A 57488-nucleotide genomic window follows, 5' to 3' on the forward strand; every position below is an offset into this window, starting at 1 on the left:
CAGGTGAAGATCCGGGGCTTCCGGGTCGAGCCGGGTGAGGTCGCGGCGGTGCTGCTGGGGCACGAGGCGGTGGCGCAGGCCGCGGTCGTGGCACGGGAAGACCGGCCGGGCGACAAGCGCCTGGTCGGCTACGTGGTGCCGGTCGCGGGCCGGGAGATCGATCCCGACGAGCTGCGGCGTTTCGCCGTGGGGCGGCTTCCGCGTCACATGGTGCCGTCGGTGGTGGTGGTGCTGGAGGCGCTGCCGATCACGCCGAACGGCAAGCTGGACCAGCGCGCGCTGCCCGCGCCTGCCGCCGTCGCTGTCGAGCCGAGCGGTCGGGCGCCGCGTTCCGCGCAGGAGGAGATCCTGTGCGTGGTGTTCGCGGAGGTGCTGGGCCTGCCGTCGGTGGGGATCGACGACGACTTCTTCGCCCTGGGCGGCCATTCGCTCCTCGCGGCCCGGCTGATCAGCCGCATCCGCGGCACCTTCGGCGCCGAACTCGGCATCCGCGACCTGTTCGACGCCTCCACGGTCGTCGGCGTCGCCGAGAAGCTCAAGGACGGCCGCCCGGCGCGTCCGGCGTTGGTGGCGGGTGAGCGTCCGGAGGTGCTGCCGCTGTCGTTCGCCCAGCAGCGGCTGTGGTTCCTGGACCAGCTCGAAGGTGCTTCCGCCACGTACAACAGCCCGTTCGCGTTCCGGCTGCACGGATCGGTGGACGTGGAGGCGCTGCGTGGGGCGATCGGCGATGTGGTCGGGCGGCATGAGGCGCTGCGGACGGTCTATCCGGCGGTCGATGGCCAGCCCCGTCAGCTGGTGCTGCCGGCCGGTGAGGTCGAGGTGCCGTTCAGGGTCGAGCCGTGCGCGGCTTCGGAGGTGGCGGGGCGGATCGAGGCCGAGGCCTTCGCCGTCTTCGACCTCTCCGTCGAACTTCCCTTGCGGGTCGTGCTGTTCGCGCTTGGCGAGGACGAGTCGGTCCTGGTGCTGACCCTGCACCACATCGCCAGCGACGGTTGGTCCTCCGGTCCGCTCTGGCAGGGGGTCACGTCGGCCTACCGGGCCCGGCTGGCCGGAGCCGCCCCGGAGTGGGAGCCGCTGGCCGTCCAGTACGCGGACTACACCCTCTGGCAGCACAACCAGCTCGGGGAGGCTCTCGACCAGCAACTCGCCTACTGGTCCGAGGCGTTGAGGGACGCGCCGCAGGAGGTGGCCCTGCCTTTCGACCGGCCCCGTCCTGCCGCCGCGTCGCATGAGGGTGAGCTGTTGGAGTTCCATGTCGGCCCCGAGCTGCACGCGGAGTTGGAGGGGTTGGCGCGTCGGCATGGTGTGACGCTGTTCATGGTCCTGCACGCGGGCTTGGCGGCTCTGCTGTCGCGGATGGGTGCGGGGACGGACCTCCCGATCGGCACGGTGGTGGCCGGGCGTTCGGACGAGGCCTTGGACGATCTGGTCGGGTTCTTCGTGAACACGCTGGTGCTGCGGACGGATGTGTCGGGCGAGCCGACCTTCGGTGAGTTGCTGGGCCGGGTCCGGGATGCGGACCTGGCGGCGTTCACGCACCAGGACCTGCCGTTCGAGCGGCTGGTGGAGGAGTTGAACCCGGTGCGTTCGCTGGGCCGGCACCCGCTGTTCCAGGTGATGCTCGTTCTGCAGAACAACGACGAGGGCACGCTCCAGCTCCCGGATGTCGTGGTGAGTACGGAGTCGTTCGGGACGCCGCCTGCCAAGTTCGACCTCAACCTGACGTGCGTCGAGAACCGTGACGCCGCCAATGCGCCTGCCGGTATCACGGTGGTCCTGCAGTACGCGACCGATCTGTTCGACCAGGAGACCGCGGGTCTGGTGGCGGAGCGGTTGGTGCGGTTGCTCGGGGTGGCGGTCGGGGATCCGGAGGTTCCGGTGTCCGGCTGGGAGGTGTTCGACTCGCCTGAGCAGGAGCGGTACTTCCTCAGCCGGGCGGAGCGGGCCCGGGCCGGCGCGGTTGAGGCTGTGGAGGTGCAGGGGCATCGTGGTCCGAGGACGGCCCAGGAGGAGATCCTCTGTGCGTTCTTCGCCGAGGTCCTCGGCGTACCGTCGGTGGGTATCGACGACAACTTCTTCGCCCTGGGCGGCCATTCGCTTCTCGCGACGCGCCTGATCAGCCGGATCCGCACGACCCTCAATGCTGAGCTCGGCATTCGCGACCTGTTCCGTAACCCGACCGTCGTCGGGGTGATGGAGAAGCTGAAGGAAGGTCGCCCGGCGCGTCCGGCGTTGGTGGCGGGTGAGCGGCCGGAGGTGTTGCCGCTGTCGTTCGCCCAGCAGCGGCTGTGGTTCCTCGATCAGCTGGAAGGCGCCTCTGCCACCTACAACAGCCCGTTCGCGTTCCGCCTGCACGGCGCGGTGGACGTCGAGGCCCTGCGCGGGGCGATCGGTGACGTGGTCGGCCGGCACGAGGCCCTGCGGACGATCTACCCGGCGGTCGACGGCCAGCCCCGCCAGCTGGTGCTGCCCGCCCAGGACGTCCAGGTGCCGTTCAGGGTCGAGCCGTGCACGGCCGAGGAGCTGGCCGAGCGGATCGAGGCCGAGGCCTTCACCACCTTCGGCCTCTCCGCTGAACTTCCGTTGCGGGTAGCCCTGTTCACCCTCGGCACGACCGAGTCCGTCCTCGTCCTGACCCTGCACCACATCGCCAGTGACGGCTGGTCCTCGGGCCCGCTCTGGTCGGGTATTGCCTCGGCCTACCGGTCCCGTCTGGCCGGCCTGGTCCCGCAGTGGGAGCCGCTGGCCGTTCAGTACGCGGACTACACGCTCTGGCAGCACAACCAGCTGGGCGAGATCCTAGACGAGCAGTTGAAGTACTGGCGTAACGCGCTGGGAGAGCTGCCGCAGGAGATGGCCCTGCCCTTCGACCGATCCCGTCCTGCAGCCGCGTCGCACGAGGGCGAGCTGCTGGAGTTCCATGTCGGCCCCGAGCTGCACGCGGAGTTGGACGCGTTGGCGCGTCGGCACGGCGTGACGCTGTTCATGGTCCTGCACGCGGCTCTGGCGGCTCTGCTGTCGCGCCTCGGCGCGGGGACGGACCTCCCGATCGGCACGGTGGTGGCCGGGCGTTCGGATGAGGCCTTGGACGACCTGGTCGGGTTCTTCGTGAACACCCTGGTCCTGCGGACGGATGTGTCGGGTGAGCCGACCTTCGGTGAGCTGTTGGGCCGGGTCCGGGATGCGGACCTGGCGGCGTTCACGCACCAGGACCTGCCGTTCGAGCGGCTGGTGGAGGAGCTGAACCCGGTGCGTTCGCTGGGCCGGCACCCGCTGTTCCAGGTGATGCTCGTTCTGCAGAACAACGACGAGGGCACGCTCCAACTCCCGGGCCTCACCGCTCAGTCCGAGTCCTTCGGGACCCCACCCGCCAAGTTCGACCTCAACCTCACCTGCGTCGAGAACCGTGACGCCGCCAACGCGCCTGCCGGTATCACTGCCGTTCTGCAGTACGCGACCGATCTGTTCGACCAGGGGACCGCGGGTCTGGTGGCGGAGCGGTTGGTGCGCTTGCTCGGGGTGGCGGTCGGTGATCCGGAGGTTCCGGTGTCCGGCTGGGAGGTGTTCGACTCGCCTGAGCAGGAGCGGTACTTCCTCAGTCGGGCGGAGCGTGCGCGGGCCGGCGCGGTCGAGGCTGTGGAGGTGCAGGGGCATCGTGGTCCGAGGACGGCGCAGGAGGAGATCCTGTGCGCGTTCTTCGCCGAGGTCCTCGGGGTTCCGTCGGTGGGTATCGATGACAACTTCTTCGCTCTGGGCGGGCATTCGCTTCTCGCGACCCGACTGATCAGCCGGATCCGCACGACCCTCAATGCTGAGCTCGGCATTCGCGACCTCTTCCGGAACCCGACCGTCGTCGGGGTGATGGAGAAGCTGAAGGAGGGCCGTCCGGCGCGTCCGGCGCTGGTGGCGGGTGAGCGCCCGGAGGTGCTGCCGCTGTCGTTCGCCCAGCAGCGGCTGTGGTTCCTCGACCAGCTCGAAGGCGCCTCCGCCACCTACAACAGTCCGTTCGCGTTCCGCCTGCACGGTTCGGTGAACGTCCAGGCCCTGCGCGGGGCGATCGGCGACGTGGTCGGCCGCCACGAGGCCCTGCGGACGATCTACCCCGCGATAGACGGCCAGCCCCGCCAGCTGGTCCTGCCCGCCCAGGACGTCCAGGTGCCGTTCAGGGTCGAGCCGTGCACGGCCGACGAGCTGGCCGAGCGGATCGAAGCCGAGGCCTTCGCCACTTTCAAGCTCTCGACCGAACTTCCCTTGCGGGTAGTGCTGTTCACTGCCACTGAAGGGGAATCCGTCCTCGTCCTGACCCTCCACCACATCGCCAGTGACGGGTGGTCCTCGGGCCCGCTCTGGTCGGGCATCGCCTCGGCCTACCGGGCCCGCCTAGCCGGCCTCGTCCCGCAGTGGGAGCCGCTGGCCGTCCAGTACGCGGACTACACGCTCTGGCAGCACAACGAGCTCGGCGCGACCATGGACCAGCAACTCGCCTACTGGTCCGAAGCGCTGAGGGATGCGCCGCAGGAGGTCGCTCTGCCTTTCGATCGGCCCCGCCCCGCCACCGCCTCGCATGAGGGTGAGCTGCTGGAGTTCCACGTCGACCCCGGCCTGCACGCCGAACTGGACGCCTTGGCGCGTCGGCACGGCGTGACGCTGTTCATGGTCCTGCACGCGGCTCTGGCGGCTCTGCTGTCGCGCCTCGGCGCCGGCACGGACATCCCCATCGGCACGGTGGTGGCCGGGCGTTCGGACGAGGCCCTGGACGACCTGGTCGGGTTCTTCGTGAACACCCTGGTCCTGCGGACCGACGTCTCGGCGGAGCCGACCTTCGGCGAACTGCTGGACCGGGTCCGGGACGCCGACCTGGCGGCGTTCACCCACCAGGACCTGCCGTTCGAGCGCCTGGTGGAGGAGCTGAACCCGGTGCGTTCGCTGGGCCGGCACCCGCTGTTCCAGGTGCTCCTGGTCCTGCAGAACAACGACGAGGGCACCCTCCAACTCCCGGGCCTCACCGCCCAGCCCGAGTCCTTCGGGACGCCACCCGCCAAGTTCGACCTCAACCTCACCTGCGTCGAGAACCGCGACGCCGCCAACGCGCCCTCCGGCATCCTCGCTGTTCTCCACTACGCCACCGACCTCTTCGACCGCGACACCATGACCCTGCTGGCGGACCGCCTGATCCGGCTGCTCGGGGTGGCCGTCGGGGATCCGGAGGTTCCGGTGTCCGGCTGGGAGGTGTTCGACTCTCCCGAGCAGGAGCGGTACTTCCTCAGCCGGGCGGAGCGGGCCCGGGCCGGCGCGGTCGAGGCTGTGGAGGTGCAGGGGCATCGTGGTCCGAGGACGGCGCAGGAGGAGATCCTGTGCGCGTTTTTCGCCGAGGTCCTCGGCGTACCGTCGGTGGGTATCGACGACAACTTCTTCGCTCTGGGCGGCCATTCGCTCCTGGCGACGCGCCTGATCAGCCGGATTCGTACCACGTTGAACGCCGAGCTGGGCATCCGCGACCTCTTCCGCAACCCGACCGTCGTCGGGGTGATGGAGAAGCTGAAGGAGGGCCGTCCGGCCCGTCCGGCGCTGGTGGCGGGTGAGCGGCCGGAGGTGCTGCCGCTGTCGTTCGCCCAGCAGCGGCTGTGGTTCCTCGACCAGCTCGAAGGCGCTTCCGCCACCTACAACAGCCCGTTCGCGTTCCGCCTGCAGGGCGCGGTGGACGTGGAGGCCCTGCGCGGGGCGATCGGCGACGTGGTCGGCCGCCACGAGGCCCTGCGGACGGTCTACCCGGCGGTCGACGGCCAGCCCCGCCAGCTGGTCCTGCCCGCCGAGGACGTCCAGGTGCCCTTCAGGGTCGAGCCGTGCACGGCCGACGAGGCCGCAGGGCGGATCGAGGCCGAGGCCTTCACCACCTTCGACCTCTCCGCCGAACTCCCTCTGCGGGTGGCCCTGTTCACCCTCGGCGCGACCGAGTCCGTCCTGGTCCTGACCCTGCACCACATCGCGAGCGACGGGTGGTCCTCGGGCCCGCTCTGGTCGGGCATCGCCTCGGCCTACCGGTCCCGCCTGGCCGGCCTCGTCCCCGACTGGGAGCCGCTGGCCGTCCAGTACGCGGACTACACCCTCTGGCAGCACAACCAGCTCGGCGACACCATGGACCAGCAACTCGCCTACTGGTCCGAGGCGCTGAGGGGTTCGCCGCAGGAGATGGCCCTGCCCTTCGACCGGCCCCGCCCCGCCACCGCCTCGCACGAGGGCGACCTGCTGCAGTTCCACGTCGGCCCCGAGCTGCACGCCGAACTGGACGCGGTGGCGCGCCGGCACGGCGTGACGCTCTTCATGGTCCTGCACGCGGCCCTGGCGGCCCTGCTGTCCCGCCTCGGAGCCGGCACGGACATCCCCATCGGCACCGTCGTCGCCGGACGTTCGGACCAGGCGCTGGACGACCTGGTCGGGTTCTTCGTCAACACCCTGGTCCTGCGGACGGACCTCTCGGACGCCCCCAGCTTCGGCGACCTGCTGGGTCGGGTCCGGGACACCGACCTGGCGGCGTTCACCCACCAGGACCTGCCGTTCGAGCGGCTGGTCGAGGAGCTGAACCCCGTTCGCTCCGGTTCCGTGCATCCGCTGTTCCAGGTGATGCTGGTCCTGCAGAACAACGACGAGGGCACCCTCCGACTCCCGGGCCTCACCGCCCAGCCGGAGTCCTTCGGGATGCCGCCCGTCAAGTTCGACCTCAACCTCACCTGCGTCGAGAACCGCGACGCCGCCGGCGCCCCCTCCGGCATCCTCGCCGTTCTCCACTACGCCACCGAGCTCTTCGACCGCGACACCATGGCCCTGCTGGCGGACCGCCTGCTCCGGCTGCTGACCGCCCTGGTCGCGGACCCGGACCAGTCGATCGAGGCGGTCGACATCCTGAGCCCGGCCGAGCGCCGGCAGATCCTCGTCGAGTGGAACGACACCACGCGCGTCCCGGCGGACACCGGGCTGGTCCCGGAGGTCTTCGAGGGGCACGCCCGGCGGACGCCGGACGCGACCGCGCTCGTCTTCCAGGGCGAGGTTCTGACGTTCCGTCAGCTCAACGCTCGGGCGAACCGCCTGGCGCGGCTGCTGATCGACCGCGGGGTGGGGCCGGAGCAGTCCGTGGCCGTCCTGCTCCCGCGGGGCACGGACCTGGTCGTCTCGCTGCTGGCGATCCTGAAGGCCGGGGCCTGCTACGTCCCGGTCGACCCGGAGTACCCGGTCGAGCGGGTCGGGTACATGCTCGACAACTGCCGGCCCGGCCTGGTGATCACCGGCGGGGACACCGCCGAGCGGTTCGCCGGTCTGGCCGGCCGGGTGCCGCACCTGCTGGACCCGGCGGAGCCGTCGCTGGGCGCCGAGCTGGCCCGCCGCTCCGACGCCGACGTGTCGGACGCCGACCGGCTCGCGCCCCTGCGTCCCGGGCACGCCGCGTACGCCATCTTCACCTCCGGGTCGACGGGGACGCCGAAGGGCGTGCTCGTCGAGCACCGCTCCCTCGCCAACCTGGTCCACAGCCACCGGGAGGACGTCTACCGGGCCGACATCGCCTCGGCCGGCCGTCCCCTGCGGGCCGCCATGATCGGGGCGACGACCTTCGACGCCAGTTGGCTGCTGCTCTTCTGGCTGCTGGACGGCCACGAGCTGCACCTGGTGGACGACGAGACGCGCCGGACGCCGGAGCTCCTGGTCGACTACATCGACGGCGAGCGGATCGACTACCTGGAGACGACCCCGACCTACTGCCGGCAGCTGGTCGAGCTGGGGATGCTCTCCGAGCAGCGCGCCTCCCGCCCGCGGATCGTGGACGTCGGCGGTGAGGCCGTCGACGAGGCGCTCTGGGATGTTCTGCGGCGGGCCGGGGTCACCGCCAACAACCAGTACGGTCCCACCGAGTGCACCGTGTACAGCACGAACGCCGTGATCGGCGAGTACGAGCGGCCGGTCATCGGCCGGCCGATCCGCAACACCCGGCTCTACGTCCTGGACGACCGCCTGCGGGTGGTCCCGCCGGGCGTTCCCGGCGAGCTGTACATCGCCGGGGAGAGCCTGGCCCGCGGCTACCTGGGCCGGCCGGGCCTGACGGCCGAGCGCTTCGTGGCGGATCCGTTCGGTGCGGCGGGCGAGCGGATGTACCGCACCGGCGACCTCGTGCGGTGGCGCGCCGACGGCGCCCTGGAGTACGTGGGGCGTGCCGACGACCAGGTGAAGATCCGGGGCTTCCGGATCGAGCCGGGCGAGGTCGCCGCGGTGCTGATGGCGCACGAGGCGGTGGCGCAGGCCGCCGTGGTGGTGCGCGAGGACCAGCCGGGGGAGAAGCGCCTGGTGGGCTACGTGGTGCCGGCCGCCGACCGGGCGGCCGACCCGGAGGAGCTGCAGCGCTTCGCCGCGGGCCGTCTGCCGCGCCACATGCTGCCGTCGGCGGTCGTGGTGCTGGCGGACCTGCCGATGACCTCGCACGGCAAGCTGGACCAGCGGGCGCTGCCGGCGCCGGTCGCCGGTGCGGGAGGCGGCGGACGGGCCGCACGCTCGGCACAGGAGGAGATCCTGTGCGCGGTCTTCGCCGAGGTCCTCGGGGTGCCGTCGGTGGGCATCGACGACGACTTCTTCCTCCTGGGCGGGCACTCGCTGCTCGCGGCCCGGCTGATCGGCCGGATCCGCACCGCCCTCGGCGCCGAGATCGGCATCCGGGACGTCTTCGACGCCCCCACCGTCGCCGCGCTCGCCGGCCGGCTGGACGACGCGGGGGACGGGGACGGTGCGTTCGCCACCCTGCTGCCGTTGCGCAGGAGCAGCGGCCCGGCGGCCCGGCCGCTGTTCTGCGTGCACCCCGCGGCCGGCGTCAGCTGGGTCTACTCGGGCCTGCTCCGCCACCTCGACGGCGGCCGTGCCCTGTACGGTCTCCAGGCCCGCGGCCTGCTGGCCCCCGAGGCCGTTCCGGCCGTCCTCGACGCCATGGTCGACGACTACCTGGCGCTGATCCGCTCCGTCCAGCCGCAGGGCCCGTACGCACTGCTGGGGTGGTCGTTCGGCGGGGTCGTGGCGCACGAACTCGCCGTCCGGCTCCAGGAGGAGGGCGAGGAGGTCGAGGCACTCACCCTGATGGACAGCTTCCCGAGCGGGGGTGGCGGCGGATCGGCCGAACCGGCCCGGGAGTTGACCGGTGCGGAGGCCGTCGGGGCGCTCCTGGAGTCGCTCGGCCACGACCCGGAGTCCGCGCGGGCCGCGGACGGTCCGTTCGCTCTGCTCGGCGACGCCGCGCTGGAGGCGATGGCCAGGGTCTTCCTCGCGAACATCGCGGTGCTGGACTCCTTCAAGTCCCGTACGTTCAGGGGCGATGTGCTGTTCTTCGAGGCGACCCGGGAGGAGCCGCGCCCCCCGGTGCGGCCGGAGGACTGGCGGGCCCACGTCACCGGTCGGATCGAGGTGCACCGGGTGACCGGGCGGCATGGTGAAATGACGAGGCCCGATCAGCTCGCCCAGATCGGCCCCGTTCTCGCCGCCTGGCTGGCCGGCGGGCGCGACCGGTCCTAGCCGGCGGGGCCGGCGGCCCGTGCGCCGACCGGCGTACGGGCCGCGCGGCGGTCCTGCTCCCCGCGCCGGCGTCGGCCGCGGGGTGCCGGAGGGGACGCAACCAGTGGGCGGCTCCGGGCAGTTCGGATTTCCTACCGCGACAGATCGGAGCGTTCAATGGGCAACGGCACACGTGGCGGCTTGCTCCGCCGCCACCGGGACTTCCGGCTCCTCTGGTTAGGCGAGACGGCGGGGCGCTTCGGCCAGTCGGTCACGGTCCTCGCCGTTCCGCTGATCGCCGTGTCGACCCTGCACGCCGACACCTTCGAGGTCAGCCTGCTGAGCGCGGCGCCCTGGGTGCCGTGGCTGGTCATCGGCCTTCCGGTGGGCGTCTGGGTGGACCGGCTGCGGCGCAGGCAGGTGATGTTCTGGGCCAACGTCATCTGCTTCGCGCTCTTCGCCAGCGTTCCGGTCGCGGCGTGGGCCGGAGTGCTGGGGGTGACCCAACTGCTGCTCGTGGCCCTGCTCGCGGGCGCCGCCACGGTGTTCTTCCAGACCGCGTACACCGCCTACCTGCCGGACCTGGTGAAACCGGAGGACCAGGCCGAGGGCAACGCCAAGCTCCAGGGCAGCGCCTCCGCGGCGCAGATCGCCGGGCTCGGCTGCGGCGGCCTGCTCATCCAACTCGCGGGCGCCGCCAACGGGATGCTCGTCAACACGACGACCTTCCTGATGGCGACCCTCTGCCTGGTCGCCATCCGGCACCGGGAGTCCGCGCCCGAGCGGGTCCAACGGCCGCGCGGCGCCATGGCCAAGGAGATCCGGGAGGGGCTGGGACTGCTCTTCGGCGACCCCTTCCTGCGGAGCCTGGCGCTCTTCGGAGCGGCGTCCAACCTCGCCCTGACCGGGTACCAGTCGCTCATGGTCGTCTTCCTGGTCCGTGAGGTCGGCCTGTCCTCCGGCGAGATCGGCAGCCTCGCGATGGTCAGCGGAATCGGCGGTGTGCTGGGGGCGTTCGTCGTGCGCCGGGTCAGCGCCAGGCTGGGCAGCGGACGCGCCCTGCTGGTGTTCGAGCTGGTGCTGCCGGCGCTGGCCCTGCTCATCCCGCTGGCCGGCCCCGGGTGGGGCCTGCTGATGATCGTCCTCGCCTACAGCGGGGTGGCGATCGGCATCGTGGCGGGCAACGTCATCAAGTCCGGGTTCGTCCAGAGCTACGTCCCGAGCGCCGTGCTCGGCCGGCTCGTGGCGAGCTCCGCGTTCCTCAACTACGGGACGATGCCGCTGGGCGCCCTGCTCGGGGGCGCGCTCGGCACCTGGCTCGGCCTGCGCCCGGCCCTGTGGATCCTGACCGCGGGCGTACCGGCGGCGGCCCTCTTCCTCTACTGCTCCCCGATCCGCCGCCACCGGGACCTGCCGACCGGGCAGCTGCCCGGGCACCGGCCGCAGGCCGAGCCGGAAGCGGTCGAGGCGGTGCGGTAGAGCTTGTCGCGGAAGGTTCGGGCGCCGGGTCGGGGCACCTGAACGGGGGAGTCCCCCGCGCGGCGGGCGGGTGCGGCCGGTGAGCATGTAGTCCGACCGCCCGTGGCGCCGGGCTGGGTCCGCGGCGCGCGTCGGCGGGCGGCCACGGCCGCCCCGGGAACCCGCGGCGCAGGCCCGCGAGCCCCGCCGGGGGACTCCCCGAGGAAGGAAGCACCCGCCATGGAGGCATCGGCACAGATCGGCGTGACGGGGCTCGCGGTGATGGGCCGCAACCTGGCGCGGAACTTCGCCCGCAACGGCTACACGGTCGCGGTGCACAACCGGAGCGAGGGCCGGACCAAGTCCCTGGTCGAGGAGTTCGGCCACGAGGGCGCGTTCGTCCCGGCGTGGTCGCCGCAGGAGCTGGTGGCCGCGCTGGAGCGCCCCCGCCGGCTGCTGATCATGGTGAAGGCCGGCCGGGCCACCGACGAGGTCATCGAGGAGTTCGCCCCGCTGCTGGAGGCGGGCGACATGCTCATCGACGGTGGCAACGCCCACTTCGCCGACACCCGCCGCCGGGAGCGGGCGCTGCGCGAGCGCGGCATCCACTTCGTCGGGACCGGCGTCTCCGGCGGGGAGGAGGGCGCGCTGCACGGCCCCTCGGTGATGCCCGGCGGCTCCGCCGAGTCCTACGCCGTCCTCGGCCCGATGCTGGAGCGGATCAGCGCCCACGTGGACGGCGACCCGTGCTGCACCCACATCGGCACCGACGGGGCCGGCCACTTCGTGAAGATGGTGCACAACGGCATCGAGTACGCCGACATGCAGCTCATCGCCGAGGCCTACCACCTGCTGCGGGAGGTCGGCGGGTACGCCCCCGCCGAGATCGCCGAGACCTTCCGGCGCTGGAACGAGGGGCGGCTCGACTCCTACCTGATCGAGATCACCGCCGAGGTGCTCGCCCACACCGACGCCGCCACCGGCGAGCCCTTCGTCGACGTCGTCCAGGACGCCGCGGAGCAGAAGGGCACCGGGCGCTGGACCGTCCAGACCGCCCTCGACCTCGGCTCCCCGGTCACCGCCATCGCCCAGGCCACCTTCGCCCGGGTCGCCTCCGCCCGGGCCGAGCTGCGGGCGGCCTACCGGCCGCTGCCCGGGGGCGGCCGGCAGGAGTTGCGCCCGCACGAGGCCGAGCGCTTCACCCGGGACGTCGAGCAGGCCCTCTACGCGTCCAAGGTCATCGCCTACGACCAGGGCTGGACGATGATCCGCGACGCCGCGGCCGAGTACGGCTGGGACATCGACCTGGGGGCGGTGGCGAGGATCTGGCGCGGCGGCTGCATCATCCGCGCCGCGTTCCTCGACCGGATCCGTGCCGCCCACGCGGCCAACCCCGACCTGGTCAGCCTGCTCGCCGAGGAGGAGTTCGCGGCCGAGGTCTCCGACGCCCAGGCGGCCTGGCGCACGGTGGTGGCCGGCGCGGCCCAGCACGGCATCCCGGTGCCGGCCTTCTCCGCCGCGCTCGCCTCCTACGACACCCTGCGCAGCCCGCACCTGCCCGCCGCGCTGATCCAGGGGCAGCGCGACTTCTTCGGCGCCCACACCTACCGCCGCACCGACCGCCCGGGCAGCTTCCACACCCTCTGGGCCGAGCCTGGACGCCCCGAGGTGCGGACGGACGGCGGGACGGCGTAGCCGGACGGCCCCGGCGCCCCGGGGGGCGGGCGTCAGGGCCTCTCCGGGACGGGCCTCAGGGCGTCTCCGGGACGGTCTTCCGCTCCGCCGCCCGCTCGATCTCCGCGAGCATGTCGCGCGGGAACCAGAGGCTGCTCGCGCCCGCGAGGGCGACGGCCGCCGCGCCGACCAGCACCGGCACGATGCCGACCCGGGAGGCGAGCCACCCGCCGAGGAAGGCGCCGACGGGCAGGGTGGCGGTCAGCACGGCCTGGAGGAAGGCGTTGACGCGGCCCAGCAGGTGGGCGGGGGTGACGAGTTGACGCCCGGTGGTCATGGCGATCGACCAGATGGTGGCCATCAGTCCGAACAGCAGCTGGTACAGGACCAGCACGGCGAAGGACAGCCCCAGGGAGGCCGCCGGGATGAGGAAGAGGGCGGCGCCCGCGCCCACGGCGCACAGCCGGATGGCCCGGGCCATGCCCAGCGCCCGGGTCACCGAGGTCGCGACCAGCACGCCGGTGCCCATGCCGACGGCGTACGCGGCGTAGACCGTGCCGAGCTGCCACGGGGACAGCTGCAGCTCCCGGTCGGCGTACAGGACGAACAGGCCGCCGCCGGCCCCGCCGCCGAGGTTGAGCCCGGCCGCGGCCAGCGCCTGGCGGCGCAGCAGGGTCTCGCGCCGGATGACCGCGAGGCCCTCCCGCAGGGCGTCGAGGCGGGAGCGCGCGCCGCTGCCCGCCTCCTGCGCGGACCGGTTCAGCGCGGCCGGCAGCGCGAGGAACAGGGCCCCGCCGACGAGGTAGGCGGCGCACTCGACCAGCAGCGCCGGGGCCGGGTCGATCAGGCCGATCAGGATGCCGCCGAGCGCCGGCCCGCCGATCAGGCCGATGGTCCGGGCCCCGGTGAGCGAGGAGTTGGCCGGCAGCAGGCGGTCCGGGGGCACCACCCGGGGCAGACAGGACTGCAGGGCGACGCCCTGCGCGGAGTTCAGCGCCCCGGAGGCGGCGGCCGCGGCGAACAGGTGCGGCCAGGTCAGGCCGTCCAGCGCGGCGGCGAGCGGCACGCTGCCGATGGCAGGGACCTGCAGCCAGGACACCGAGACCAGCATCCGCCGCAGCCGGGCCCGGTCGACGGCCACGCCGATCAGCGGGCTGAGCAGGACGCCGGGCAGGTAGGTCATCGCCATCAGCGCCGAGGCGCCGAGCGGGCCGGCGTGCAGGTGGGCGATGGCCAGCAGCGGTAGCGCCAGCGCGGTGACCTGACGCCCCACCGAGCTGGTCGTCTGCTCCGTGACCAGCAGCAGCAGCGGCCGGTGCCGGCGCAGCGGTACGGATTCCGGGGCCTTGGCCGGGGCCGGGGTCGCGGGCGGGGTCGCGGGCGGGCCGGACTCCGGGGGTATGGACGACTCCTCGGCCGTGGAGGATCCCATGTATCAAACTCCTGTGTCGGGCACGGTCCAGTGGCGGATGCGGGGCGGGAGCGTCACCGCCCAGCCCCGGGTGACGAGCACGAGGCCCTCGGACGCCGGCACGGACACCGCCTCACGGCCCGTACTGCCGAGGTCGTCCAGGGCGGTGGGGGTCAGGCAGGCCTGGAAGGTGGCCACCAGGTCGGGGTGGTCCAGGGCGAAGCGGGCCGAGGCGTCCGGGGCGCGGCGGTCGCGGACCTGGAGGACGTCCGGTCCCCGGATGCGCAGGCCCCACGTGCTCTCGGCAGCCCGTGGCGGGGAGTCACGGAAGTAGTCCATGCCGATGATGTTGTCGACCGTGATGACGTCGAGCAACTTGTGCTGGTGGACGAGCCGTTCGGTCTCGGACTACGCCCGGCTCGCGGCCGTGGAGAAGGCGTACGACCCGGCCGACGTCCTGCGCGGCAACCTGAACATCCGACCCGAGGACGAGCAGGGGCAGGCGGCGTCGGCGGTCCGGGCCTAGTTCGGCGCGGAACCGCCCGGCCCGGCGACCAGCCAGTGCGCGGGCAGCTCGATCCGGGAGCCGTCGGCGGCGGACTCCGTGGTGGCCAGCGGCAGTTCGCCGGTGGCGAGGACGTCGAGGCCGGCCGCGCGGAACAGCTCCGGGAAGACCGCGTCGGCGACCTCGGCGGGGGCGAGCCCGTGCGAGAACACCGGGCGCAGCTTCGGCGGCGGACCGTCCGGGGCGTGGACGAGCTCGCCCAGCACGCCCTTGGCCGCCTCGGCGAGCTCGAACACGAAGGCCCGGCCGCGGTCCCCGAGCAGGATGCGAATGGCCTCGACCACCCGTGGGCGGTCGGCCGGCTCGCTCTGGTGGATCACCCCGCGCACGTACACGTTGGCGTCGCCGAGGCGCTGGTGGAGCGCCCGGACGGCCTCGGGGTCGGTGGCGTCCAACCGGGTGAACTCGGCCCGCCCGGCCGGGTCGCAGCGCCGGGCGAGGTCCAGCGCGGCGGCGGACAGGTCGACCCCGAGGGCGAGCGGGAAGCGCTCGGCGAGGAAGCGGGTCTGGGTGCCGTTGCCGCAGCCCAGGTCGACGATGGGCAGCGCGGGGTCCGCCAGGTGCGGGCGGAGCAGCGTGAGGTGGCGTTCGGCGCTGCGGGCCGGTTCCGCGTCCCAGATCACCCCGCCCGGTTCCTCGGGCGCGTCGCGCCAGAAGCCCTCCCAGGCGTCCAGGTACCGACTCGTCACGCTCATGGCGGAGGCCTCCGGGTGGTGCGCGGGGTGTCTGGCTCGTGTCTATCGGTACCCGGCCTGGGCGGCAAGCGGGTACCGGCGGCCGGCGGCGGGCGCGCGCGGACGGCGTGCGGGGGGCGCGTACGGCGGCGCGCGGGATCGGCTCGCGAGGTCAGCCCGCGGCGCGCGCCTGGCGCAGCAGGTAGAGGCCGGAGGCGGCGGCGAGCACCGCCATGCAGGCGGCGAAGACCAGGCCCGCGTGCGTCAGGCCGAGCGGCCCGGTCAGCAGGCCCACCCCGATGACCGGGATCGAGATGCCGAAGTAGGCGACCACGAACAGCGCCGAGAGGGCGCCGCCGCGGTGCTCGGGAGGAGCGGCCGCGGCCACCTCGCCCACCGCCCCGCGCAGGCCCATGCCCTGCCCGGCGCCGCCCGCCAGGGCGCTGAGCACCAGCGGCGGCAGGCTCTCCCAGGCGAGCGAGGCGGCCAGCAGGGCCATCCCGGCGATCAGCACCAGGCAGCCCAGCGGCACCGCCCGGGCGGTGCCCAGCCGGGGCACCAGGAGCTGGCCGAGGGTGGAGGCGAGGAAGGCCGTGAAGACGACCAGGCCGACCACCGCGCGGTTGTGGACGCCCAGACCGGTGGCGAGGAAGGCGGGACTGACCGAGGTGAACAGGCCCAGCAGGGAGAAGCCGGCGAACGCGGCGATCCCGGCCGGCACGAACACCCGGCGGACCTCCGGCGGCAGCGCCGGCCGGTCGGGCCGGGCCGTGCGCAGCGGACGGGCCCCGGCGACCGTCTCCGGGAGCATCCAGGTGAGGGCGAAGGAGACCGCGAGCAGCCCCAGGTGCACGACGAACGGCAGCACCAGCGGGTACGGGGCGTACTGCGAGAGCAGGCCCGACAGCAGCGGCCCGCAGCCGAGCCCGCCCATGTTGGCGGCGGTCGCGACGAAGCCCGCGCGGGCCTGGTGCCCGGGCGGGGCGAGCTCCAGCACGTACGCCGTCCCGGTGCCGGTGAACAGGCCCGCCGAGAACCCGGACAGCAGTCGGCCCAGGCAGAGCAGGGCGACGCTGTCCGCGGTCAGGAAGACCACGGCGCTGGCGGCCGAGCAGACCAGCCCGCAGAGCAGCACGGGCCGGCGCCCGACGGAGTCCGAGACGTTGCCGATCAGCAGCAGGACGCCGATGACACCGAAGGCGTACACCGCGAACACGACCGTCACCGTCAGCTCGGAGAAGCCGAGCTTCTCCTGGTACAGGCCGTAGAGCGGGGTGGGCAGCGTGGTGCCCGCCATGCAGACGGCGAACGCGGCGGCGGCGACGAGGTGGCCCACCCGGGCCGTACCAGGCCCGGCGGTCCGACGATCGGTCATTCGCCCACGATAGGCGCGCACCCGGGAGGGGGGCCGTGCCGTGCGGGGGAGCGCTGCGCCGAATGGCCGTCCGGCCGTGCTCGGCGGCTATCGGGCGCGGGAGGGCAGGGTCAGCGGTCCGGGTGCCAGGTGGATTCGAGGGCGGTGGTGCCGTCCGGCCGGGGCACGGGGTGCCAGCGGGCGCGCAGACCGGCCGGACGGGCGGCCGGCCGGGGCGCGCCCAGGGCACCGAGCACGGTGCTGTCGAGCGGGCTGGCGGCCAGCCGGTCCAGCACCCGCGCGCAGGCGCCGCGCAGGCCGTGGCCGTGGCGGCGCGCGTCGGGGACGTCAGAATGGAAGGCAGCGAGGACGGACATGTGGCTCACCTCCGGAGCGACCTGCGGGTCGTGCAGGCGTGGTCCGTCCAGCTTCGGGCCGTCCGGGGGCACCGGGCTCCGGATTGACGGGCTATTGACGGCTGCCGACACTCCGCTGACGAACTGCTGACGCGGAGGCGGTCCCCGCGCGCGCCGCCGTTGGTCCCCGGGCCCGCCGCCGTCGGTCCCGGACCCGCTCGGCGGAGGTCCGCCCGGTGGCGGGACGCGGGGTCAGCCCGTCGCCTGCCCGGCCTCGCCCTGGTGCATCCAGGCGATGACGTCCAGCACCCGCAGCACGCCGATGTCCTCGCCGATCCCGGCCTCCGTGCGGAGCTCCGCCAACCGGGCGCGGAACGCCCCGCCGTCCGCGCGCAGGGCGTCGGCCAGCGCGGACCAGAAGGTGGTGTCGACCTTCGGCCGCCGGAAGAGCGCCTTCACCCGGATGTCGTAGACGGGTATCAGGTGCGGCCGCTTGCGGGCCAGCAGCTTGCCCGCGACGACGGGGCCGACGCCGTCCGGCTTGCCCGGGTACGCGGCGCGGGGGTTCGCCAGCCGGTCCCACAGCTCGGCGGCCGGCCCGCCGGGGGCGATCAGCGGGGCACTGGCCGGGTCCTCCAGTCGGGCGTCGCGGGGGATCGCGGACAGCAGCCGGCCCCAGTGCCCGTCGGGGTCGGTGAGCAGCTCGACGGCTCCGTGCGGCTCGACCGAGACGCTCAGCATGGTGATCGCGAGCAGGTCGTCGGCGGTGAAGGCGTCCGCCGTCTCCGGGCGGTCACCGCCGCCGGCGAGCCGCTCGAAGTGGGCGCCCGTGTAGTAGTGGTCGCCCTTCGCCCGCCGCCGGGTGAAGTAGTCGCGCAGCAGCCGGACCGAGGCCCCGGTGTCCCCGTACACCGGGGGAATCCACAGCGCCGTCATGAGGGACCCCCTTCGAATCCGTGCGTCCGGGGGCAGTGTGGCAGAGGGGTCCGACAATCCGGTCCGGAGGCCGCTGAACCGGGCCGGTGCCGGGGGCCGTAGGACCGTAGTGGGCGCGCAGCGGTGCGTCCGCGAAGCGGCGGGCGCGTCCGCGAGGAACCCGGGAGGAAGTGGATGCAGTCCCGACGCGACCAGGTGCGGGCGCACCCGGTCGTGCTGAACAGGGCGGTCCCGGATGTGTTGCGGGCGGAGCCCGGCGCACCGGACACCCCCACCCGGCGCACCACCCGGGGCGCCACGACGGGCCCGGCGGAGGAGGAGTGATGGGCGCTGTGGAGGCCCCGGAGGCGGTCGGCGCCTCGACGCTGCGGGCGCTCGGCGCGCACTACGTGATCGCACCGCCCGGCGCGGAGGCCGACGGACTGGCCGAGGCGCTGGCGCCCGTACGCGCCCAGCCGGGGGCGCTGCTGCTGCTCGCCGCCGCCGAGGACGCGGCGCCCGTCCTGCTCGCCTCGCTGGACGAACTCGCCCGGGCCGCGCGCGGGCGCGACGCCGACGTGCTGGTGCTGGCCGCCTCCGGACTGGCCGCGGTCGGCCCCGACGGCCGGCGGCCCGCCGAACTGCTCGCCCGGCGCAGCGGGTTGACCGTCGTCGCGCCGGACACGGTGGTCAGCGTCGAGCCGGACGGCACCCTGCCGGCCGTGGACGGGACGTGGTGGCGCTGCCGGCCCGGCGGGGGAGCGGAGCCGCTCGGCGGCCGCTGGCCCGCCGACGCGACCATCACCCCGCTGGCCGGCGGGGCGTACTGGATCACCGACGCGGCGGTGGGACCGGTCCGCCCCGCCGTGCTGGACCGGGCCTTCGCACCGCGCGACCGGCTGCTGATGATCGTCGGCGCGCCCGCCCGGTCACTGCCCAGCGGTGCCCAACTGGCCAGCGCGGCGACCCTGTTGAAGGAGCAGGCGCCCCATCGGGAGTACCTCGCGCTGAGCGCGCCGTGGGCCGCGCCGCTCGAACTCATCGAGACGGCCGCCGTGCTGGCGGCCTCGCTCGGGCAGGAGGTGCGGGCGGCGATCGGCGTGCCGGTGGCCAGGTCGGGCCTGCCGGGGGCGCCCGGGTGCGGCGTGCGGCACGTCCACGTGGCGCCGGACGGGGGCGAGGGCTGGGAACCGTACCTCATCGAGTTGTCCGCCCGCCCGCGCGAACGCACCGTCACCGCCGTCGGCTGGCGCGTCGGGCCCGGCCCGGGTGTGGGGTCTGGGGCGGAGCGCTTTCCGGTTCTCCCCGGCCCGGGTGCGGGGCCCGGTCCGGGCCGCTTCCCGGCCTTTCCCGGCCCGCCTCCGGTGCCCGGCGCGGGGCGCTACCCGGTCTTCCCGGGCCCGGCTGTGGGGCCTGGGGCGGGGCGTTTCCCGGCTCTCCCCGGCCCGCCCGCGGGGCCCGGAGTGGGGCGGCTTCCGGCTCTCCCCGGCCCGCCCGCGGCCCCTGGGGCGGGCCGTTTTCCGGCTCTCCCCGCGCCGCCTTCGGTGCTCGGGGCGGCGCGCTACCCGGCCTTCCCCGGCTGGGAGGTGGAGGCGGTGGCGGCCGGACTGTGGCTGCGCCCGGCCGCTACCCCGGAGCGGGGCCCCCGGCTGCGTCGGCCGGACCCGGCCCAGCCCGTGCTGGTCGTGGGCACGCCGGGCCGCCCGGTTCCGGACGCGGTCTGGGACCACCTCGGTACGGTGCTGGGCTCGCTCCCGGCCGGGCCGGTACGCCTCGCGCTCGTGGTGGCGGGGGTGTTGGACGTGGAGTCGGCCGCGGTGGGTCGGTTCTGCGCGCGGCAGTACGGGCTGGACTGGGTCGGCGAGGAGGCGGTCGAGGCCGCGGAGGTGCGGGTGGCCGTGCTCGGTTCGGAGCCGGTGCCGACTTCGGTAGGGGCGTTGGCGGCGGAGGCTCCAGGGGAGGCCCATGAGGGAACAATATTGGCCCCTGAGGTGGTCGCGGAGGAGCCCGATGAGGAGGAGTCGGTTGCCGAAGTCCTGGTAGCAGAGCCCGAGTTGCTCGCTGGGCCTGAGGTGGAGGAGCCGGTCGCCGAGGCCCCGGAAGTCGATCCCGAGCCCGAACCAGTGCTGCCCGCTGCGACGCCCCCGGCCCCGGAACCGTCCCCGGCGCCGGAGCCGGAGCCGTCGGAGCCCGCCACCCCGGCCGGGGACGGCGAGGCCCTGGTCGCCCAACTCGGCTCCGCCTACGAGCCCTTGGCCCGACGGGCCGAGGACGTCGCCACCCGGTTGCCCGCCCTGCGCGCCCAGGCGGAGGACGGCGACCAAGGGCCCGAGCTGGTCGCCCTCCTGCTGCACGCCGGCGACTCCGGCCCCCTGGCCCCGCGCGCCGAACTCCTCGCGGCGGCCCGCTCCGGCGAGCCCGGCCGCTACGGCCCGTACCTGCGCTGCCTGGCCGCCGGCCTGCGGCGGCTGCCCGGGTACTACGGCGGTGTGCTGGTCGCCGGTCCGGCGCGGGCCTGCGACCTCGCCGCGTACGCCCCGGGCACGGTGCTGACCGAGCGGGCCCCGGTGACCGCCCTGGCGGTGCCCGAGGCGGACCTGGGGGAGGACGTCGGGATCGAGTTCGCCATCTGGTCCGTCGGCGGCCGCCGCAGCTCGGCCTTCGGCGAGCCGGGCGACCCGCCCATGGTGGTCTTCGTCCCGGGCGCGGAGTTCGAGGTGGTCGAGGTCCAGCCGGCGGACCCGGAGGAGGGCCGTCCGGCCCGGGTCCTGCTCCACGAGATCGGCGGCGTCCGCCCGAGCCCCGAGCGGCTGCGCACCTGGCTCGCCCGCCGCGACGCCGTTGCCCCCGCCGACCGCGTCCGCCCCGCCGACCCCTCCCGCTACGCCCTCGCCCTGGGCGTCGGCTCGGGCCCCGCCGACTGACTGTCGGTGGGGCCGGATACGGTGCGTCCCGGAGCCGGACCACAGGAGGGGTCATGGAAGCAGGGGAAGCATCCGTCGCCGCACTGAAGGCCGTCATGTCGCCGCACGACGGCGCCGACGAGCAGGTGGACTGGGCCGCGGTGGGCCAGGCCTGGGGCGTCCGGTTCCCCGCCGACTACGTGGCGTTCATGGCCACGTACGGGGCCGGTGGAATCGACGAGGCGTTCGGCGTCCTGGCCCCCGAGGCGAGCACGGCACCGCCCGAGGGCCCGGGCTTCGGCAGCGCGGCCGGGGAGACCGCCATCCTGCGGAGCCTTTGGTCGACCGAGGGCGGGCCGGCCGGCGTCGAGGCCGGGCCGGACTCGGTGATCGCGTGGGGTGTGAGCTGCGGAGCGGACATCCTCGGCTGGCTCACGGTCGACGACGACTCCGACAGGTGGCCGGTCCTGGTGTGGGAGCGTCACGGGTCGCCGAACTGGCAGCTCTACGACTGCGGGATGGCGGAGTTCCTGCGCCGCCTGTTCACCGAGGGCTTCGACCGCTGTCCGCTCAGCGACGCCTCCCTCTGGGGCGATCCGTCCCCGCACTTCGTCCACTGGCGTGAGGAGCGGCGCCGCATCGAGGAGCGGTTGGACCCGTACACCGGAGAGCCGCTCTCCTGGTCCTTCTGAACCACCCGGTGAACCCCGCACGGGCGGCCGGCCGTCGGACGGAACACAGGGACGTGGTCGGTGGGAGGGGCGCGGGGTGGGACCCGGCCGGTGGCGGGCGCGGAGCCGGTCCGGACGGTCGGGTCCGAGGCGCGCCGATTTCGGCTGAACCGGTTCGGCCGTGCGGGCCGTAGCTCCCCACAGGAGTGTCATCGAGCACAGGGGATGCATGGTGGGCGAGGAGCAGCGCGGCGGGCCGGAGCGGAGGCCGGGCGGGTTCCGGCTCCCGGCGGTGAACTGGGCGTTGGCGGCCGAGGCGGACCAGGGGAAGCCGCCGGAGGCGCCCGTGAGCGCGGAGACGGCGGCGCCGCCCGCGCAGCCGGGCGCCGGTGGCGGTACCGGCACTGGTGCCGGTGCCGGTGTCAGCGCCGGGGCCACGGGCGCTGCGACGAGCGGGGCGCGGACCGGTCCGAAGCCCGAGGCCGGGTCCAAGCCCGCGAGCCCCGCGTCGACGGTCCCGCCCGCGCGGCTGGGTGCCGGTCCCGAGGCCGGCGCCGGGTCGAAGCCCGCGAGCCCTGCGGCGCCGGTGCCGCCCGCGAGGTCGGGCGCCGAGGCCGGTGTCAGCGCCGGGCCCAAGCCCGCGAGTTCCGTTCCGGTGGTGCCGCCCGCGACGTCGGGTGCCGGTGCCGGGCCCAAGCCCGCGAGCCCCGCGCCGACGGTGCGGCCCGCGCAGCCGGGTGCCGGCGCCAATGGCGGTGCCAGTACCGGTGTCAGTGCCGGGGTCACCGGCGCTGCGACGAACGGGGCACGGCCCGGGCCGAAGTCCGAGGCCGGGCCCAGGTCCGCGAGCGCCGAGACGGCGGTGCTGCCCGTGCAGCCGGGCGCCGGTGTCGGCGCCGGAGTCGGTGTCAGTTCCAGGGCCACGGGCGCCGCGACGAACGGGGCGCGAACCGGCCCGAAGCCCGCGTCCGGGCCCAAGCCCACGGGTGGAGCCAGGCCCCCGGCCGGGACCGGTATCGGGCCGGCGCCCCTGCCGTCCCCCGCCAAGGGCCCGACGGCACCCGTCGGCCCGGCGACCCCCGCGGGGCCCGTGGGTCCGGGGGACCCTGGGCCGCGCACCGGCCGGGTCTCCCGTCCGATGATCGCCGCGGCCGTCGCCGTCGGCCTGGTGCTGGTCGGCACCTCCGTGATGGTGACCCAGCGCAGCGGCAGCGACCCGCACGGACCGGCCCAGGCCGACGCCCCGCCCGCCAACGTCCCCGGCTTCGACGAGCACGGTGGCACCGCCGGCGGCGTCGCGCCCGACGGGCAGTCGGGCTCGGCGGCACCGCAGCCGGACGGTTCGGCCGCACCGGCGTCGGGGGACCAGGCGGCCTCGGCCCCGAACGGCACCGGCGGCGGCGCTGGTGGCGGTGCCGGCGGTGGCGGGGGCGGTGCCGGTGCGGCCGCTCCTCCCGGCGTCGGGGCCAACCCCGCTGGGGGCGGCGCGGGTTCGGGCGGTGGGGGCGATCGCGCGCAGGGCGGTGCGGCCGCCGCCTCGGGTGGTTCGGGCGGCGGTGGCCCGGCCGCCGGTGGCACGGGCGGCGGCGGTGCGGCCAACCCGGCGCCGAACCAGCCGGCCCCCAACCAGCCGGCTCCGAACAAGCCGGCCCCGAACCCGTCGGCGCCCCAGCAGCCCGCGCCCCCGGCGGCCAAGCCGCCCGCACCGGTCACCGTGATCGCCGGCCCGTACTGCTCGGGCGGCGGCCAGTACAAGACCAACGGTTGGTTCGACCAGGGCAGCAGCGGCTGGCGCAACAACTCCGGTGGCTACAGCGGCGACGGCTGCAACGGCACCTACGCCTCGATGCCGATGTCCGGTAACGCCAACAAGGACGACAACGGCAACTCGGTCGTCTGGACCTTCACCGTGGACAAGGTCACCAGCTGCACCCTGTCGGTCTACATCCCGGCCAGCGGCGACGTGAAGCAGGTCGGCGGCAACCCGAGCACCTACACGGTGCAGAGCGGTGGCGGCCAGGTGGGTTCGTTCACCATCAACCAGACGGCGAGCCGGGGCAGTTGGGTGAACAACGGGCCGTTCACCTACCGCGGCCCGATCTCCGTCACGCTGCACAGCCGCGGTGTGGACTGGGGCGGCTCCAGCGGCGCCCACCACGCCGCCAGCGCCGTCCGCGCCACCTGCACGGCCTGACCCCGGCGCGAACCGGGGCCCGGACCCGCCGAGCCACCGAACCGCTGAGTCACCGAACCACCGAGCGACCGAACCACAACGCCCCACGACGAAGGGAACCCCAGGCATGTCGCGCCCGGTGCTGACGGTCTGCGCGGAGCAGCGGGAACCCGGCTCCTACCGGACGATCGGCGAGGCCCTCCGGGCGGCCGGCGGCGGCGCGGTGATCTCGGTCCGGCCCGGCCGGTACGACGAGAACCTGGTGCTCACCAAGGCCGTGAGCATCACCGCCGCCGACGTCCGGGGCAGTGTGCGGATCAGCCCCCGGCGCGGTTCGGTGGTCCAGGTGCTCACCGAGGCCGTCCGGTTGACCGGTCTGGTGCTCCAGGGGCAGGACGACGAACTGCCCGCCGTCGACGTCCCGCGCGGCCGCCTCACCGTGCGGGACTGCGAGGTGATCGGCAACGCCTGGACCGCCGTGCTCACCCGCGGGCCGGGCGAACTCGCCATGTGCGGCAGCCGGGTCACCAACCCGGCCGGCGCCGGGCTGGTGGAGACCTCCACCGGCTCCAGCGTGATCGAGGACAGCGTCGTCGAGCACCTGGGCACCTCGGCCGTGGTCATCGGCGAGCGGGCCGACCCGACCGTCCGGCGCTGCGTGCTGCGCGACGCGCGCGGCAACGGCCTGTGCGCCAACGGCGAGGCGCGCGGCGTCGTCGAGGACTGCGAGATCTCCGGCACCGACAAGCCCGCCGTCGCCCTGGAGGAGCGGAGCAGCACGCGCCTGCTGCGCACCGCGATCCGGGACAGCGCGCTCGGCGTCTTCGTCGGCTCCGCCGCCCGGGTCGTGCTGGAGGACTGCACCGTCACCGCCGTGCGCGGCCACGGCTACGTCCTCACCGACGGCACCGACCCGCTGCTGCGCCGCTGCCGCGCCGTCCGCCCCCAGGGGTACGGTCTGCACATCGCGGGCCGGGCCCGGGGCACCCTGGAGGACTGCGAGGTCACCGCCCCCGCCGGGGTCGGCATTCACGTCGGCGGGTCGGCCGGGCCCAGCCTGCTGCGGACGGTGGTGCGCGACGCCGGGACCGACGGTGTCGAACTCACCGGCGGGAGCGCCGCCGAGTTCGACCGCCTGGAGGTCCGCCGCGCGGCCGGCGTCGGCATCGTGGTGCGCGACGGCGCCGACCCGCTGCTGCGCCGCGGCACCGTCACCGCCGCCGGCCGCCACGGGATCGAGGTGCTGGGCGACGGGCGCGGCCGACTGGAGGACGTCACCGTCGTCGACGCCGGACGGCACGGGGTGCGGATCGCCGACGGCGCCCACACCCACCTCGGCGGCGGCCTGGTGCGCGGCAGCGGGTCCTGCGGGATCTCGGTCGGCGCCGGGGGCGTCGCCATCCTGCGCGACGTCGAGTGCACCGGCAACGCCCTCGACGGCGCGAGTGTCGAACGCGGCGGCGAACTGGCCGCCACCCGCGCCCGGTTGGGGACCAACCGGCGGCACGGGCTGCACCTGCTGCCCGGCTCCCGGGCCACCCTGACCTCCTGCCGGCTCGGCGACAACACCGTGGACGGGCTGCGCTCCGAGTCCGCGGAGCCCGTCCGGCTCACCGACTGCACGGCCGCCGGGAACCAGGGCGCCGGGCTGTGGCAGACCGCGCCGACCGACCGCCTCGTGGTGGAGAACCTCGACAGCCGGGACAACCGCTCGCCTGACGCCCACGGCACGGCGGCCGTCGCCACCACCGTCGCTGCGGACGCCGCCGGCGACGGTACGGAAGCCCCCGGGGAGGAGGCCGTCGGCCCGCAGGCCGTCCTCCGGGCCCTGGTCGGGCTGGAGGGCGTCAAGGAGCAGGTCGCCACCCTGGTCAACCTCGGCAAGCTGACCCGCCGCCGCGAGCAGGCCGGGCTGCCCGCCCTGCCGATGAGCCGGCACCTCGTCTTCGCCGGCCCGCCCGGCACCGGCAAGACCACCGTCGCCCGGCTCTACGGGGCGATCCTCGCCGAACTCGGCGTGCTGCGCAGCGGCCACCTGGTCGAGGTCGCCCGGGCCGACCTGGTCGCCCCGGTCGTCGGCGGGACAGCCCTGAAGACCACCGAGGTGGTCAGGGAGGCCCTCGGCGGGGTGCTGTTCGTCGACGAGGCCTACACCCTGTCGGCGGGCTCCGGCGCGGCCGGCCCGGACTTCGGCCGGGAGGCCGTCGACACCCTGGTGAAGCTGATGGAGGACCACCGCGACGACCTGGTGGTGATCGTCGCCGGGTACGAGGCCGGGATCCGCGGGTTCCTGGCCTCCAACCCGGGCCTGGCGTCCCGGTTCAGCCGCACCGTCGAGTTCCGGAACTACCGCGCCGACGAGCTCGCCACGATCGTCGAGCAGGCCGCCGGCGGACACGGCTACGAGCTCGCCGAGGGCACCCGGGAGGCGCTCGCCGCGCACTTCGACCGGATGCCCAAGGGTGCGGAGTTCGGCAACGGCCGGGCCGCCCGCAAGGTGTTCGAGGAGATGGTCGACCGGCAGGCCTCCCGGCTCGCCGAACTGGAGCACTTCGACAACGCGGCGCTCACCCGGCTGCTGCCCGCCGACGTCGGCGAGGAGTTCGCCCCGGCCGCCGCCGGCGGGGGGCGGGCCGGGGAGCCCGGCCTGCTCGACCGGCTGCGCGCCATGGTCGGCCTCGCCGCCGCCAAGGAGCAGGTCGAGGACCTGGTCAACCTGACCCGCCAGTCCCGGCGCCGGGTCGAGGCCGGGCTGCCCGCCGCCCCCCTCGGCCACCACCTGGTGTTCTCGGGCCCGCCCGGCACCGGCAAGACCACCGTCGCCCGGCTGTACGGCGAACTCCTCGCCGAACTCGGCGTGCTGCCCTCCGGCCGGCTGGTCGAGACCGCCCGCGCCGACCTGGTCGGCCGCTACCTCGGCCACACCGCCCACCTCACCCGGGACGCCTTCGAACGCGCCCGGGGCGGCGTGCTGTTCATCGACGAGGCGTACACCCTGACGCCCCGCGACGGCAGCGGCGGGGACTTCGGGCAGGAGGCGGTGGACACCCTGGTGAAGCTGATGGAGGACCACCGCGACGAGGTCGTGGTGATCGTGGCCGGCTACCGGGAGGAGATGCGCGGCTTCCTCGCCTCCAACCCCGGCCTGGCCTCCCGGTTCTCCCGGGAGATCACCTTCGAGCACTACGCGGACGAGGAACTCGTCGCCATCGTCCGGGCGCGGGCCGAGACCGCCGGCTACACCTGCACTCCGGAGACCCTGGCCGCACTCGGCACCCTGTTCGGCGCCGTCCCGCGCGACCGCTCCTTCGGCAACGGCCGGTTCGCCCGGCAGGTGCTCGAAGCGATGGTCACCCGGCAGGCGGGCCGGCTGTCCCGGGTCGACGTGGTGGACCTGGACGAACTCAGCCTGCTGCTGCCGCAGGACATCCCGGCCGAACGGTTCGGCACCTTCGCGTGACCACGCCGCCGCCCCGCCCCCGGGCGGCGGCCGACCCGGGCTCGGCCGCCGCCGTCCTCGTCCTCGGCTACCGCCCGGACCTGACCGTCGACCAGCCGGCCGAAGACCGGGAAGCCGCCGCCTCCCGCGGCCCTGGCCATCAGTACGGCCACGGCACCGTCGGCCCCGTCGCCGCAGTCACCCCGGCGGTCGTCCTCACCACGCGCCCCGCTCCACCCGAGAGCGGCGCCGGCATCGAGGCGGGCCTCCTCGCCCTCACCGTCCTCGCGGCCGTCGCCCTGGCGGCGGTGGCCGCCGCCTTGGCCCCGCGCGCCAGGGGTCGGCGCCCGGGCCGTGCGGAGGCGAGCCGACAGGGCGCCGGTCCCGAGCCGATCGTCCGGCTGGGGCCGAGGGCCTGACGGGAGGAATCCGCTCGTCGTGGTGATCGGCGCCGTGGGACCATCAGGGCCCCTCAGGGACCGGATACGCCCGGCGGCTGAAGGACGGCACGGCACGGGAACGGAGGGCCCTGATGACGGATCGACAACCGCCGACGGCGAGAGAGCTGGTGCTCGGCTTCCTGGCCGCGCTCGACCGGGCGGAGGCGGCGTTGTGCGAGGCGGTGCCGCCGCTGGAGCGCTTGGCGGACATCCTGGCGGCGGCACGCTCGGGGCGGATCAGCCGGAGTGGTGAGGCCGGCGGCTACGCGTACCTGGTGCACGGGGCGGGATGCCGGATGACCGACCAGGCCGGAGTCCAGATCGACGTGGACTTCATCGACGGCACGGCGGCGTTCGACCTCTGGCGGCTGCGCTGCTATGGGCGGAGCCTGGCGACGCCCGTCGAGTGGCCGTCGGAGGAGCCCGGTCCGGCGGTCCGGGGGCTCGACGACCTGCTCGTCGAGCTGCGGCCGGGATGGTTCGCCCCGGCCGGATCCCGTGCGGACGCCCTCGCGTCGGGTTGACCGGTGGCCGCCCGGTCGGCTCAGCGGTGCTCGGCCATGCCGTCGCCGATGAGGGCGGCGAGTTCCAGGTAGTCGAGGCGGGCCCGGGCGCGGAGGGCGGCGGGGGCGGCCGGGAGGGTGAGGGCGGCGCGGCAGCGGGTGCGGAAGTGGGGGAGGAGGTCGCGGTCGGCGACCGGGCGGTCGGTGGGCGGGGCGGGGGTGAAGGCGGCGACCGCCCCGCGGGCCAGGCCGTGGTGGCCGAGGGCGGTGAGGTGGTCGAGGAGGGCGTCGGCGGTGCGGGCTCCGGTGGCGGAGGCCGGGGCGCAGAGGAGCAGCCGGTCGGCGTGTTCGACGGCGGCGAGCCGGACCTCGGCCGGGGCGCCGGTGGTGTCCGCGAGGATCACCGGGTAGTGGCCGTCGGCCTCGCCGAGGGCCTCCCGCAGGGCGGCCGGGTCCGGCCGTACGGACCGCAGCACCCGGCCGCCCGTGCGGCATTCGCTCCCGGCGGGCCCGGCGGTGGTGAGAACGAGCACCGGGTGGGCCCGGTGTTCCGCGAGCAGGGCGCCGAGGAGGGCGGCGGCCCCCTCGGCGGGGCCGCCCAGGACGGCGATCCGGTGGTGGGACCGCAGCGGCGCCCGGACGCGGTCGAGCAGGCGCCGCCGTCGTGCCTCCCCGCCGCCGGGGAGGGCGAGCCGCAGGGTGCGCGGGCGGTCGGAGTCGGGGCGCGGTACGGGCGGTGCGGCAGGCGGTGCGGGGGCAGGCGGGCTCGGGGGCAGGAACGGGAGCGGCGCCGCCGAGGACGGTCCGACAGCCGGCTCCCGGGTGGACGGCCGCCGTTCGGCGGGCGGGATCAGGACGGTGCCGAGCGGGTCGAGCGGGCGCGGGGGCAGCCGGGGCAGCAGGGCGACGGGCTCGGGCCAGACGGCCGGCGAGTAGTCGGGTGCGGCCTGGGCGGTGCCGCCCGCGCCCGCGGTGCCGTCGGAGTAAGCCATCGGACGACCTCCCGGTCCCTGGTGCGCCGGACGGGTGCCTCCGGTCCGGCCGACCGTACGGTCTACCCGTACAGCCGGGAGTACGGCTGAAGGCTACCCTCCGGTTCAGCTGAACCGCTGGTGGTGGAGGGCCCGTTGAGCGGAACAGGGCGCACGGCGCGCCCCCTGTCGCTTCGGGAGGCCCGTAACGAGAAAACCCTCCGCCCGACCGGCTACCGATCGGTACCGTCATCGGGTGGCACCCGGCGTCCGCCGAGTGTCACCGAGTCGGAAGGAGCGTGAGTCCCGTGAACGGGACGGGGGAGGGCCGCGGCATGGCCGCGGACGGGCCGGAGGCGCGGGAGTTCGTCGCGGCCCTGGTGCGGGCCGGGGCGCCGAGCGCGGCCGGGCCGGCCGGGCTGGCGGTGCCCGAGGCGGCGGCGGAGCGGGTGATCGCGGTCGCCCGGCGGCTGGCGCTGCGTGCGGCGCCGGAGGAGCGGCCGCAGCCGGAGTCGGGGCTGCTGGGCGTGGCGACGGCGCTGGTGGTGGACGAGCACCCGTCGGCACCGGTGTGGTCGGCGGCGGAGCGGCAGCTGTTGGCGGGCTGGGTCGCGGTGCTGATCGAGCACCGGGGCGAGGACGGGGTGCGGGAGCTGCTCGGGGCGCTCGCCGAGGGCTGACACCGCGGCCCGGTGCGGCGCTCGGCGGGGGGCCGGGCGCCGAACCGGGCGGTGGCGGAAGAAGCCGCAGCTCACGGCCGCTAACGACCGGCCAACAGTCGTCGGCGCCCGCCAACGGTGGCACTCGGGGGCGGCCCGAGTGCCCCGGACGTGGGCGTTGGCGGATCCTTGGTGCGGACTTGGCGGGCTCCGGCAGTGTGCTGGTGCAGCCACCGCCGGGGATCTCCGGCGGTGCCCAGCACGCCCTGCCCGTGCTGCGTCCCCTGCCCGTGCTGCGCCCCCTGCCCGACCTGAGAGGTAGCGCGTGTCGAAGCCGTCCGTCGCCCAGCCCACGTCCGTCACCCCGCCGTCCGAGGGTCCGGCCGCCGCGCCGGAGGGCGCCACCGCCCCGGCCCGCCCGACCCTCGACCCCGACGTGCTCGCCGAGATCCACCGGCTGCACGGCGGCTACCTGCTGCGCGCGCTGCTGCGGGCCACCGGCGGGGACCGCGGCAAGGCCGAGGACATCCTCCAGGAGACCCTGCTGCGCGCCTGGCAGCACCCGGAGGCGCTGGCCGCCGGTGCGGAGGCGGCCCGGCCCTGGCTGTTCACGGTCGCCCGGCGGATCGCGATCGACCACTACCGGATGGCCGCCGCCCGCGCCAAGGAGGTGATCGGCGAGACGGTCGAGGACCGGCCGGTCGCCGACGACCCGTACGAGCAGGTGGTGGTGGCCCGGGACCTCGCGCTGGCGCTGCGCCGGGTGCAGAAGCACCACCGCGAGGTGCTGGTCGAACTCCACCTCAAGGACCGCTCGGTGCTGGAGGCCTCGGCCCGGCTGGGGGTGCCGCCGGGGACGGTCAAGTCCCGCAACTTCTACGCGATCCGGGCGCTGCGCCCGGTGCTGGCGACGGAGCACGGGTACGCCCCGACGGTGCGCGGGGCGGCCTCGGCGGCCGGCTGACGGGGCCGTCCGGCTCCGGCTGACCGGGGCACCGGCCGACCGGGGCGCGGCCCCTCGCGCCGACCGTCCGGTTCAGTCGTCCGTCGCCCGCCGGCCGGTGCGGAGGTTGAGCGACTCCTCCAGGCTGGTGGTGAACTCGCTGCAGTGGCCCGCCTGCCGGTCGTGCGAGCGGAAGCGGTCCAGCGCCGTGCGCAGCCGGCCGCGCACCTCCGGTTCCCGTCCCCGGGCCAACAGGTAGGCGGCGTAGGACTGTTCGGCCACCGCGTGCAAGTACAGCAGGCCGGCCTCCTCGCAGGCGGCGAGCAGCCGGTGCCAGGCGAGGTCGGCGGCGTCGTCGCGGACGGTCGGCGCGAGGGCCTGCGCCTCGGTCAGCAGCGACCAGAGGTGGACCTGGGTGACGGGCGTGGCCGGCAGCAGCTCGCGGGCCTCCCGGGACCGGCGCTGGGCGCCCTCCCGGTCCCCGGCGGCCAGGCTGACCCAGCCCTGGTGCACCTTGGCGTCGACCAGCCGGCGGCGGTCGCCGGACTCCAGCGCGAGCGCCGTGGCGGCGGCGGCCAGCCGCTCGGCCTCGGCGGCGTGGCCGAGCATCGCGGTGACCAGCGCCAGCGTGGCGAGGGCCCGGACGTGCGCGGACGCGGCGGCGGGCCCGGTGGCGGACTCGGCCGCGGCGACCGCCTTCCGGGCCGCCTCCGCGGACTCCTGCCGGCGTTCCAGCGCGACCAGGGCCTGCGCCCGGCAGTTGAGCAGCAGCGCGACCGCGACCGGGTCGCCGCAGCGTTCGGCCGCAGCCTGCCCCAGCCGGGCACTGGCGAGCCAGTCGGTGAAGCGGCTGGCGCCGTAGTAGAGCGAGCCGCAGGTCAGCGCGAGCCGCCAGGCCCGGGCCGGGTCGGTGTCGGGGGACGCGACCAGCGCGGAGACCGCCGGCTCCTCGGCGTCGAACCAGTCGAGCGCGGTGCGGATGTCGCCGACGGCCGGGAGGGCCTGCGCCGGACCGGCGGGCGGGGCGGTGTCCTCCTGGCCGGGGTCGAGGAAGGACCCGCAGTGCCCGAGGGCCGTGAGGTAGTGGTCGGCCAGGCGGTCGCGCAGCAGCCGCCGGTGCTGTTCGGGCCGTTCGGCGAGCAGCCCGGCGCCGTACAGCCGGACCAGGTCGGTACGGGCGTGGCGGCCGGGGGCGGTGCCGGTGAGCAGGTGGTGGGAGGCCAGCTCGCCGAGCACCCGGTGGGCGGTCGCGGTGTCGCTGCCGAGCAGGGCGGCGCCCGCCGGGGTGTCCACCTCGCGGCCGGGGTGGGCGGCCAGGGCGGTGAGCAGTTCGGCCGCGGGTCCGGAGAGCCGGCGGTGGGTCAGCCCGAGCCGGCCCGCGACGGAGAGCGTGCCGTCCGCGTCCAGGACGGCCAGCCTGGTCCGTTCGTCGGCGAGTTCGGCGACCAGCCCGGCGATCGTCCGGTCCGGCCGGTCGGCCAGGCGGGCGGCGGCGATCCGCAGGGCGAGCGGCAGGTGGTCGCAGAGCCCGGCGAGGCGGGCGGCGGCCTCCGGCTCGGCGCGCAGCCGCTCGGGCGTCAGGGCGCGCTCCAGCAGGTGCAGGGCGTCGTCCTCGGGCAGTGCGGCCAGGCGCAGCAGGGTGGCCCCCTCGACGGCGACCAGGCTCTCCAGCGAGCCCCGGCCGGTGACCACGGCGGTGCCGGCCGGGCCGGCGGGCAGCAGGTCGGCGACCTGGTCGGCGTCGGCGGCGTCGTCCAGCAGCACCAGCAGCCGCCGGCCCCGGGTGCGCTCGCGGTAGAGCGCGGCCCGGGCGGCGCGCCCCTCGGGGATGCCGTCCTCCGGTACGCCGAGCGCGCGCAGGAAGCCGGCCAGGACGGCCTCGGGCCGGGCCGGGCCGTCCGGGGCGAGGCCGTGCAGTTCGGCGTGGAGCAGTCCGTCCGGGAAGCGGTCGGCGGCCCGGTGCGCCCAGGCGGTGACCAGCGCGCTCTTGCCGACCCCGGCCGGGCCGACCACCAGCACCGGGCCGTCCCCGGCGCGGCCGGTCCCGCAGGCCAGGTCGAGGCGGGCCAGGTCGGTGGTGCGGCCGACGAAGTCCGGGTGGCGGCGGGGGAGTCGGCGCGGCACCGGCGCGGGCCGCGGCGCCGCTCCGGGGGCCGGCGCAGCGGCGGGCGGCGGCTCCGCCGTACGGTCGTCGGCCAGCACCTCGGCGAGCGCCGCGCGCAGCGCCGGGCCGGGGTTGATGCCCAGTTCGTCGTCCAGCCGGACCCGGGCCTGGTGGTAGGCGGTCAGCGCCTCCGCGGACCGGCCCGCCTGGTGCAGGCAGCGCATCAGCATGGCCACCAGTTCCTCGCGCAGCCCGTCCAGCCGCACCCCGTGCTTCAGCAGCGGCACGGCCGAGGCCCCGGCGCCCTGGCCCAGCCGCAGCCCGGCCCAGCAGAGCAGGGCGGCCGTGCGGGACTGCCTCAGCCGGTCCACCGCGGCGTCCCGCAGGGGGGTTTCGGGCAGGTCGGCCAGCGCCTCGCCGCGCCACAGCCGCAGCGCCTCCTCCAGCAGCGCGACCGCCGTGGCGCAGTCGCCGAGCCCGGCCTGCCCCTCGGCCTCGCCGGCGAGCTCCTCGAAGCGCAGCGCGTCCACGGCGTCGGCCGGCCCGGTCAGCAGGTAGCCGGAGTCCCGGGTGTGCAGCTCGAACGGGGTGTCGGCGAGCACCTTCCGCAGCGCGGCGACGTGCCCCTGCACGGCCGCCCGGGCGGTGGGCGGCGGCTGCTCGTCCCAGAGCAGCTCGCACAGCTGGTCCATGGTGACCACGAGCCCCAACCGCAGCGCCAGCATCGCCAGGACGGCCCGCCGCTGGGCACCCGCCACGCTCGCGAAGCCGTCCGCCCCGACCCGCAGCTCCACCGGCCCGAGCAGCCGAATCCGCACCGGTACCCCCCACCTCGCCCCAAAACCGCACATCACACCCGAAGCGGCCATCGGCCCTCGGGGTGGAGCAGTGTAGTGCGAGAACCTGTCCGGTCCACGCCGGACGGCTGCTCCCGCCCTCGGACGCCCGCCCGCGCGGGGCGCCCGCCCCCGGTCCGACCGGGCTCCACGGGGCACCCCTGAGAGGGATGCCGATGGGGCCGGTGACGGTTGCACCGGACGGCCGACGCGGGGCCGTGCGGCGATGCCCGGCCCGTCCGGAGCGGCGGACGCGGGGCCGTGCGGCGGTGGCCGCTCGGCCGGGAGCCGCGGACGCGACGCCGGTGTCGTACCGGCCCGGTACCGTACGGCCGACGTCAAGGGCCCGGTCGGCCCTATCCTCGAACCAGCCGGGGAGTCGACGGATGGTGGGGGAGGGGAACGGGCGCGTGCACATCGATCTGCTCGGGCCGGTGGTGGTGCGGCGGGAGGACGGGACGGCGGTGACGCCCTCGGCCCCCAAGCGCCGGGCGCTGCTGAGCGCGCTCGCCGTACGGCTGAACCGGACGGTGGCCACCGAGGAGCTGATCGAGCTGGTCTGGGAGGGCTGCGCGCCGCCCACCGCGCGGGCCGCCCTGCAGGGCCACGTCGCGGCGGTGCGCCAACTGCTGGACGGCTCCGGGCTGGAGCTGGGCACCCGGGGGGCCGGCTACCTGCTGGCCGGTGAACCCGACCGGGTCGACGTGCTGCGCTTCGGCCGGCTCTGCGAACAGGCCGGCGTGCTGCTCCCCGAGCCCGCCGCCCCGCTGGACGGTGCCCCGCCGGGGACCGCCCCGCCGGAGCCCGCCCCGATGGAGGCCGCGCCGGTGGAGGCCGCGCCGGCGGACGGCGCCCCGCCCCTGCTGCGCGCCGCGCTGGACCTGTGGCGCGGCCCGGCGCTCGCCGACTGCGGCTCCGCCCTGCTGCGCGAGCGGACCCTCCCGTACCTGACCGACCTGCGGCTGCGCGCCCTGGAACGGCTGGCCGACGGCCTGCTCCGGGACGGCCGGGGCGGCGAACTGGCCGCCGAACTCGCCGAGGCCGCCGACGGCCACCCCGCCCGGCAGACGCTGACCGCCCGGCTGGTGCGCTGCCTGGAGCAGGACGGGCGGAGCGCCGAGGCGCGGGAGCGCTACGAGCGCGCGGTGGCCCGGCTCTCCCGGCCACCCGGCCCGGAGCTGCGCCTGGCCGGCGAGCAGTCCGGTGCCCGGCCCGCCGCCGACCGCCGGTTCGTCGGCCGGACGGACGAACTCGCCCGGCTGGACCAGGTGGTGCCCGCAGCCCGGGACGGCCGCCCGATCCTGGTCACCGGCCCCGCCGGGGTCGGCAAGACCAGCCTGGTCCGGCAGTGGACGGCCCGGCGCGGCGACGCCTACTTCCCGGACGGCGTCCTCCACGCCGAGCTGCGCGGCTTCGACCCGGACGGGCCGCGCGAACCCGCCGAGGTGCTCGGCGAGTTCCTCACCGCGCTCGGTACGGCCCCGGACGCCCTGCCGCGCGACCCCGAGGACCGCGCCCGCCGCTACCGCGAACTGGTCGGCGGCCGGCGGATGCTGGTCGTGCTGGACGACGCCGCCTCCTATGAGCACCTCGCCCCGCTGCTGCCCGACCCGCCGGCCACCGACAGCGAGCCCGCCCCGGTCGCGATCGTCACCAGCCGCAGCCGGCTGCGCCACCTGGTGGTCCGCACCGGCGGCATCCCGCTGCCGCTGGGGGTGCTCGGCCCCGAGGAGGCCGCCGCCCTGCTCGCCCGCATCCTCGGCGAGGACCGCACGGCCGGTGAGCCGGAGGCGGTCGCGGAAGTCGCCGAGCGCTGCGACCGCCTGCCGCTCGCGCTGCGCCTGGCCGCCGCCCGGCTGGCCGCCCGGCCCGACTGGTCCGTGGCCGACCTCGCCGCCGAACTCGCCGACGAGCAGACCGGTCCGGCCGCCCTCTCCGGCACCGGCACCGCCGGCGGCCCGCTCGGCCTCACCGCCGCGCTGGACCGGACGTACCGCACACTGGCGCCCGACGCCGCCCGGCTGTTCACCCTGCTCGGCCTGCACCCCGGCGCGGAACTCGACACCGCCACCGCCGCCGCCCTCGCCGACCTCCCGCCCGCCGCGACCCGCACCCTGCTGACCCGGCTGGACGCCGTCCACCTGCTGGAGGAGAGCGGCCCCGGCCGGTACGCCCGGCGCGAGCTGGTCCGCCGCCACGCCGCCGCGCAGGCCGCCGAACTCACCTGCGACGAACGGTTCCTCGCCCTCGACCGGCTGATCGCCCACTACCTCGACGTCACCGCCGGCTGGACGGCCGGGGGCGCGGCGACCGTGGGCGCGGGGGCCTGGTTCCGCCGCGAGGAGAGCGCCCTGCGCGCGGTGGTGGTCTGCGCCGAGCAGCAGGGACGGCCCGCCGCGGCCTGGCAACTCGCCCACCGGGCCAGCCGGTTGTACGAGACCACCGGCCACGACCGGACGCACTGGCGGGCCGTGGTCGAGGCCGGGCTGCGCGCCGCCCACACCGACCGGGACGAGGCGGCGGTGGCCCGGCTCGCCACCGACCTCGCCGTCCTGCACGTCGACCGCGCGGCCCACCGCACCGCCGCCGACACCCTGGAGCGGGCCGTCGCGGCCGCCGACCGGTCCGGCGACGCGGCGCTGCGCCACCACTGCCGCAGCCGGGTGGCCGCCGCGCTGCTGCGGGCCGGCCGGTACGAGCGGGCGGTGCCCATGCTCGGCGACCTGGTCGCCGCCGCCCGCACCCCCGCCACCGACCACCTGCTGGTCCGCGCGCTCACCGACCTCGCCGACGCGCTGGTCCTGGCCGACGACCCCGGGCCCGCCCTGCGCCACGCCGACGAGGCGGTACGCGCCGCCACCGCTCGCTCCGGCGGCGCCGAGGCCGTCCTCGCCACCCACAGCCGGGCCCGCGCTCTGCACGCGCTCGGCCGCCGGGACGCCGCGCTCTCCTCGGCCCGGCTCGCCGTCGCCCTCGGCCGCACCGTCGGCGACCCGGCCCTCGAAGCCCGCTCCCACAACCTGCTCGCCGACCTGCTGGACGCCCTCGGGCGCACGGTCGAGGGCGCGGAGGCGAGACGGCCGGCGTAGCGGCCCGGCGCAGGAGGCCGGGGTGGAGGTCCGGCGCAGGGGTCCGGCATGGACCGCGGCCGGCCGCCGGTGGCGGGAATCCGCTGTTCGACCAGCGGAACCACAGGCGGAACTACCGGCGTCCCGCCCCTCGCGGAACCGCCCCCGCCCCGCCGCCCCGCCCGTACCCGTCCCTCCTGACCTGGGCGGATGCCCCGGGAGAGGGCGGAATAGGTGGAACCTGTCCGCCGGGGCATACTTCTGCCTGGAGCGCACCGCAGCGAACCGCCGGAGACGACTCCAGGCAGAAGTGCGGAACTGCGCAGGACCGAGCGAGTGGGGGCGGGGCATGGCGGCCGGGGGCGGCACGGACACGGACGCGAACGAGTTCAGCCGCCTGCTGGCCGGGCACCGGGTGGCGGCGGGCCTGACCCAGGAGGAGCTCGCCGCGGCGGCCGGGGTCAGCCTGCGCGCCCTCGGGGACATGGAACGCGGCCGCACCCGCGGACCGCAGCGGCGCACCGTACGGGCCCTGGCCGAGGCGCTCGGGCTGGACGGCGCGCAGGCGGACCTGCTGGACCGGGCCGCGCAGTCCGGACGCCCGCGCGGGGCGCGGCCGGCCCCGACGCCCGCCGGTGGCCGGGCCCGGCCCGGCCGGCCCGCCGCGCGCGAAGCCTCCGCCGACTCCACCGCCCGCGCAGCCGACGCCCGCGACGACGCCCCGCCCGCGATCCCCGCCGAGCTCGGCCAGAGCGCCCTCGCGCTGCCCCGCGACATCGCCGACTTCACCGCCCGCGAGGACGCCCTCGCCCTGCTCGCCCGCCTGGCCGAGGACGAGCGCCCGGCCCACCCGCGCGTGGTGCTGGTCAGCGGTCAGCCCGGCCTCGGCAAGACCTCCTTCGCGCTGCACGCCGCCCACGCCCTGGCCGGGCGCTTCCCGGACGGCCAGCTCTCCCTCGACCTCGGCGGCATGTCCCCGCAGCCGCTGCCCGCCCGGGACGCGCTCGGCCAGGTGCTGCGCGCCCTGGGCGTCGCCGACGCCGCGGTGCCCGCGGGGACGGAGGAGCGGGCCGGCCTCTACCGGGCGCTGGTCCGCGAGCGGCGGCTCGTGCTGGTGCTGGACAACGCCGCCGACGAGAGCCAGGTGCGCCCGCTGCTGCCCGGCTCCGGCCCGGCCGTGACCATCGTGACCAGCCGCAACGTGCTGCCCGGACTGGAGTCGGTGCACCGGCTGAGCCTGGACGTGCTGGCCCCGGCCGAGGCGGCCGGGCTGCTGGCCCGGATCGCCGGCCGCGAGCGGATCGAGGCCGCCCCCGACGCCACCGCTGAGCTGGCCAGGCTCTGCGGCTACCTGCCGCTCGCGCTGCGGATCGCCGGGCAGCGCCTGGTCGCCCGCCCGCAGCAGCCGGTCGCCCACCTGGTGCGCCAGCTCGCCGCCGAGGAGAACCGGCTGGACCTGCTGGAGACCGGCGACCTGGCCGTCCGCCCGGCCTTCGAGCTGTCCTACCGGCGACTGCCCGCCGAGTCCCAACTCGTCCTCCGCCGCTGCGCGTTGACCGCCGGCCAGGACTTCACCGCGGAGATCGCCGCGGCCTACGCGGGCCGGTCGGCGGCCCGCACCGAACTGGTGCTGGAACAGCTCGTCGACGCCGGACTGATGCAGGCCGCCACCCCGGACCGCTACCGCCTGCACGACCTGGTGCGGCTCTACGCCGGCGAGCGGCTGGCCGCCGACGAGACGGGCCAGGAGCTGGCCGAGGCCCGCACCCGGGCCGGCCGCTGGATCCTCGGCCGGGCGGCCGAGTACGGCCTGCGGTTCGACCCCGACCACGCCACGGACGCGACCGGCACCGGCGGCACCGCCCCCGCGCACCTCACCGAGGCGGCCGCCTGGCTGGAGTACGAGCACCCGGAGTGGCTGGCCGCCCTGCAGCAGGCCCAGCGGGCCGGCCGCCACCGGGAGGTGGTGGACACCGCCGAGGCGATGCACTGGTTCTCCGACCGGCTGCTGAGCTGGGGCATCTGGGCCGAGGTGTTCCAGCTCTCGGCGGACGCCGCCCGCGCGATCGGGGACGAGCGGGTCGAGGCGGTGCACGTCAACTACCTGGCCTGGACGTACGTCACCTGCCTGCACCGCTACCAGCGCGGCATCGAACTGGCCACCGAGGGGCTGGAGCTGGCCCGCGCGGTGGGCGACCGGGAGCAGCAGGGCTGGGCGCTGACCTACCTGGCCTCGGGCCTGCGCTACCTCCAGCGGCACCGCGAGGCGACCGACGCCTTCCACCGGGCGGCGGACGCCTTCGCCGAGGTGGCCAACCGCTCCGCGATGATCGGCCGGCTGGTCACCCTGCGGGGCGCCGCCAACTGCCTGCGGGAGTCCGGCCGGGCGGAGGAGGCGGTGGAGTCGCGCCGGCGGGCCCTGGCCGGGGCGCTGGAGCTGGTGGAGCGCTGGTCCTCGCCGCTGATCCACCTGCTGGCGGCCATGACCGCGCACGAACTGGGCCTGGACCGCGCGGCACTGAAGCGCTGGCCGGCCGCCGAGAAGGCCTACCGGCAGGCCCTGGTGCACTTCGAGGCGGTGGGCCGCCCGGACAGCATGACCAAGACGCTGACCGAGCTGGGCACCGCGCTGATCGAGCAGGGCCGCGCCGAGGAGGCCCGCGAACTGCTCACCGAGGCGCTCACCGACCTGAGCGCGGAGGGCCCCCGGGCGGCGGGCGCCCGGCACTGACCGGTGCCCTCCGGGGGCGGTGTCCGGCACTGACCGGGTGCCCTCCGGAGGCCGCGTCCCGTCACGCCGAGCGCCCGCCCCCGGCCGGACCGGAGCGGGCCGGAGGCGGGAGCGGGCGAGGGAGCGGGCGAGGGCCGTACGGCCGGTGTCAGATCCGGGTGTCCTCCACCACCGGCAGCGTGTCGACCGGGGCCGAGCCGACCGGGGCCGAGGCCGGCGCGAAGGCCGTCCGCGGGGCGACGGTGGGCTGCTTGCCGCAGAAGGCCGGCTCCAGGGTGTTCATCAGGCCCTGCGTCACCGCGCCGTTGTTGGAGGCGTTGGCGAAGACCACCACGCTGCGCCGCCCGTCCGGGGTCGTGAAGGACTGGGTGTTGAAGCCCTGCACGATGCCGCCGTGGCCGTACACGTCCCCGCAGGAGAGCGAGATGCGGCGCAGGCCCAGACCGTAGGCGATCTTCGCGGTGGGCGTGGGCAGGGCGGCGGTCATCTGCTGGAGCGAGGCGTCCGAGACGAGCCCGCCCTTGCCGCCGGCCATCAGCGCGGTGAGGAAGCGGTCGAGGTCCCCGGCGTCGGAGATGACGGCCCCGGCGGCCCACACCCAGGAGCCGGTCTGCGCGGTGGAGTCCAGCAGCGGCTTGGTGCGGTCGTCGTTGGTGAGGTAGCCGGTGACGTGGGTGCCGGTGATGCCCTGGTCGGGCACCACGAAGGAGGTCTTGTGCAGGCCGAGCGGCTGGATGATCCGCTCGTTCAGCACCTCCGGGAAGGTCTGGCCGGTGAGGTGCTCGACGGCCAGGCCCATCAGCACGTAGTCGGTGTTGGAGTAGGAGTAGCGGCTGCCGGGGGTCGACTGCAGGCCGTGCCTGACCGACATCGCGACCAGCGCGCGCGGGTCGTACACGGTGCTGCGGATGCGCGCCTCGAACGCGCTGGTGGTCTCCTCGCCGGCCTGCTCCAGCAGGTCGTTGGTGTGGTCGTAGACGCCGGCCCGGTGCTCCATCACCTGGCGGCCCGTCATGGTCCAGCTCTCCGGCAGGGTGTCCGCGGGCAGGTACTCGCGCAGCGGCCGGTCGAGGTCGATCCGGCCCTCCTGCGCCAGCTGCATCACGAGAACGGCGGCGAACATCTTGCTGTTGCTGCCGACCCGGAACCTCCACGAGGAGTTCATCGGGGTCCCGTCCAGGTCGGCCAGGCCGACGTTCACCGAGCGGGTCCGGTCGACGGCGCCGTGGTCGCTGATCACCGCGAAGGCGCCCGGGGCGCCGGCCGCGGTGGTGGCCTGGAGGGCGGTGCGCACACCGGCGAGGTCGGGGGCGGTCGGGTCGGTGGTGTCCTGGCCGGCTGCCGCGGCGGGCAGGGCACCGGTCGCCACCAGGACGGCGCCGGCGGCGGCCACCGCGAGCGGACGCAGAAGGCTGGTCTTCGCCATGTTCCTCGGTTCTCTCGTGAGCTGACGCGGCGTCGGACCGCGCCGTTCGAAGATCACTATCACCGGACCGGGCGGTTGCTGGCAATGTGAACCGGTTCGCCCGCATTTCGCGTTGTCAGTGGCGGTTTCGGCGCGTCGGGGCGGTGGCACCGTTCGTTTCCCGCTCCGGGGCCAAGGTTTCACCTGCCGTCGTCTGCCCGCGTCACCCCGGGGGCCCCATGCTGTTCGGGCGCTTCCGCGCACTCCGGTGCGCCCGCCGCGCCGGCCCTCCCCTCACCGACCACGGAGCTTCCCCACGCCCCGGCCGGGCCGGCGGGGCCGGGGCGGCGTCCTGCTGCCCGCCGGGCCGTCTCCTAGCCGAGGAATTGTCATGACTTCGTCCATAAAGCCCCTGAACCCCCGCTCCCGCCGCACCGCGACCGCGATCGGCTCCGCCGTCGCCCTGCTCGCCGCCTCCGCCGGCCTCTGGGCGGCCACCGCCCCCACCGCCCAGGCCGCCGCGCTGCCCACGCCCGACCACATCGTCGTCGTGGTGATGGAGAACCACGCCTACACCCAGGTCATCGGCAGCAGCAGCGCCCCGTACCTCAACAACACCCTGAAGGCGGGCGGCGCCAACCTCACCCAGTCCTTCGGCATCACCCACCCGAGCGAGCCGAACTACTACGCGCTGTTCTCCGGCTCCACCCAGGGCACCGTCGACGACAGCTGTGTGACGGTCGGCGGCTTCCAGGCGGCCAACCTGGCCTCCGAGGTCATCGCCGCCGGCAAGACCTGGGGCAGCTACAACGAGTCCCTGCCCAGCCAGGGCAGCACCGTCTGCAGCAGCGGCAGCTACGCCCAGAAGCACAACCCGTGGTTCGGCTTCGGCAACGTCCCGGTCAGCTCGGCGAAGACCTTCGCCCAGTTCCCGACCGACTACAGCACCCTGCCGAACGTCTCCTTCGTGGTGCCGAACCTCTGCAGCGACATGCACGACTGCTCGGTCGGCACCGGCGACACCTGGATCAAGAACAACCTGGGCGCCTACGCCACCTGGGCGCAGACCCACAACAGCCTGCTGGTCGTCACCTTCGACGAGGACAACAAGCTGTCCGGCAACCGCATCCCGACCCTGGTCTACGGCGCCCACGTGACGCCCGGCAGCAGCAGTGCCACCACCTACAACCACTACAACGTGCTGCGCACCCTGGAGGACCTGGCCGGCACCACCGGCCACGCGGGCAACGCGGCCTCCGCCGCCGACATCACCGGCATCTGGAACTGACCCGCGGCGATCAGGCCCTGACCCCGGTTCGGGTCCGCGCCCGCGCCTGATCCCGAGCCCGGGCCGGTGGCCGTTCGGTCGGCGGCCCGGGCTCGGGCGCGGGCGTCCGCCGGGCGCCGTGCCGCCGGACGCCGGGCACCGCCGCCGTGCCCGCGCAGACCGCCGTCACCAGCCCCGCCGCCGCCAGCAGCGGCACCCGGTCGCCCCAGGCCCCGGCGGCCAGCGGGGCCAGGACGTAGCCGAGCGGGGCGGCGGCCAGCGAGAGCAGCCAGTCGTACGAGGTGACCCGGGCCAGCGTCCCCGGCGGGAAGTCCTGCTGGACCACCGTCTCCCAGAGCGGGTTGAGGAAGCCCAGCCCGGCCATCGCCACCGCCTGCGCGGCCACCGCGACCGGCGCCGGGGCGGGGAGGGCGAGCGCGAGCAGCGGCAGCCCGTACAGCGCGAGGGCGAGGTTGCCGGCCAGCACCGGGCGGCGGGGCCGCAGCCGGCCGGCGACCAGCGAGCCGACCAGCAGGCCCACGGCGCCCGCCTGGGTCAGCGCCACCCAGGCGCCGTCCCCGCCGAGCCGGGTGGCGGCGATCAGCGGGCCGAGGGTGAGCAGCACGGCGCTCGCGCCGTTCCACACCCCGTGGGCGATCAGGCTGGTCCAGTACCAGTCCCGGGAGCGCACCTCGCTCCAGCCCTCGGCGAGGTCCCGGCGCAGCGAGCGCGGGGCGTCGGGCACGGTGTCGTCGGGTGCGGGGTCGTCGGGTGCGGGGTCGCCGGTCGCGCGGTCGACGCGGAGCCGGGCGAGCAGGGCGGCGCTCAGGACGAAGGAGGCGCCGTCCAGGACGAACGCCCAGCCCGGTCCGGCGGTGTACACCAGCAGTCCGGCGAGCGCCGGGCCGCCGAGCCGGGCGGCGCCGGTCGCGGTGCCGAGCAGGGCGTTGGCCCGCAGCCGCAGCTCGCCGCGGACGGTGGCCGCGACCAGCGGCGAGGCGGTGGGCATGGCGAAGGCGGAGGCGATGCCGCCGACGGCCGAGGCGGCCGCGACGTGCGGCAGGCGGGGGTGTCCGTCGAGCAGTTCCAGGCCGACGAGCAGCTGGGCGAGGGCCCGGACGAGGTCGGTGCCGAGGGCGACCAGGCGGGGATCGAAGCGGTCCCCGACCACTCCGCCGACCGGCAGGAGGAGCAGCTTCGGCACCATCGCGCAGCCCAGGACCAGGGCGAGCGCGGCGGCCGAGCCGGTGGCGCGGGTGATGGCGATGGCGAGCGCGGCCGGGACGACGGCGTCGCCGAGCGTGGAGACCGTCCGGCCGATGAAGAGCAGGCGGAAGCCGCTCAGGCTCAAGGGGTGTGCTGTCACGCGCCGCACTGTATTTCGGCGCCGAAATTTCGGCAACGAATATTTTGACGCCGTCGTTTCTGTGGCGGTTTGTAGACTCCTTCCCATGGCCGAGCACCCTTCCGAACAGCACACTCCGCCCCGCGGCCGGACGGGGCCCCACGACCGGACGGAGCCCCGCGACTGGACGGACGGTCACGTCGACCGCTGGCAACCGGTGCTGCCCGACCTCGACCCGGTCATCGAGGCCTCCGTCACCCGGATGTGGCGGCTCACCCGCCACCTCGGCCGGGTCCGCGAACAGGGCGTCGCCGACTACGGCCTGCACAAGCACGAGTTCGACACCCTGCACGTGCTCGCCGGCCGCGGCGGCCACGCCGCCCCCTCCGACCTGCGGGCCGACCTCAACCTCGCCCCGGCCTCGGTCACCGGCCGGCTGGAGACCCTGGAGCGGCGCGGCTTCGTCCTGCGCACGCCGTCCACGGAGGACCGCCGGAAGGTCGACATCGTCCTGACCGAGGCCGGGCGCGCCGCCTGGCGCAAGGCCCTGGACGTGGTGGGCCGGGAGGAGCAGCGGCTGCTGGGCGTGCTGTCCGAGGAGGAGCGGCGCACACTGGCGGACCTGCTGCGGAAGGTGATGCTCGCTCAGGAGACGACGCCGGAAGGCTAGACATCCGCCACCGCTCCCGTACCGGGGTCGACCCGTGGCGCCCGCCCCTGGTATCGATGGGGGCGGGCGATTCGAACGAGTGCCGGTGCCGGACGGTGTGGGGGCGCGGCCCCGGGACGGGCGGGGCAACCCGTACCGGCGATCACGCCCTGGCAGGACGGCCTGCCGCAGTTCGCGGTGACCGACTACGGGCGCAGCGCCGAGTGCGCGCTGGAGCGCACGTGCTCGGTGTGCGGGCGGTTCATGGAGCGCGGACCGGTGTGGCGGGTGGTCGGCGCCGCCGAGAGCGCGGCGATCGCCGGGGCGCTCGCGGCCGGGCAGCCGTACCGCAACCTCGCGCCCACCATGGAGGGCCCGGCCACCGGGCCTGCATGCTGTACGCCGCCATGGTCTGCCCGTACCTGGCCCGCCCCAACGCCCGGCGGCGGGCGGGCGCGGCGGGCACGGCGGGTTCGGGGGATCCGGCCGACGAGCTGACCTCGGCCGCCGTCCGGGGTGCGGTGCGCGGTGGCACGGGCGCGGTGGTCGGGTTCGGCGACTACGAGTACGCCGTCACCGGGGCTCAGGTGCTGTTCCGCTTCCTCGACGTGGTCGAGTTCCTGCCGCACGAGTCGGCGGACGAGCACCTGGCCGAGCTGCGCGCCGAGTTGGCGAAGCCCTCGTAGCGCTGGCGGCCCTCCCGGCTTTCGTAGCCCTCGTAGCCCTCGTGGCCCGGTGGCCCGGCCGGCGGGAGGTGCCGGCCGGGCCGGGGCGTGGGCCGGAGGGTCAGAGCGCCCGGGTCTGCGCCCAGTCGTAGAGCCGGTGGGCGCTGTCCCCGAGGCGGGTGGCGTACAGCGTGTTGACCGGGCCGCCCGCGAGCTCCTCGGAGGTGGTGGTGACGCCGACGAGGGTGCCGGTCCCGGTGGCCGGGTCGAACCGGGCGAAGTGGGGGCCGCCGCTGGCCCCGTGCGACATGTCGCAGGACTCGCCCCACAGGACCGGGGCCTGGGGGCCGGGGCGGGCCGGTCCGGCGCAGTGGATCATGCGCGAGCCGGAGTACGTGGCGGCGGGGTTGTTCAGCCGGTCCTTGGGATAGCCGAAGGCGTGGACGAACTCGCCCTCGGCGGGCGGGGTGAAGGCGATCCGCTGGGCACCGGTGACGTCGGCGATCCGCCGCCCCCCGGTCGAGGGGTTCGCCACCAGGACCCCGGTGTCGTAGCCGGCCACGGCGACGTCGTTCGAGGTCGTCCCGCCACGATCGGCGTCCCAGCGGGAGGAGGTGGCCATGGTCCTGATGCTGAAGCCGCCGAGCGGCTTGGTCCCGTTGCGGTAGCCGGGCACGAAGTAGAGGTTGTGGTTCCAGGTGTCGGCGGTCGCGGGGGCCCCGACGCCCCGCAGGCAGTGCGCCGCCGTGAGGAGGGTGCTGCGGTTGGCGCTGTTGACGACGGTCGCGGTGCAACTGCCGTCGTAGCCGTCGGAGAAGGTGAAGAAGAGCCGGCCGACGCTCCGGTCCACCGCTCCGCCGTGGGTCCACACGGCGCCGGGGTCCGGGGTGTCCGCGGGCAGCGGCCGCGGGTCGTCCGGCGTGTTGTCGTCCTCGGGCAGGGGCGTGATCTCGGGGACCAGGGCGCCCGCCAGCTTCATCCGGTCGGGCGTCCAGTAGGTGTCGATCCGGCCGCGTTCCTGCGCGGTCGTGGCGCCGGCGTGCGTGGTGACGGTCTCCCGCTCCGCGGCGAGGGCCGTGTTCGGCAGCAGCACCGCCGCCGTGGTCGCACTCAGCAGGAGGGCGCCCACGGCGGCGAGCCTGCGGGGCATGGCGCGGTCGGTGGTCGGTGTTCCGGGTGTCTTTGGCATGCACGGCACCGTAGGCACGGGATGTCAGGCTCCCGTGTGGATCGGGTCTCGGCCGGCCGTCGAAACGATCAGGTTCCGGTAACGGCGTCCCGGTCCTGTACCGGTGGCCGCCGCTCGGCCAGAGCGGCCATCAGGGCCGGTAGGAGAGCAGGCCCTTGACGGTGGACACCTGGGTCGGCGCGGCCGAGCCGTCGGCGGGCAGGGTGCTGATGCCGTCCGGGGTGCGGACCGCGATGGTCCTGCCGTCGGGGACCAGGCCAGGTCGCGGACGACGGTGTCGAAGTCGACTTCGACCTCGACGAGGAGCTTCGCGGGGCGGGGTCAGCAGCGGATGCGGGCCGTGTCACAGCCGTGGAACAGGACGGGCCCGCGCCGTGGCCCGCGCGGGGTGCCGGTTCAGAGGCCGAGGTCGGTGAGGCCCGGGTGGTCGTCGGGGCGGCGGCCGAGCGGCCAGTGGAACAGCCGTTCCGCGGCGGTGATCGGCAGGTCGTTGATCGAGGCGTGCCGCTGGGCCATCAGGCCGTTCCGGTCGAACTCCCAGTTCTCGTTGCCGTAGGAGCGGTACCAGTGGCCGTCGCCGTCGTGCCATTCGTAGGCGAAGCGGACCGCGATGCGGTCCCCGCCGTACGCCCAGAGCTCCTTGATCAGGCGGTAGTCCAGCTCGCGCTGCCACTTGCGGGTGAGGAAGTCGGCGATCCGGTCGCGGCCGGTGAGGAACTCGGAGCGGTTGCGCCAGTGGCTGTCCGGTGTGTAGGCGAGGGCGACCCGTCGGGGGTCGCGGGTGTTCCAGGCGTCCTCGGCGGCCCGGACCTTCCGGTGGGCGGTCTCCTCGGTGAACGGGGGCAGGGGCGGGCGCTGCTCGGTGCCGGTCTCGGGCATGGATGCTCCTCGGAATGGGCGTTCCGTCGGTGAGAACGATCGTTCTCGCTGTAGTGGCTACAGTAGGAGAATCATCGTTCTCACGCAAAGGGCACGGCAGATGGAGCAGGAAGACCCACGGACCCGGATCCTCGACGCGGCCGAGGAGCTGTTCTACGGGCAGGGCGTCCAGTCGGTCGGCATGGACGCCGTCCGGGCCGCCTCCGGCGTGACCATGCGCCGCCTGTACCAGCACTTCCCGTCCAAGGGCGAGCTCGTCGAGGCCTACCTGCTGCGCCGCGACGGCCGCTGGCGGGCGAACCTCGCCGTGTACGTCTCACGCACCGGAGGCTCCCCGAGGGAGCAGCTGCTCGCGGTCTTCGACTGGCTCGGCCGGTGGTTCGCCGAACCCGGCTTCCGGGGCTGCGCCTTCGTCAACTCGCTCGGTGAACTCGGTGCCGTCAGCCCCGCGGTGGTGGCCGCCGCCCGGCACCACAAGGAGGAGTTCGGCGGCTACCTCGCGGGCCTGGTCGAGGCCGCCGGAGCCCCGCCCGCCACCGCCGTCCACCTGACCCTGCTGGCCGAGGGGGCGATCACCAGCGCGGCCGTCCACGGGGATCCGACGGCCGCCGCCGACGCCAGGGAGGCCGCCCGGCTGCTGCTGGACGCGCCGCCGGCCCGGTAGCCGGCGGCCCCGGCGCGGATGCCGACCGTCCGGCCCGCGGCCGTCACCAGGGCTGTGGAGCAGGTGAGTTGTGGCACCGGGTGGTACCGGGTGGTGCTGGTGGGGCGTCGTCGGATGCGAGCGTTCCGGGCCGAACCGCACCGGGCGAGTGCTTTTCGCTCGAACGCGCGTTTATCGCCCATTGATCGACACCGCCTAGCCTCGGGTGCATGGACGAGAGAACGGCCGAGCGGCCGGGGGCGTTGCCCGAGGGGCGGATGACGGAGCAGGACACCGAGCGGTTCCGGCAGCTGCTGGCGCGGCTGGAGGACTCGCTGGCGGTGGACCGGAAGACGGCGCGGCGCGATGCCTGAGTGCGCCGAGCCGGGCCCGGTGACGGTGCTGCCTGCGGTGGTCCCGCCGGTCGAGGTCCTGCCGCTCTGGCGGCGGGGCGAGGCCGGGCAGGACCGGAACGCGGACCGGCCCGGGGTGCTGCGGGGGCACCCCGGGCCGGTGGCGGCCGGTCGGTCCGCTCAGGGCGGTCAGGCCGGCCGGTCCGGTCAGGACGGGAGGGCCGGCGCGGAGCCGGCGGGCTGACCGGTCAGCTGCAGCCGCAGTCGCAGCAGCAGCCGTCGCAGCAGTCGCACCCGTCGCAGCAGTCCCCGTCACAGCAGTTGCAGCAGTCGCCGCAGCCGGGGTCGCCGCAGTCGCAGCAGTCGTGGCGCTGGCAGAAGCCCTCGCGGCGCTCGCGGCTGAACGGGTCCTCGTGGTCGCAGCAGAGCAGCTGGCAGGTGCAGGCCATCAGGGCCCACATCGCGCACCCGGCGAGCAGGCTGCGGGGGTTCGGCGGCTTCTGGCCGGGCGGGGTGAAGCCCGGGCCCTGCGGCACCCACGGCGGGATCGGCGTCTGGCCCGGGGGCGTCTGCTGTGGCGGCGCCTGGTGCGGGTGCTCGCCCGTGGTGGTGCCCGCAGTGGCGCCCGCGGTGTCCGGGCGGCGGCAGCTCGCCGTGTGCTGGGCGCGCCCGAAGACCCGTTCCACCGCGCGGTCGGTCTCGTGTCCGAGCAGGACGTGCACGAGGGTGCGGTCGGTCAGGTCGACCTCGCGCAGCGCGAGCCGGATGCCGTGGACGGCGTCGCGGCAGAGCCGTTCGGCCTCGGCGCGGTCGGTGCCGGTGGCGGTCAGCGGGTTCCAGGCGCCCGAGGCCGCGTCGGCGGCCTGGTCCTCGGCGGCGTCGAGGAGGTGGGCGAGCCGGCCGAACAGCCGCCCGGCCTCGGCGAGCGGGGCGGCGTTGCCGGGGCGCCCGGCGATCACGGCGGTGTGGGCGAAGGCGGCCGAGGTGGCGGTCTCGGTGGGCTCGGTGACCAGCAGGACGGAGCCGCCGGGGCGCAGCGAGCGCTCCAACTCGCCCTGCCGGGAGGCGGCGTCGAGCAGTACGGCGGTGTCGAAGCCGACGGCCGAGGCGCTGCCCGCGCTCTGCCGGTCCCAGCGCCGGGTGACGGCACGGGCTCCGGCGGCGACCGGGCGGCGGGCGAAGACGCCGTCGCGGTCCTCGACGTGGTCGCGGATCTTGACCGAGGCGAGCGCCAGCGAGACGGCGGCGGCGAGCCGGGCGCCCTCGCCCTTGGCGACGGAGGCGGTCCGCATGCCGCGCAGCGGGCACGGTCCGGCGGTGCGGCGCCAGGAGGAGTCCTCCCGGGCGGCCTGGGCCTCGACCAGGACGGAGATGATCAGACCGTCGTAGTTGGTCGCCGTCCGGGCGAGCTGTCCGTGGTCGTCCCGCAGCGCGAGGCAGAGCCCGCACAGGTGGGCCATCCAGGAGGTCTGCAGGCGCTCGGACAATCGATGCCTACACGGTCTGATGATGCCGAACACGCTGGTCCCCCTCGCCTTACGGGCCGCCGACCGGCCACGATTCGCCGCACATCATATGATCAGCGCCCCTCCTGGAAGCCGAGGTCCCGTCAAGCCGCCGCCCGACGGCCGGGCGCGCACCCCGCCCGGCGTCCGCGCGCACGCCACGCCCCGCCCCGGCGTCCGCACGCACCTCGCCCCGGCTCGGGGCGCCGCGTGCGCCGGGGCGGGGCTGCCGCCCGAAGGCTTCCGACGACCCGGGCCCCGGGGCCGACCCCGGTGAGTGGATCTCATATCCGGGATAGCATCGCGAATATGGGAATCGACGCGGCCGCCGACGAGCGGCTGGCACAACGACTCGCCGAGCTGAGGCTGGAACGCGGGTGGACCTTGGAGGAGTTGGCACGGCTGGCGGACGTCAGCCGGTCGACGCTGTCCCGGGTGGAGCGGGCGGAGGTCAGTCCGACGGCCGCGCTGCTCGGGCGGCTCTGCGCCGTGTACGGGCGGACCATGTCCCGGCTGCTCGCCGAGGTGGAGTCCGGTCCGGCCCGGCTGGTGCGGGCCGGGGAGCAGCAGGTGTGGCGGGACGGGACGACCGGGTTCGTCCGCCGGTCGGTCTCGCCGCCGCACGGCTCGCTGCGCGCGGAGATCATCGAGGGCCGGCTGCCGGCCGGCGCGGACATCGCCTACGACCGCGCCTGCACGCCCGGCCGGGAGCACCACCTCTGGCTGCTGGAGGGGAACCTGGAGCTGACCGTGGACGGTGAGCCGCAGCCGCTCGGCCCCGGCGACTGCCTGCGCTACGTCGGCAGCACCAGCCGCTTCCGCAGCCTCGGCCCGGGCGAGGCCCGGTACGCACTGGTGGTGGTCGAGCCGTGAGCGCCGCCACCGGGCCGATAGCGAAGGAGCCCGAGGAGAGCCCCGGGAACGGCGGGGCGCCCCAGGAACCCGGGAAGCCCGGGGGACCCAAGGAGCGCTTCGACGCCGCCGGGCGCCGGGTGCTGCTGGTCTGCGTCGCGGGCGGCTTCACCACGCTGCTCGACCAGTCCGTCCTCAACACCTCCATCCCCGCCCTGCGCGAGACCCTGCACGCCGGGCCCGCCGACCTCCAGTGGATCGTGGCCGGCTACTCGCTCGCCTTCGGCCTCGCGCTGATCCCCGGCGGGCGGCTGGGCGACGTCAAGGGCCGCAAGTGGTTCTTCGTCACCGGCCTCGCCCTGTTCACCCTGGTCAGCCTGGTCTCCGCGACCGCCACCGAGCCCGGGGTGCTGATCGCCGCCCGGCTGCTCCAGGGCGTGGGCGCCGGCCTGGTCAACTCCCAGATGATCGGCACCCTCCAGGACGTCTTCGACGGCCAGTTGCGGGCCCGCGCCCTCGGCATGTACGCCGTCACCGGCGGCCTCGCCTTCACGCTCGGCCCGCCGATCGGCGGCGCGGTGCTGGCCCTGGCCGGCCCCGAGCACGGCTGGCGGCTGACCTTCCTGCTCAACGTCCCCTTCGGCCTGGCCACCGTCGCCCTGGCGGCCCGCCACCTGCCGAAGCCCCGCCCCAGCGCCCGGAACGCCGACCTCGACGTCCTCGGCCTGCTGCTGGTCGGGGCGCTCACCCTGGCCCTGATGCTGCCCTTCGTCCGGCCGCCCGGCTGGACCGGCTGGCTCGCCTTCGCGGCCGCCGCCCTGCTGCTGCTCGGCGCGCTCGCCTGGTGGCAGCGGCGCTACGCCCGGTCCGGCGGCCACCCGCTGATCCACCCGGCCCTCACCCGCTCCGCGCCGTACGCGCTCGGGACGGCCACCGCGATGGCCCAGTTCGGCTCCTCGCTCGCCGCCTCGCTGGTCCTGACCATGTTCCTCCAGGACGGCCTCGGCCTCTCCCCGATGGGCGCCGCGCTGGTCGCGCTGCCCTCCGCCGTGGCCATGGGCGTGGCCTCCGCGCTCGCCTGGCGGGTCGTCCAGCGCTACGGCCGACGCACCGTCACCGTCGGGATGGTCGGCTCCGCGCTCGCCATGCTGCTCAGCGGACTGCTCGCGCACTGGGCGCCCGCCGCCGTGCTGCCCTGGCTGCTGGCGCTGCTGCAACTGCTCGGCGGCGCCTCGGTGGGCCTGATGGGCTCCACCAACCAGGCGTACGTGCTGCGCCACGCGCCCGCCGAGGCGGCGGGCGTGAGCGGGGCGATCCTGCAGATGGCCCAGCGGATCGCGGCGGCCGTCGCGGTCTCGGCCCTGTCCGGGGTCTACCTGCGGGAGACCGTCGGCGGTGGCGGGCACCGCTCCGCCTACCTGACGGCGAGCGTGGTGTGCGCCGCGGTGGCCGGACTCGCCGTCCTGGCCTCGGTGTTCGCCGGCCGCGCCACGGCCCGCGAGCAGCACGACGGCGGACCGGTCGCGGTGAGCCGAGGGCGAACACCGGTCCGTTAGGCGGTGGTCGGCGCGTACCGTGGCGGGCATGACCGACGTACGGACCCGGACCGTGGACCTGCCCGAGGTGACGCTCGCCTACCGTGAGAGCGGACGGCCCGGCGGCCCGCCGCTGGTGCTGCTGCACGCCCTCGGCGAGCGCGCCGCCGACTGGGACACCGTCCTGCCGGAGCTCGCCCCCGGCCACCACGTGTACGCGCTCGACCTGCGCGGCCACGGCGACAGCGCCCGCACCGCCGCCTACGCGCTGGAGGCGATGCGGGACGACGTGCTGGCCTTCCTCGACGCCCTCGGACTCGCCCGCGTCGACCTGGTCGGCCACTCGATGGGCGGCGCCGTCGCCTACCTGCTCGCCCAGGCCGCGCCGGAGCGGATCGACCGGCTGGTCCTGGAGGAGATCCCCGCGCTGTACCCGCGCCCGGCGAGCGCGCCGCCCGAGGACCCGGACCCGGACGTGCACTTCGACTGGGCGGCGGTCCGGGCGGTCAAGGCCCAGCTCGACGACCCCGACCCGGCCTGGAGGGAGGGGCTGGCCGGGATCACCGCCCGCACCCTGGCCGTCGCCGGCGGCCCGGCCAGCCACGTCCCGCAGGAGCGGATCGCCGAACTCGCCCGGCTGATCCCGGACTGCCGCCTGGTCACCGTCGAGGCCGGGCACCTGGTGCACGGTGCCCGGCCCGCCGGGTTCGTCGCCGCGGTGGCGCCGTTCCTGGCCCGCTGAGCCGCCGGGCCGCTGCCGTCGAGTGAGGCGGACGCCGGGCGGGGCAGGCGGCGGATCGGTCAGACGCCGTGCTCGACGGGCAGCCGCCCGTTGCGCACCGCCGTCAGCAGGTCGGCGTGGTCGGCCTCGGTGCGGTCGGCGTAGGCCACCGCGAAGGCGGCGACGGCCTCGTCCAGCGCCTCGCTCTTGCCGCAGTACCCGGCCAGCAGGCCCGGGTCGGCGGTGTGCGAGTGCGCCCGGGCCAGCAGGGCGCCGGTGATCCGGGCGTAGTCGTCCAGCTGGCCCGGCAGCAGCGCCGCCGGGTCGACACTGCCCTTGCGGTTGCGGAACTGCCGTACCTGGTACGGGAGTCCGTCGACCGTGGTCCAGCCCAGCAGGGTGTCGCTGACCACCTGCATGTGCTTCTGGCCGAGCACCACCCGGCGGCCCTCGTGCCCGTCCGCCGCGGGCCGCGGCCCGGCCGGCAGGTACGGCAGCAGCGCGGACGGGCGGGCCTCCTTCACCTGCAGCACCAGCGGCTGGTCCCGGTGGTCGGTGAGCAGCACCACGTACGAGCGGGTGCCGACGCTGCCGGTGCCCACCACCCGGAACGCCACGTCCTGCACCCGGTAGCGGGACAGCAGGGTGCGGACCTCGGCCGGAACCGTCTCGACGTACGGGCCGAGCGCGTGCGCGACGGCGCGGGCGGTCGCGTCGGTCACCTCGGTGAGCACCGGGGGAGCGGCCGTGAACCGCCAACCGCCGTCCGCGGTACGGGCGGTGCTGCGGGCGGCGAACCGGGCGCTGGTGTTGCCGAGCGCCTTCGCGCCGACCTTGCGCAGCACCTCGGCGAGGTCGTGCGCCTCGGCGAAGGAGACCAGCTGCTCGTCCGCGATCGCGTTCCAGGCGTCCAGCCCGGGCAGCTTGGCGAGCGTGCGCACCGTCCGGCGGTAGGAGCCCGCCACGTGCTGGGCGGCCTCGCGCGCGGTGGTCTCGCTCGCCCCGGCCTCCCGGGCGGCCAGCACCAGGCTGGCGGCGAGCCGCTTGAGGTCCCACTCCCAGGGGCCGGGGACGGTCTCGTCGAAGTCGTTGATGTCCAGCACGATCTGGCCGCGCGCGTCGCCGTACAGGCCGAAGTTCGCGGCGTGCGCGTCCCCGCAGAGCTGCGCGCCCACCCCGGTCACCGGGGTGCCCGCGAGGTCGGCGGCCATCAGCCCGGCCGAGCCGCGCAGGAACGCGAACGGGCCGGCGGCCATCCGGCCGACCCGGATCGGCACCAGCCGGGCTATTCGGCCGGCGTTGGAGGCCTCCAGCGCGGTCACGGCCGTCGGCCGGTCGGGTGCGGGCGCGAACTCCGCGTGCCGCTCCCGGGGCACCCGGGTCCGCAGCTCCTTGCCGCGCTCCCGCGCCCGCCCGTCCTGCGCCGGGGCGAACCCGGCCACCGCGAACCCGCGCCGGGTCCGCTCGTCCCGCCCCGCCGCCGACCCCGACCCGGCCGCCTCGGCCCCACCCACGTGCGCCACTGTCCCCGCCCGTCCCTTCCGGTCCTCGCCCCGCCCGCGACCTGCGCGGACGTTTCATCGGGGGGAGTGACGTACGGGGTGGCGCGGTGGTTCCGGGAGGGGAGGGTCCGCTTGCGGGTCGCGGGGGTGGTGCGGGGGCGGCGGGGCGTGCGTGGGGCGCGGGGCCGGGGCGGAGCCCGTGGGGTGCGGGGTAGCGTGGGGCGGGTGAACGATCTCGGGGGGAGCGGTTCCCGGGCGCTTCGGCGCACGCGCCTGGCGGCCGCGTCGGCGGCGGTGCTGACCGTGGCGGCCGGGCTGGGTGTGCGGGCCGTGTTCGGCGGGGACTTCGCCAAGTGCGCCGGGGACGCGCTCTACACCGTCCTCCTGTACGCCCTGCTCGTGCTGGCCGCGCCGAGGCTGCGCCCCGGCCGGGCCGCCGCCGTGGCCGCCGCGCTCAGCTGGGCCGTGGAGCTGTTCCAGCTGACCGGACTGCCGGACGCCTGGGGGCGGCACAGCACCCTGGCCCGGCTGGTGCTGGGCTCGACCTTCAACCCGCCGGACCTGCTCTGGTACCTGGTCGGCGCGGGCTGCGCCGGGGTGCTCCACCGGGTGCTGCGGACCTCCCGGGTCGCGGCACCCGGCGGAGCCGTCTGAACGCGGCCGCCCGGCCCGGGCGAGCGGCCTGACGGACCGTCAGAGCGGGAGCAGCTCCGGCCGCTTGGGCTCGACGTGGTCGCCCGAGGACTCGCCGCGCAGGCGCCGGCCGACCCAGGGCAGCAGGTACTCGCGGGCCCACTGGATGTTCTCCCGCCGCTGGTCGGCGGGGGTGAGCGCCTGGGCGTCCGGCCACGGGGCCTCCGGGTCCTGCGCGGTGCGCAGGCCCAGCGAGCGGGCGGCCAGCAGGGCGACCCGCTGGTGCCCCTCGGGGGACAGGTGCAGGCGGTCCTCGCTCCACGCGCGGCGGTCCTGCACCGCGCGCAGCGACCACAGGTCGGCCACCTTGCAGCCGTTGCGGTCGGCGACGGCGCGCATGTGCCCGTTGTAGGTGGCGATCTTGCCGCGCAGGTGCTTCAGCAGCGGCACGTCCTTGGTGTCGAAGCCGGTGCAGATCAGCACCGTCCCGGCGCTTTCGGTGAGTTGGACGACGGCGGCCTCGAAGCGCTCGGCCACCTCGTCCGGGTCGGCGCCCGGTCGGAGGATGTCGTTGCCGCCCGCGCAGAAGGTGACCAGGTCGGGCTGGAGGCGCTGGACCTGTGGCACCTGCTCGGCGGTGATCTGGTCCAGCAGCCGGCCGCGCACCGCGAGGTTGGCGTAGCGGAAGGCACCCGGCGGGCGCCCGTCGGCGAGGATCCCGGCGAGGCGGTCGGCCCAGCCGGCGAACCTGCCGTCGACGCCGGGGTCGTTCAGACCCTCGGTGAAGCTGTCGCCGATGGCGGCATACGAATCGAGGTCAAGGGTCTCCTGGAGATTCGGCATGAAAGAGATAGTTCACCCAATCAAGTGACCTACGCCACCGTAGGTGACTCCGGCGGCACGTGAGATGGACCACGTGCCCCCGTGGGCCCCTCCCGCCCGCAGAGAGCCGGCCCCCGGAAAGCACAAGATCCGCGCCCCCTTCCGCTTTCCGGCCGGCCCGGCGGATGCTCGAAGGGAGCGGCCGGTCCGGCCGCCGTCCTCCCGGGGGAAGGCACCCATGACCACCGACCCGCGCCCCGACCCGCCCGAGAACTGGTCCATCGACGACCGGTGCACCAACTGCGACGTCGCCCGGCAGCTCGCGCCCGACCTGGTCCGCGAGCACGCGGGCCGCTCGGTGCTGGTCCGCCAGCCGCGCGACGCGGCCGAGCGCCGGCAGCTGCTCGCCGCCGCCCACGCCTGCCCGACCCGTTCCATCCGCCCGGGCACCGGGCCGCTGGACCGGGCCGGGGACCCGTTCCCGCTGGCCCTCGCCGACGACCTGCTGCTGCTCGGCCACAACTCCCGGCAGACCGCGGGCGCCAACTCCTACCTCTGCCGCCGTCCCAGCGGCTGGGTGATGGTCGACACGCCGCGCTACAGCGAGGCCCTGGCCGCCCGGTACGCCGCGCTCGGCCCGGTCACCGACGTCCTGCTCACGCACCGCGACCACGCCGCGCACGGACGGGCGTACGCCGACCGGTTCGGCGCCCGGCTCTGGATCCACGAGGGCGATCTGGCGGCCGCCCCCGACGCCGACCGGGTGCTGCGCGGCACCGCGCCGACGGAGGTCTCGCCCGGCCTGGTCGCCCACCCGTTCCCCGGCCACACCCGGGGCAGCGTGCTCTTCCTCGCGGACGAGCGGTACTGCTTCAGCGGGGACAGCCTGTACTGGTCCCGCACCACCGGGGACATCGAGGTGGCGGATTCGGTCACCTGGTACTCGATCGAGGAGCTCGCCGCCTCGCTGCGGCGCGGCCTCGGCGTGCTGCGCTTCGAGTGGCTGCTGCCCGGCCACGGCGACCGGCGCCGGATGCCCGCCGAGGAGGCGGACCGCCGGCTGCGGTCGCTGGCCGAGCGGTGCCGGGAGCTGCGGCCGAGGCCCGTGGACTTCGGCGCGGTCCGCTGGTAGCCGGCGGCCCGCCGGTACGGGACGGCCTGCCGCTGGCCGGTAGCCGGTGGCCGGTGGCGCGGTCCTCCGGCCGACGCCGGAGGGTCGGTGCGCCGGTGCCTGCGCCGGGTGCGCGGGGGCGTGCGACCGCCGGGAGCGCCCACCCGGGTGTGCGAACGGTTCCGTCGGGGCAGCCGCCTTGGGAACGAAGGTGTTCGGCCCCGTGAACCCCGAACTCCGTGCGACGAACTCCCCGCGATCCAAGGATGGTTGAGCCATGCTCACGCAGACCCCGGAGCGCCACGCCCGGCCTCGGCGCTACCTGATGTGCCGGCCGACGCACTTCACCGTGGACTACGCGATCAACCCGTGGATGGACCCCGCCCAGCCCACCGACACCGCGCTCGCCCTGCGCCAGTGGGAGCGGCTCTACTGGACGTACCGCCGGCTCGGCCACACCGTCGAGCTGATCGACCCGGTGCCCGGCCTGCCCGACATGGTGTACGCCGCCAACGGCGCCACCGTCCTGGACGGCCGCGCCCTCGTCGCCACCTTCCGCTACCCGGAGCGGGCCGCCGAGTCGGAGGCCTACCTGGCCTGGTTCCGCGAGCGCGGCTACCGCGAGGTGCGCCGGGCCGGGCACGTCAACGAGGGCGAGGGCGACCACCTGGTGGTGGGCCGCCGGGTGCTCGCCGGGACGGGCTTCCGCACCTCGCGCGCCGCGCACGCCGAGGCCGGTGAGCTGTTCGGCGTCCCGGTGGTCAGCCTGACCCTGGTCGACCCGCGCTTCTACCACCTGGACACCGCGCTGGCGGTGCTCGCCGACGACCACGTCATGTACTACCCGGAGGCCTTCGACGCCGACAGCCGTTCGGTGCTGCGCGCGCTCTACCCGGACGCGATCCTCGCCGACCGGGCCGACGCCGAGGTGTTCGGGCTCAACGCGGTCTCGGACGGCCGCCGGGTGCTGCTGCCGGAGGCCGCCAAGAACCTGGCCGGCCGGCTGACCGAGCACGGCTACCAGCCCGTCCCGGTGGACGTCTCG

General features: G+C 75.6%; 42 protein-coding genes (1 of these 42 running past the window's edge). 26 read left to right on the plus strand and 16 right to left on the minus strand.

What is annotated here, in order from left to right; translation table 11 throughout:
* From ACWDCZ_RS07480 to gndA, 3 genes are all read left to right on the plus strand, one after another.
* A partial coding sequence (locus tag ACWDCZ_RS07480; RefSeq protein ID WP_449815455.1) for an amino acid adenylation domain-containing protein occupies nt 1-9540 on the plus strand: 9540 nt, incomplete at its 5' end.
* Between the two features lie 156 nt (nt 9541-9696).
* On the plus strand, nt 9697-10998 hold the full coding sequence (locus tag ACWDCZ_RS07485) for an MFS transporter (RefSeq protein ID WP_449815456.1): 1302 nt from the start codon (nt 9697-9699) through the stop codon (nt 10996-10998).
* A 219-nt stretch (nt 10999-11217) separates the two neighbouring features.
* Nucleotides 11218-12672, plus strand: a complete 1455-nt coding sequence (gene gndA, locus ACWDCZ_RS07490; protein ID WP_049657393.1) for an NADP-dependent phosphogluconate dehydrogenase — start codon at nt 11218-11220, stop codon at nt 12670-12672.
* Between the two features lie 55 nt (nt 12673-12727).
* Here the strand turns inward: gndA and ACWDCZ_RS07495 are convergent, their stop codons facing one another.
* Together ACWDCZ_RS07495 and ACWDCZ_RS07500 are read right to left on the minus strand one after the other, a co-directional pair.
* Entirely contained in the window at nt 12728-14083 is a 1356-nt protein-coding gene (locus tag ACWDCZ_RS07495) for an MFS transporter (protein WP_449815457.1), read from the minus strand.
* A 3-nt stretch (nt 14084-14086) separates the two neighbouring features.
* Complete coding sequence (locus ACWDCZ_RS07500; RefSeq protein WP_449815458.1) at nt 14087-14437, minus strand: DUF5825 family protein; 351 nt, start codon at nt 14435-14437, stop codon at nt 14087-14089.
* On the opposite strand from ACWDCZ_RS07500, the gene ACWDCZ_RS07505 reads away from it, so the two are divergent.
* Nucleotides 14424-14588: a hypothetical protein gene (locus tag ACWDCZ_RS07505; protein ID WP_449815459.1), complete on the plus strand. Its 165-nt coding sequence runs from the start codon at nt 14424-14426 to the stop codon at nt 14586-14588. The genes ACWDCZ_RS07500 and ACWDCZ_RS07505 overlap by 14 nt on opposite strands.
* Here ACWDCZ_RS07505 and ACWDCZ_RS07510 read toward each other — a convergent pair.
* From ACWDCZ_RS07510 to ACWDCZ_RS07525, 4 genes are all read right to left on the minus strand, one after another.
* Nucleotides 14585-15322: a class I SAM-dependent methyltransferase gene (locus tag ACWDCZ_RS07510; protein WP_449815460.1), complete on the minus strand. Its 738-nt coding sequence runs from the start codon at nt 15320-15322 to the stop codon at nt 14585-14587. The genes ACWDCZ_RS07505 and ACWDCZ_RS07510 overlap by 4 nt on opposite strands.
* 151 nt (nt 15323-15473) lie before the next feature.
* On the minus strand, nt 15474-16676 hold the full coding sequence (locus tag ACWDCZ_RS07515; RefSeq protein ID WP_380776453.1) for an MFS transporter: 1203 nt from the start codon (nt 16674-16676) through the stop codon (nt 15474-15476).
* Nucleotides 16677-16786: 110 nt separating this feature from the next.
* Entirely contained in the window at nt 16787-17032 is a 246-nt protein-coding gene (locus tag ACWDCZ_RS07520; protein ID WP_375873703.1) for a hypothetical protein, read from the minus strand.
* Nucleotides 17033-17263: 231 nt separating this feature from the next.
* Entirely contained in the window at nt 17264-17947 is a 684-nt protein-coding gene (locus ACWDCZ_RS07525; protein ID WP_117492929.1) for a DUF6308 family protein, read from the minus strand.
* 174 nt (nt 17948-18121) lie between these two features.
* Here ACWDCZ_RS07525 and ACWDCZ_RS07530 point away from each other — a divergent pair, with 174 nt between their 5' ends.
* The 7 genes from ACWDCZ_RS07530 (at nt 18122) to ACWDCZ_RS07560 (ending at nt 28076) form a co-directional block, all read left to right on the plus strand.
* Nucleotides 18122-18271, plus strand: a complete 150-nt coding sequence (locus ACWDCZ_RS07530; protein WP_449815461.1) for a hypothetical protein — start codon at nt 18122-18124, stop codon at nt 18269-18271.
* Entirely contained in the window at nt 18271-20850 is a 2580-nt protein-coding gene (locus ACWDCZ_RS07535; protein ID WP_449815462.1) for a hypothetical protein, read from the plus strand. Before ACWDCZ_RS07530 ends, ACWDCZ_RS07535 begins: the two co-directional genes overlap by 1 nt.
* A gap of 53 nt (nt 20851-20903) precedes the next feature.
* Nucleotides 20904-21521 carry an SMI1/KNR4 family protein gene (locus ACWDCZ_RS07540; RefSeq protein ID WP_449815463.1) on the plus strand — a complete coding sequence of 206 codons (618 nt, stop codon included), beginning with the start codon at nt 20904-20906 and terminating at the stop codon, nt 21519-21521.
* A gap of 1117 nt (nt 21522-22638) precedes the next feature.
* Complete coding sequence (locus ACWDCZ_RS07545; RefSeq protein WP_449815464.1) at nt 22639-23694, plus strand: hypothetical protein; 1056 nt, start codon at nt 22639-22641, stop codon at nt 23692-23694.
* A gap of 106 nt (nt 23695-23800) precedes the next feature.
* Nucleotides 23801-27133 (plus strand): right-handed parallel beta-helix repeat-containing protein, encoded by a 3333-nt coding sequence (locus ACWDCZ_RS07550; protein WP_449815465.1) that lies wholly within the window; start codon nt 23801-23803, stop codon nt 27131-27133.
* Nucleotides 27130-27531, plus strand: a complete 402-nt coding sequence (locus ACWDCZ_RS07555) for a hypothetical protein (protein ID WP_449815466.1) — start codon at nt 27130-27132, stop codon at nt 27529-27531. The genes ACWDCZ_RS07550 and ACWDCZ_RS07555 overlap by 4 nt, the downstream gene beginning before the upstream one ends.
* A 113-nt stretch (nt 27532-27644) precedes the next feature.
* Nucleotides 27645-28076, plus strand: coding sequence for a DUF6896 domain-containing protein (locus tag ACWDCZ_RS07560; protein ID WP_449815467.1), 432 nt, complete (start codon nt 27645-27647; stop codon nt 28074-28076).
* A 20-nt stretch (nt 28077-28096) separates the two neighbouring features.
* Here ACWDCZ_RS07560 and ACWDCZ_RS07565 read toward each other — a convergent pair whose 3' ends face one another.
* On the minus strand, nt 28097-29047 hold the full coding sequence (locus ACWDCZ_RS07565; protein WP_449815468.1) for a hypothetical protein: 951 nt from the start codon (nt 29045-29047) through the stop codon (nt 28097-28099).
* A 287-nt stretch (nt 29048-29334) separates the two neighbouring features.
* Here ACWDCZ_RS07565 and ACWDCZ_RS07570 point away from each other — a divergent pair, with 287 nt between their 5' ends.
* Both ACWDCZ_RS07570 and ACWDCZ_RS07575 read left to right on the plus strand, forming a co-directional pair.
* The gene (locus tag ACWDCZ_RS07570; RefSeq protein WP_449815469.1) at nt 29335-29706 is read left to right on the plus strand and encodes a hypothetical protein; all 372 of its coding nucleotides are present in this window, start codon (nt 29335-29337) and stop codon (nt 29704-29706) included.
* A gap of 304 nt (nt 29707-30010) precedes the next feature.
* A complete protein-coding gene (locus ACWDCZ_RS07575; RefSeq protein ID WP_074004942.1) occupies nt 30011-30649 on the plus strand; it encodes a sigma-70 family RNA polymerase sigma factor in 639 nt (212 codons plus the stop codon).
* 72 nt (nt 30650-30721) lie between these two features.
* Here ACWDCZ_RS07575 and ACWDCZ_RS07580 read toward each other — a convergent pair whose 3' ends face one another.
* Nucleotides 30722-33550, minus strand: a complete 2829-nt coding sequence (locus ACWDCZ_RS07580; protein ID WP_449815470.1) for a BTAD domain-containing putative transcriptional regulator — start codon at nt 33548-33550, stop codon at nt 30722-30724.
* A 428-nt stretch (nt 33551-33978) separates the two neighbouring features.
* On the opposite strand from ACWDCZ_RS07580, the gene ACWDCZ_RS07585 reads away from it, so the two are divergent.
* Nucleotides 33979-36657 (plus strand): BTAD domain-containing putative transcriptional regulator, encoded by a 2679-nt coding sequence (locus tag ACWDCZ_RS07585; protein WP_449815471.1) that lies wholly within the window; start codon nt 33979-33981, stop codon nt 36655-36657.
* Between the two features lie 328 nt (nt 36658-36985).
* The gene (locus ACWDCZ_RS07590) at nt 36986-39367 is read left to right on the plus strand and encodes an ATP-binding protein (protein WP_449815472.1); all 2382 of its coding nucleotides are present in this window, start codon (nt 36986-36988) and stop codon (nt 39365-39367) included.
* Between the two features lie 148 nt (nt 39368-39515).
* Here ACWDCZ_RS07590 and ACWDCZ_RS07595 read toward each other — a convergent pair whose 3' ends face one another.
* On the minus strand, nt 39516-40793 hold the full coding sequence (locus ACWDCZ_RS07595) for a serine hydrolase domain-containing protein (RefSeq protein WP_049658957.1): 1278 nt from the start codon (nt 40791-40793) through the stop codon (nt 39516-39518).
* A 370-nt stretch (nt 40794-41163) separates the two neighbouring features.
* Here ACWDCZ_RS07595 and ACWDCZ_RS07600 point away from each other — a divergent pair, with 370 nt between their 5' ends.
* Nucleotides 41164-42060 (plus strand): alkaline phosphatase family protein, encoded by an 897-nt coding sequence (locus ACWDCZ_RS07600; RefSeq protein ID WP_449815473.1) that lies wholly within the window; start codon nt 41164-41166, stop codon nt 42058-42060.
* Between the two features lie 10 nt (nt 42061-42070).
* On the opposite strand, the gene ACWDCZ_RS07605 is transcribed toward ACWDCZ_RS07600, so the two are convergent.
* Nucleotides 42071-43405 carry an MFS transporter gene (locus ACWDCZ_RS07605; RefSeq protein WP_449815474.1) on the minus strand — a complete coding sequence of 445 codons (1335 nt, stop codon included), beginning with the start codon at nt 43403-43405 and terminating at the stop codon, nt 42071-42073.
* An 85-nt stretch (nt 43406-43490) separates the two neighbouring features.
* On the opposite strand from ACWDCZ_RS07605, the gene ACWDCZ_RS07610 reads away from it, so the two are divergent.
* Nucleotides 43491-44054: a MarR family winged helix-turn-helix transcriptional regulator gene (locus ACWDCZ_RS07610; protein WP_079272614.1), complete on the plus strand. Its 564-nt coding sequence runs from the start codon at nt 43491-43493 to the stop codon at nt 44052-44054.
* 185 nt (nt 44055-44239) lie between these two features.
* On the opposite strand, the gene ACWDCZ_RS07615 is transcribed toward ACWDCZ_RS07610, so the two are convergent.
* On the minus strand, nt 44240-44416 hold the full coding sequence (locus ACWDCZ_RS07615; RefSeq protein WP_449815475.1) for a hypothetical protein: 177 nt from the start codon (nt 44414-44416) through the stop codon (nt 44240-44242).
* A gap of 9 nt (nt 44417-44425) precedes the next feature.
* Here ACWDCZ_RS07615 and ACWDCZ_RS07620 point away from each other — a divergent pair, with 9 nt between their 5' ends.
* Nucleotides 44426-44719: a hypothetical protein gene (locus tag ACWDCZ_RS07620; RefSeq protein WP_449815476.1), complete on the plus strand. Its 294-nt coding sequence runs from the start codon at nt 44426-44428 to the stop codon at nt 44717-44719.
* 100 nt (nt 44720-44819) lie between these two features.
* On the opposite strand, the gene ACWDCZ_RS07625 is transcribed toward ACWDCZ_RS07620, so the two are convergent.
* Complete coding sequence (locus tag ACWDCZ_RS07625; protein WP_449815477.1) at nt 44820-45887, minus strand: trypsin-like serine peptidase; 1068 nt, start codon at nt 45885-45887, stop codon at nt 44820-44822.
* A 396-nt stretch (nt 45888-46283) separates the two neighbouring features.
* On the minus strand, nt 46284-46766 hold the full coding sequence (locus ACWDCZ_RS07630) for a nuclear transport factor 2 family protein (RefSeq protein ID WP_449815478.1): 483 nt from the start codon (nt 46764-46766) through the stop codon (nt 46284-46286).
* A 100-nt stretch (nt 46767-46866) separates the two neighbouring features.
* Here ACWDCZ_RS07630 and ACWDCZ_RS07635 point away from each other — a divergent pair, with 100 nt between their 5' ends.
* On the plus strand, nt 46867-47430 hold the full coding sequence (locus ACWDCZ_RS07635; protein ID WP_416873775.1) for a TetR/AcrR family transcriptional regulator: 564 nt from the start codon (nt 46867-46869) through the stop codon (nt 47428-47430).
* Nucleotides 47431-47639: 209 nt separating this feature from the next.
* On the plus strand, nt 47640-47783 hold the full coding sequence (locus ACWDCZ_RS07640) for a hypothetical protein (protein WP_158077759.1): 144 nt from the start codon (nt 47640-47642) through the stop codon (nt 47781-47783).
* 227 nt (nt 47784-48010) lie between these two features.
* Here the strand turns inward: ACWDCZ_RS07640 and ACWDCZ_RS07645 are convergent, their stop codons facing one another.
* The gene (locus ACWDCZ_RS07645; RefSeq protein WP_449815479.1) at nt 48011-49282 is read right to left on the minus strand and encodes a DUF5685 family protein; all 1272 of its coding nucleotides are present in this window, start codon (nt 49280-49282) and stop codon (nt 48011-48013) included.
* A gap of 294 nt (nt 49283-49576) precedes the next feature.
* On the opposite strand from ACWDCZ_RS07645, the gene ACWDCZ_RS07650 reads away from it, so the two are divergent.
* Genes ACWDCZ_RS07650 through ACWDCZ_RS07660 form a run of 3 tightly spaced genes read left to right on the plus strand, consistent with a single transcriptional unit; the run spans nt 49577 to nt 52396 of the window.
* Nucleotides 49577-50140 (plus strand): helix-turn-helix domain-containing protein, encoded by a 564-nt coding sequence (locus ACWDCZ_RS07650; RefSeq protein WP_049659259.1) that lies wholly within the window; start codon nt 49577-49579, stop codon nt 50138-50140.
* Nucleotides 50137-51675, plus strand: coding sequence for an MFS transporter (locus tag ACWDCZ_RS07655; protein WP_449815480.1), 1539 nt, complete (start codon nt 50137-50139; stop codon nt 51673-51675). The genes ACWDCZ_RS07650 and ACWDCZ_RS07655 overlap by 4 nt, the downstream gene beginning before the upstream one ends.
* A 28-nt stretch (nt 51676-51703) precedes the next feature.
* Entirely contained in the window at nt 51704-52396 is a 693-nt protein-coding gene (locus ACWDCZ_RS07660) for an alpha/beta fold hydrolase (RefSeq protein ID WP_375873721.1), read from the plus strand.
* A gap of 59 nt (nt 52397-52455) precedes the next feature.
* Here ACWDCZ_RS07660 and ACWDCZ_RS07665 read toward each other — a convergent pair whose 3' ends face one another.
* A complete protein-coding gene (locus ACWDCZ_RS07665) occupies nt 52456-53889 on the minus strand; it encodes a DUF2252 domain-containing protein (RefSeq protein ID WP_198959471.1) in 1434 nt (477 codons plus the stop codon).
* A gap of 213 nt (nt 53890-54102) precedes the next feature.
* On the opposite strand from ACWDCZ_RS07665, the gene ACWDCZ_RS07670 reads away from it, so the two are divergent.
* Complete coding sequence (locus ACWDCZ_RS07670) at nt 54103-54531, plus strand: ribosomal maturation YjgA family protein (protein ID WP_049652467.1); 429 nt, start codon at nt 54103-54105, stop codon at nt 54529-54531.
* 39 nt (nt 54532-54570) lie between these two features.
* Here ACWDCZ_RS07670 and ACWDCZ_RS07675 read toward each other — a convergent pair whose 3' ends face one another.
* The gene (locus ACWDCZ_RS07675) at nt 54571-55353 is read right to left on the minus strand and encodes an SGNH/GDSL hydrolase family protein (protein WP_449815481.1); all 783 of its coding nucleotides are present in this window, start codon (nt 55351-55353) and stop codon (nt 54571-54573) included.
* Between the two features lie 217 nt (nt 55354-55570).
* On the opposite strand from ACWDCZ_RS07675, the gene ACWDCZ_RS07680 reads away from it, so the two are divergent.
* Both ACWDCZ_RS07680 and ddaH read left to right on the plus strand, forming a co-directional pair.
* Entirely contained in the window at nt 55571-56464 is an 894-nt protein-coding gene (locus ACWDCZ_RS07680) for a 4Fe-4S domain-containing protein (RefSeq protein WP_449815482.1), read from the plus strand.
* Between the two features lie 256 nt (nt 56465-56720).
* A protein-coding gene (gene ddaH / locus ACWDCZ_RS07685) for a dimethylargininase (RefSeq protein ID WP_049652461.1) crosses the window boundary here: on the plus strand, nt 56721-57488 show its 5' portion. The gene runs 60 nt beyond the window's last position; the window shows 768 of its 828 coding nt (coding positions 1-768); its start codon is at nt 56721-56723; its stop codon lies off the right edge, out of view.

The sequence above is a fragment of the Kitasatospora sp. NPDC001225 genome, from assembly GCF_053597855.1.

Coding starts and splice junctions, on each gene's coding strand:
- ACWDCZ_RS07485 (WP_449815456.1), top strand. CDS start 9,697: ATGGGCAACGGCACACGTGGCGGCTTGCTCCGCCGCCACCGGGACTTC.
- gndA (WP_049657393.1), top strand. CDS start 11,218: ATGGAGGCATCGGCACAGATCGGCGTGACGGGGCTCGCGGTGATGGGC.
- ACWDCZ_RS07495 (WP_449815457.1), bottom strand. CDS start 14,083: ATGGGATCCTCCACGGCCGAGGAGTCGTCCATACCCCCGGAGTCCGGC.
- ACWDCZ_RS07505 (WP_449815459.1), top strand. CDS start 14,424: ATGACGTCGAGCAACTTGTGCTGGTGGACGAGCCGTTCGGTCTCGGAC.
- ACWDCZ_RS07510 (WP_449815460.1), bottom strand. CDS start 15,322: ATGAGCGTGACGAGTCGGTACCTGGACGCCTGGGAGGGCTTCTGGCGC.
- ACWDCZ_RS07515 (WP_380776453.1), bottom strand. CDS start 16,676: ATGACCGATCGTCGGACCGCCGGGCCTGGTACGGCCCGGGTGGGCCAC.
- ACWDCZ_RS07520 (WP_375873703.1), bottom strand. CDS start 17,032: ATGTCCGTCCTCGCTGCCTTCCATTCTGACGTCCCCGACGCGCGCCGC.
- ACWDCZ_RS07525 (WP_117492929.1), bottom strand. CDS start 17,947: ATGACGGCGCTGTGGATTCCCCCGGTGTACGGGGACACCGGGGCCTCG.
- ACWDCZ_RS07530 (WP_449815461.1), top strand. CDS start 18,122: ATGCAGTCCCGACGCGACCAGGTGCGGGCGCACCCGGTCGTGCTGAAC.
- ACWDCZ_RS07535 (WP_449815462.1), top strand. CDS start 18,271: ATGGGCGCTGTGGAGGCCCCGGAGGCGGTCGGCGCCTCGACGCTGCGG.
- ACWDCZ_RS07540 (WP_449815463.1), top strand. CDS start 20,904: ATGGAAGCAGGGGAAGCATCCGTCGCCGCACTGAAGGCCGTCATGTCG.
- ACWDCZ_RS07545 (WP_449815464.1), top strand. CDS start 22,639: ATGATCGCCGCGGCCGTCGCCGTCGGCCTGGTGCTGGTCGGCACCTCC.
- ACWDCZ_RS07550 (WP_449815465.1), top strand. CDS start 23,801: ATGTCGCGCCCGGTGCTGACGGTCTGCGCGGAGCAGCGGGAACCCGGC.
- ACWDCZ_RS07560 (WP_449815467.1), top strand. CDS start 27,645: ATGACGGATCGACAACCGCCGACGGCGAGAGAGCTGGTGCTCGGCTTC.
- ACWDCZ_RS07565 (WP_449815468.1), bottom strand. CDS start 29,047: ATGGCTTACTCCGACGGCACCGCGGGCGCGGGCGGCACCGCCCAGGCC.
- ACWDCZ_RS07590 (WP_449815472.1), top strand. CDS start 36,986: ATGGCGGCCGGGGGCGGCACGGACACGGACGCGAACGAGTTCAGCCGC.
- ACWDCZ_RS07595 (WP_049658957.1), bottom strand. CDS start 40,793: ATGGCGAAGACCAGCCTTCTGCGTCCGCTCGCGGTGGCCGCCGCCGGC.
- ACWDCZ_RS07600 (WP_449815473.1), top strand. CDS start 41,164: ATGACTTCGTCCATAAAGCCCCTGAACCCCCGCTCCCGCCGCACCGCG.
- ACWDCZ_RS07610 (WP_079272614.1), top strand. CDS start 43,491: ATGGCCGAGCACCCTTCCGAACAGCACACTCCGCCCCGCGGCCGGACG.
- ACWDCZ_RS07620 (WP_449815476.1), top strand. CDS start 44,426: ATGCTGTACGCCGCCATGGTCTGCCCGTACCTGGCCCGCCCCAACGCC.
- ACWDCZ_RS07625 (WP_449815477.1), bottom strand. CDS start 45,887: ATGCCAAAGACACCCGGAACACCGACCACCGACCGCGCCATGCCCCGC.
- ACWDCZ_RS07630 (WP_449815478.1), bottom strand. CDS start 46,766: ATGCCCGAGACCGGCACCGAGCAGCGCCCGCCCCTGCCCCCGTTCACC.
- ACWDCZ_RS07635 (WP_416873775.1), top strand. CDS start 46,867: ATGGAGCAGGAAGACCCACGGACCCGGATCCTCGACGCGGCCGAGGAG.
- ACWDCZ_RS07640 (WP_158077759.1), top strand. CDS start 47,640: ATGGACGAGAGAACGGCCGAGCGGCCGGGGGCGTTGCCCGAGGGGCGG.
- ACWDCZ_RS07650 (WP_049659259.1), top strand. CDS start 49,577: ATGGGAATCGACGCGGCCGCCGACGAGCGGCTGGCACAACGACTCGCC.
- ACWDCZ_RS07660 (WP_375873721.1), top strand. CDS start 51,704: ATGACCGACGTACGGACCCGGACCGTGGACCTGCCCGAGGTGACGCTC.
- ACWDCZ_RS07675 (WP_449815481.1), bottom strand. CDS start 55,353: ATGCCGAATCTCCAGGAGACCCTTGACCTCGATTCGTATGCCGCCATC.
- ACWDCZ_RS07680 (WP_449815482.1), top strand. CDS start 55,571: ATGACCACCGACCCGCGCCCCGACCCGCCCGAGAACTGGTCCATCGAC.